General features: G+C 37.6%; 45 protein-coding genes and 1 pseudogene (2 of these 46 cut by a window edge). 29 read left to right on the top strand and 17 right to left on the bottom strand.

Annotated elements, in window-relative coordinates:
* From P278_RS13560 to P278_RS13530, 7 genes are all read left to right on the top strand, one after another.
* A protein-coding gene (locus P278_RS13560) for a LytTR family DNA-binding domain-containing protein (protein ID WP_038267817.1) crosses the window boundary here: on the top strand, positions 1-301 show its final stretch. 563 nt of this gene lie to the left of the window's left edge; the window shows 301 of its 864 coding nt (coding positions 564-864); its start codon lies off the left edge, out of view; the stop codon is at positions 299-301.
* A 126-nt stretch (positions 302-427) separates the two neighbouring features.
* On the top strand, positions 428-1,624 hold the full coding sequence (locus tag P278_RS13555; protein ID WP_038267813.1) for a cytochrome-c peroxidase: 1,197 nt from the start codon (positions 428-430) through the stop codon (positions 1,622-1,624).
* Between the two features lie 11 nt (positions 1,625-1,635).
* Positions 1,636-3,144 carry a parallel beta-helix domain-containing protein gene (locus P278_RS13550; protein WP_038267810.1) on the top strand — a complete coding sequence of 503 codons (1,509 nt, stop codon included), beginning with the start codon at positions 1,636-1,638 and terminating at the stop codon, positions 3,142-3,144.
* 52 nt (positions 3,145-3,196) lie between these two features.
* A complete protein-coding gene (locus P278_RS13545; protein WP_082436167.1) occupies positions 3,197-6,277 on the top strand; it encodes a SusC/RagA family TonB-linked outer membrane protein in 3,081 nt (1,026 codons plus the stop codon).
* Positions 6,278-6,288: 11 nt separating this feature from the next.
* Entirely contained in the window at positions 6,289-7,764 is a 1,476-nt protein-coding gene (locus P278_RS13540) for a SusD/RagB family nutrient-binding outer membrane lipoprotein (protein ID WP_038267805.1), read from the top strand.
* 46 nt (positions 7,765-7,810) lie between these two features.
* Entirely contained in the window at positions 7,811-8,701 is an 891-nt protein-coding gene (locus tag P278_RS13535; RefSeq protein WP_038267803.1) for a PKD domain-containing protein, read from the top strand.
* A 50-nt stretch (positions 8,702-8,751) separates the two neighbouring features.
* Positions 8,752-10,122, top strand: a complete 1,371-nt coding sequence (locus tag P278_RS13530; protein ID WP_038268027.1) for an aldehyde dehydrogenase — start codon at positions 8,752-8,754, stop codon at positions 10,120-10,122.
* A 138-nt stretch (positions 10,123-10,260) separates the two neighbouring features.
* On the opposite strand, the gene amaB is transcribed toward P278_RS13530, so the two are convergent.
* The 6 genes from amaB to P278_RS13500 form a co-directional block, all read right to left on the bottom strand.
* Complete coding sequence (gene amaB, locus P278_RS13525; RefSeq protein WP_038267801.1) at positions 10,261-11,793, bottom strand: L-piperidine-6-carboxylate dehydrogenase; 1,533 nt, start codon at positions 11,791-11,793, stop codon at positions 10,261-10,263.
* A 3-nt stretch (positions 11,794-11,796) separates the two neighbouring features.
* Positions 11,797-12,693 (bottom strand): DUF1338 domain-containing protein, encoded by an 897-nt coding sequence (locus tag P278_RS13520; RefSeq protein ID WP_038267798.1) that lies wholly within the window; start codon positions 12,691-12,693, stop codon positions 11,797-11,799.
* A 102-nt stretch (positions 12,694-12,795) separates the two neighbouring features.
* Positions 12,796-14,343: a RagB/SusD family nutrient uptake outer membrane protein gene (locus tag P278_RS13515; protein WP_038267794.1), complete on the bottom strand. Its 1,548-nt coding sequence runs from the start codon at positions 14,341-14,343 to the stop codon at positions 12,796-12,798.
* Positions 14,344-14,355: 12 nt separating this feature from the next.
* A complete protein-coding gene (locus tag P278_RS13510; RefSeq protein WP_038267790.1) occupies positions 14,356-17,757 on the bottom strand; it encodes a SusC/RagA family TonB-linked outer membrane protein in 3,402 nt (1,133 codons plus the stop codon).
* 101 nt (positions 17,758-17,858) lie between these two features.
* Complete coding sequence (locus P278_RS13505; protein WP_038267787.1) at positions 17,859-18,986, bottom strand: FecR family protein; 1,128 nt, start codon at positions 18,984-18,986, stop codon at positions 17,859-17,861.
* Between the two features lie 108 nt (positions 18,987-19,094).
* Positions 19,095-19,661 carry an RNA polymerase sigma-70 factor gene (locus P278_RS13500; protein ID WP_038267784.1) on the bottom strand — a complete coding sequence of 189 codons (567 nt, stop codon included), beginning with the start codon at positions 19,659-19,661 and terminating at the stop codon, positions 19,095-19,097.
* A gap of 239 nt (positions 19,662-19,900) precedes the next feature.
* Between P278_RS13500 and P278_RS13495 the strand changes: the two genes are divergently transcribed.
* From P278_RS13495 to P278_RS13485, 3 genes are all read left to right on the top strand, one after another.
* On the top strand, positions 19,901-21,931 hold the full coding sequence (locus P278_RS13495; protein ID WP_235444292.1) for an MGH1-like glycoside hydrolase domain-containing protein: 2,031 nt from the start codon (positions 19,901-19,903) through the stop codon (positions 21,929-21,931).
* A gap of 20 nt (positions 21,932-21,951) precedes the next feature.
* Positions 21,952-24,990, top strand: a complete 3,039-nt coding sequence (locus P278_RS13490; RefSeq protein ID WP_235444291.1) for an aminotransferase class III-fold pyridoxal phosphate-dependent enzyme — start codon at positions 21,952-21,954, stop codon at positions 24,988-24,990.
* A 162-nt stretch (positions 24,991-25,152) separates the two neighbouring features.
* A complete protein-coding gene (locus P278_RS13485; RefSeq protein WP_082436164.1) occupies positions 25,153-28,284 on the top strand; it encodes a glycoside hydrolase family 2 TIM barrel-domain containing protein in 3,132 nt (1,043 codons plus the stop codon).
* A 39-nt stretch (positions 28,285-28,323) separates the two neighbouring features.
* Here the strand turns inward: P278_RS13485 and P278_RS16520 are convergent, their stop codons facing one another.
* The 4 genes from P278_RS16520 to P278_RS13470 all read right to left on the bottom strand — a co-directional run bounded on the left by P278_RS16520 (position 28,324) and on the right by P278_RS13470 (position 32,900).
* The gene (locus tag P278_RS16520) at positions 28,324-28,575 is read right to left on the bottom strand and encodes a hypothetical protein (RefSeq protein WP_074977910.1); all 252 of its coding nucleotides are present in this window, start codon (positions 28,573-28,575) and stop codon (positions 28,324-28,326) included.
* A gap of 119 nt (positions 28,576-28,694) precedes the next feature.
* Positions 28,695-30,380: an AraC family transcriptional regulator gene (locus P278_RS13480; protein WP_038267782.1), complete on the bottom strand. Its 1,686-nt coding sequence runs from the start codon at positions 30,378-30,380 to the stop codon at positions 28,695-28,697.
* A 52-nt stretch (positions 30,381-30,432) separates the two neighbouring features.
* Positions 30,433-31,890: an SLC13 family permease gene (locus P278_RS13475; RefSeq protein ID WP_038267781.1), complete on the bottom strand. Its 1,458-nt coding sequence runs from the start codon at positions 31,888-31,890 to the stop codon at positions 30,433-30,435.
* Positions 31,890-32,900 (bottom strand): Gfo/Idh/MocA family protein, encoded by a 1,011-nt coding sequence (locus P278_RS13470; RefSeq protein WP_038267779.1) that lies wholly within the window; start codon positions 32,898-32,900, stop codon positions 31,890-31,892. The genes P278_RS13475 and P278_RS13470 overlap by 1 nt, the downstream gene beginning before the upstream one ends.
* A gap of 125 nt (positions 32,901-33,025) precedes the next feature.
* Between P278_RS13470 and P278_RS13465 the strand changes: the two genes are divergently transcribed.
* Together P278_RS13465 and P278_RS13460 are read left to right on the top strand one after the other, a co-directional pair.
* Positions 33,026-34,843, top strand: a complete 1,818-nt coding sequence (locus P278_RS13465; RefSeq protein ID WP_161808362.1) for an endonuclease/exonuclease/phosphatase family protein — start codon at positions 33,026-33,028, stop codon at positions 34,841-34,843.
* Positions 34,844-35,045: 202 nt separating this feature from the next.
* Positions 35,046-35,573 (top strand): YceI family protein, encoded by a 528-nt coding sequence (locus tag P278_RS13460; RefSeq protein WP_038267773.1) that lies wholly within the window; start codon positions 35,046-35,048, stop codon positions 35,571-35,573.
* A gap of 89 nt (positions 35,574-35,662) precedes the next feature.
* Here the strand turns inward: P278_RS13460 and P278_RS13455 are convergent, their stop codons facing one another.
* Positions 35,663-36,787 carry a histidine decarboxylase gene (locus P278_RS13455; protein WP_038267770.1) on the bottom strand — a complete coding sequence of 375 codons (1,125 nt, stop codon included), beginning with the start codon at positions 36,785-36,787 and terminating at the stop codon, positions 35,663-35,665.
* A 150-nt stretch (positions 36,788-36,937) separates the two neighbouring features.
* Between P278_RS13455 and P278_RS13450 the strand changes: the two genes are divergently transcribed.
* Positions 36,938-37,405 carry an Lrp/AsnC family transcriptional regulator gene (locus P278_RS13450; RefSeq protein ID WP_038267767.1) on the top strand — a complete coding sequence of 156 codons (468 nt, stop codon included), beginning with the start codon at positions 36,938-36,940 and terminating at the stop codon, positions 37,403-37,405.
* A 21-nt stretch (positions 37,406-37,426) separates the two neighbouring features.
* Here P278_RS13450 and P278_RS13445 read toward each other — a convergent pair whose 3' ends face one another.
* Positions 37,427-37,933 (bottom strand): DinB family protein, encoded by a 507-nt coding sequence (locus P278_RS13445; RefSeq protein ID WP_038267764.1) that lies wholly within the window; start codon positions 37,931-37,933, stop codon positions 37,427-37,429.
* 119 nt (positions 37,934-38,052) lie between these two features.
* Between P278_RS13445 and P278_RS13440 the strand changes: the two genes are divergently transcribed.
* A complete protein-coding gene (locus P278_RS13440) occupies positions 38,053-39,021 on the top strand; it encodes a GlxA family transcriptional regulator (protein WP_038267761.1) in 969 nt (322 codons plus the stop codon).
* An 82-nt stretch (positions 39,022-39,103) separates the two neighbouring features.
* On the top strand, positions 39,104-40,429 hold the full coding sequence (locus P278_RS13435; RefSeq protein ID WP_051413564.1) for a S28 family serine protease: 1,326 nt from the start codon (positions 39,104-39,106) through the stop codon (positions 40,427-40,429).
* Between the two features lie 4 nt (positions 40,430-40,433).
* Here the strand turns inward: P278_RS13435 and P278_RS13430 are convergent, their stop codons facing one another.
* Positions 40,434-41,021, bottom strand: coding sequence for a riboflavin synthase (locus P278_RS13430; protein WP_038267757.1), 588 nt, complete (start codon positions 41,019-41,021; stop codon positions 40,434-40,436).
* A 119-nt stretch (positions 41,022-41,140) separates the two neighbouring features.
* Here P278_RS13430 and pdxA point away from each other — a divergent pair, with 119 nt between their 5' ends.
* The 13 genes from pdxA (at position 41,141) to P278_RS13365 (ending at position 52,786) form a co-directional block, all read left to right on the top strand.
* Positions 41,141-42,187 (top strand): 4-hydroxythreonine-4-phosphate dehydrogenase PdxA, encoded by a 1,047-nt coding sequence (pdxA, locus tag P278_RS13425; RefSeq protein WP_038267755.1) that lies wholly within the window; start codon positions 41,141-41,143, stop codon positions 42,185-42,187.
* Between the two features lie 89 nt (positions 42,188-42,276).
* Positions 42,277-42,813, top strand: a complete 537-nt coding sequence (locus P278_RS13420; RefSeq protein WP_038268013.1) for a YceD family protein — start codon at positions 42,277-42,279, stop codon at positions 42,811-42,813.
* A 9-nt stretch (positions 42,814-42,822) separates the two neighbouring features.
* The gene (rpmF, locus tag P278_RS13415) at positions 42,823-43,020 is read left to right on the top strand and encodes a 50S ribosomal protein L32 (RefSeq protein ID WP_038267752.1); all 198 of its coding nucleotides are present in this window, start codon (positions 42,823-42,825) and stop codon (positions 43,018-43,020) included.
* A 172-nt stretch (positions 43,021-43,192) separates the two neighbouring features.
* Positions 43,193-44,182: a beta-ketoacyl-ACP synthase III gene (locus tag P278_RS13410; RefSeq protein ID WP_038267747.1), complete on the top strand. Its 990-nt coding sequence runs from the start codon at positions 43,193-43,195 to the stop codon at positions 44,180-44,182.
* A 36-nt stretch (positions 44,183-44,218) separates the two neighbouring features.
* Positions 44,219-44,719 carry an acetyl-CoA carboxylase biotin carboxyl carrier protein gene (accB, locus tag P278_RS13405; protein ID WP_038267744.1) on the top strand — a complete coding sequence of 167 codons (501 nt, stop codon included), beginning with the start codon at positions 44,219-44,221 and terminating at the stop codon, positions 44,717-44,719.
* A 76-nt stretch (positions 44,720-44,795) separates the two neighbouring features.
* Complete coding sequence (gene accC, locus P278_RS13400; RefSeq protein WP_038267742.1) at positions 44,796-46,145, top strand: acetyl-CoA carboxylase biotin carboxylase subunit; 1,350 nt, start codon at positions 44,796-44,798, stop codon at positions 46,143-46,145.
* Positions 46,146-46,285: 140 nt separating this feature from the next.
* Positions 46,286-46,675 (top strand): GreA/GreB family elongation factor, encoded by a 390-nt coding sequence (locus P278_RS13395; protein ID WP_235444290.1) that lies wholly within the window; start codon positions 46,286-46,288, stop codon positions 46,673-46,675.
* A gap of 96 nt (positions 46,676-46,771) precedes the next feature.
* On the top strand, positions 46,772-47,896 hold the full coding sequence (locus P278_RS13390) for an NAD(P)/FAD-dependent oxidoreductase (protein WP_038267737.1): 1,125 nt from the start codon (positions 46,772-46,774) through the stop codon (positions 47,894-47,896).
* Positions 47,889-48,596 (top strand): monofunctional biosynthetic peptidoglycan transglycosylase, encoded by a 708-nt coding sequence (gene mtgA, locus P278_RS13385; protein ID WP_038267730.1) that lies wholly within the window; start codon positions 47,889-47,891, stop codon positions 48,594-48,596. The genes P278_RS13390 and mtgA overlap by 8 nt, the downstream gene beginning before the upstream one ends.
* A gap of 67 nt (positions 48,597-48,663) precedes the next feature.
* Complete coding sequence (locus tag P278_RS13380; RefSeq protein ID WP_038267726.1) at positions 48,664-50,406, top strand: tetratricopeptide repeat-containing sensor histidine kinase; 1,743 nt, start codon at positions 48,664-48,666, stop codon at positions 50,404-50,406.
* A complete protein-coding gene (locus P278_RS13375; RefSeq protein ID WP_038267724.1) occupies positions 50,403-51,176 on the top strand; it encodes a LytR/AlgR family response regulator transcription factor in 774 nt (257 codons plus the stop codon). The genes P278_RS13380 and P278_RS13375 overlap by 4 nt, the downstream gene beginning before the upstream one ends.
* A 126-nt stretch (positions 51,177-51,302) precedes the next feature.
* Positions 51,303-52,133, top strand: coding sequence for a hypothetical protein (locus P278_RS13370; RefSeq protein ID WP_038267721.1), 831 nt, complete (start codon positions 51,303-51,305; stop codon positions 52,131-52,133).
* A gap of 125 nt (positions 52,134-52,258) precedes the next feature.
* A complete protein-coding gene (locus P278_RS13365) occupies positions 52,259-52,786 on the top strand; it encodes a DUF5004 domain-containing protein (RefSeq protein ID WP_082436163.1) in 528 nt (175 codons plus the stop codon).
* A gap of 65 nt (positions 52,787-52,851) precedes the next feature.
* On the opposite strand, the gene P278_RS13360 is transcribed toward P278_RS13365, so the two are convergent.
* Positions 52,852-53,817: an ABC transporter ATP-binding protein gene (locus P278_RS13360; RefSeq protein WP_038267717.1), complete on the bottom strand. Its 966-nt coding sequence runs from the start codon at positions 53,815-53,817 to the stop codon at positions 52,852-52,854.
* A gap of 28 nt (positions 53,818-53,845) precedes the next feature.
* Positions 53,846-54,382, bottom strand: coding sequence for a DUF1697 domain-containing protein (locus tag P278_RS13355; RefSeq protein WP_038267714.1), 537 nt, complete (start codon positions 54,380-54,382; stop codon positions 53,846-53,848).
* A gap of 82 nt (positions 54,383-54,464) precedes the next feature.
* On the opposite strand from P278_RS13355, the gene P278_RS13350 reads away from it, so the two are divergent.
* The gene (locus P278_RS13350) at positions 54,465-55,418 is read left to right on the top strand and encodes a M20/M25/M40 family metallo-hydrolase (RefSeq protein ID WP_038267712.1); all 954 of its coding nucleotides are present in this window, start codon (positions 54,465-54,467) and stop codon (positions 55,416-55,418) included.
* Between the two features lie 255 nt (positions 55,419-55,673).
* Here P278_RS13350 and P278_RS16770 read toward each other — a convergent pair.
* Both P278_RS16770 and P278_RS13335 read right to left on the bottom strand, forming a co-directional pair.
* Positions 55,674-56,846: pseudogene (locus tag P278_RS16770) on the bottom strand (serine hydrolase domain-containing protein).
* A 382-nt stretch (positions 56,847-57,228) separates the two neighbouring features.
* A protein-coding gene (locus P278_RS13335) for a hypothetical protein (RefSeq protein ID WP_038267710.1) crosses the window boundary here: on the bottom strand, positions 57,229-57,671 show its end. Its footprint extends 460 nt past the window's final position; 443 of the gene's 903 nt are visible here — the last part of the coding sequence; the start codon falls outside the window, past its right edge; the stop codon is at positions 57,229-57,231.

Here is a 57,671-nt window from a genome sequence, read left to right as displayed (position 1 = left end):
GAAGTCTGCAGGGAATTATCTCGAACTTTTCTATATGAAAGGAGAAACACTGGTGAAAGAACTTATAAGAGGAAGCATAAAAGAATTCGAAGTTAATATCCAGGATTATAAACCCTTGTTACGGATACATAGATCTTATATTGTTAACTTCAATTACCTCCATTCATTCAAAAGAACCAAAAAAGGTTATATCTTAATTATGCAACACGTTCCGGATGTTGAATTATCCGTATCCTCTTCTTATAAGGATATATTCGAAGAACGATTAAAAAAAGTATCCTCCCCTTTGGTCACAACATAGGGTTTTTTCGTCACAAAACACTTGTTTACAAGGCTCCTGTAAAGATTCACTTCTTAAATTTCCAATAACTGTTTAGCTGTAAAACTTCTTTAAACAGATAGAATTAGTTTTTAGTTATAGCAAAAAATGGATATTAAAAAGATCGTTTTAAGAGGTGTCATTTTTATGACTTTTGTGTGCACTTTATGGGGGCTGGTAAGTTTGGGTATTAAAGATTCAGCCTATTATAAAGTGCCACAGCTAAACTGTGATTGCCCTCCGGGTTTTAAACTTAATGAAAACAATGAATGTATAGCCCAGAATTTATACATGGCCTATACCACAGAAAATGATCATGGAGTTGGCGGATTAAAAACAGCACTCCCTAAAGTAAGAGACGGTTTTTCTCCCCAACAAATTGATTTGGGACGATACTTGTTTTTTGATCCCGCACTGTCTAAGGATGGTACCATTTCATGTGCCACTTGTCATGATCCTGAGAAGGGGTTTAGCGATGGACTTGCCGCCAGTGTAGGAATGAATGGATATCAGCTAACTCGTTCTGCACCCTCTCTTTGGAACGTAGCCTATTTGAAACTGTTTTTTTGGGACGGACGTGCCAAATCACTTGAAGAACAAATGAAAGGGCCGCTCTTTTCAAAAGAAGAAATGAATAATACCCCGGACAACCTCTTGAACACCTTAAACAATATTGACAATTACAAGGTCCTTTTTGAAGAAGCTTTTCCAAATCGGAATAATAATACGATAACATTAGAGGAAATTTATACTGCAATCACCGCCTTTGAAAGCTCTCTGATTTCACTCAATAGCAGATACGACCAATATGCACATGGTTATCATAAGGCTTTGAATGAAAAAGAAATAGAAGGCCTAAATGTATTTAGATCCTTTGTAGCCAGATGTGCAGAATGCCATACCCCTCCGCTCTTTACCAACCAACAAATTGCCGTTTTAGGAGTGCCGGAACCAGATGGGAAACCCTTAGACCCTGGAGCCGAAATACCCTATAACGATAAAACCATGCGCGGAGGGTTTAAAGTGCCCAGCCTGAGAAATATTGAGAAAACAGCCCCTTATATGCATGCCGGAAATTTCAATACTTTAAGGGAAACAGTACAGTTTTATACCGATGGACGAGGACATGCAGTACCGGAAAATGAAGAACTTCGAATTCATTGGCACATATGGGAACCAGAATTATCAGATGATGAGCTGGACAGGCTGGTAGATTTTCTGAAAACCCTTACCGATGAAACCTTTATGCCGGAAGTGCCAACAGAACTTCCTTCCGGATTATCCAATACAAACCATAACTCTTAAGACCACAAAAAATGAAGAAAAGATCAGTTTTATTAAAAACTATTGGAGCATTTGCGTTTTTGCTCATAGGATTGTTTTTGGGAAGAATGATTTTTAAACCAAAAAAAGTTGAGACCGTACCCATTCCTTCCACAATGCAGTATTGGAATACAGGAGCTTCAACAGATACTTCCGCAGTAGGACAAGCTGCCAATTTTACAGGGAATATTATCAAAGTAGAAGATGGAGGCTCAATACGAGAAGCTGTTCTTAAAGCACAACCCGGCGACCTTATCAGAGTTTATCCGGGTACTTATTCAGAAACTGTGTATATCGACAAGGATAATATAGGTATTCAGGGAGTTATAGTCGATGGAAAGTGGCCTGTTATGGATGGTAAAAAGGAATTGAATGATGCCATCTTGTATTCAGGCAATGGAATAACCATCGAGAACCTGAAGATCATTAAATACAAAGGAAATGGTATCATGGGGCAGGCTGGAAATAATTTCGTGATACGAAACAACTGGATTATTGATACTGGCGTTTATGGTATTTTTCCGCAGTACGGTAAAAATGGAATAGTAGAATACAATATCCTCACCGAAATTGAAGATGCGGCCATTTATGTGGGAATGTGTGATAATGTAGATGTAAAGTATAACGAAGTGTTTGGCAATGTGGCAGGTATCGAAATAGAAAATTCTAGGCACTGCCTCGTAGAGAGTAATTATGCGCACAACAATACCGGAGGTATCCTGGCTTTCCTGACTCCCGGATTGCCAATAAAAACAATTTTCGATGTAATAATTCGTAACAATTTTGTTATTGGGAATAATCATGAGAATTTTGGAGCCCCGGGTTCTATAGTTTCTGGGATTCCGAAGGGTACCGGAGTGCTTATAATGGCAGCTGATGATGTAATTGTCGAAAACAATATTATTGCAAATAATGATAACGCCGGAATTACCATAGTCGACCTGGCTACCGGTGCACCTACTGCTAACGATCCAAATTCAGAGCCTAATCCTGATCGCGTGGTCATTCTCGATAATTTTATGATTGAAAATGGTAATAATCCGGTTGGTGAAATTAAAGCTTTAATGATGTCTCAGCTTAAAACCAAAGGACCGGATATTCTCGCTATGGGAGGAGGTACCGGAAGTTCTATCAGAGATAAAAACAGATACCGCACTTTTGGTCTGGGCAATTATGGGACAGCAGAAATTACGGATACCAAAGATATAACCACCTTTACTTTTAAAGAACCGGTAGCACCAAGGTCAGTTTCTAAAGAGGAATTAGGAGAACTCACCTATTATGGCGTTTGTGCAGGCTGCCACGCTTTCGATACACGCCTCATCGGGGTGCCGACTAATATCATACAGGCCGTTTATGAAGGAAACCCTCAGGGAATTGTAGACTACATTAATAAACCCTGGAATTTACGAGACGATTATCCGGACATGCCTTCGCAGGCATACCTGCCGGAGGATGCTAAAATGGCCGTGGCAGAATACATCTTGTCTCTCAAAAAGTAAGATCCATTCCACATAGACAAATATCACTACTAACTAACCAAACTATAACTGTATGAACAAACTTTTATTACAAGGTGCCATCCTTTTGTTTTCGGTCATGACTTTTGCCCAGCATACCGTCTCTGGATTGGTGCTTGAAAAAGATACCAATACACCTCTGGTAGGGGTTGCCGTTCAGGTAAAGGGAACGAATAATGGAACCGCAACTGCTTTCGATGGACAATTCAAACTCGAAGGAATTCAGAAGAATGACGTTTTAGTGTTTTCTTATTTAGGCTATGAAACCAAAGAAGTGGCTGTTGAAGGAAAAGAAAATTTAAATGTAAGCCTGACACTGCAAGCTGAAGAGATGGATGAGGTGGTGGTTACGGCTTTAAACATACAAAGAGATAAAGAATCACTTGGTTATTCGGTTTCTCAAATTAAATCGTCAGAAGTTAATGTTGCACGTGAAAACAATGTAATGAACTCCTTGTCAGGAAAAGTTTCAGGCCTGCAAATTACCCAATCAAATACCGGAGTTAATGGCTCGAGTCGAGTTTTACTTCGGGGAGTTACAACGATTTCAGGATCTAACAGACCGCTTGTGGTAGTCGATGGTATTCCAATAAATAATGGTTCCGGAGGAGCCTCTTCATGGGGCGGAGTTGATCGAGGCGATGATTTATCTGATATTAATCCTGATGACGTGGCATCGATCAGCGTTCTGAAGGGAGCAGGTGCAGCAGCGGCTTATGGTTCGTTAGGTATGAATGGGGTGATTCTTATCACTACAAAATCAGGAACAAAGCGTAAAGGGATTGGAATTTCCCTTAATTCTTCCTTTGCCTTTACTGAGGCCTATTTAACCCCCGATCTTCAAAATGAATACGGTACCGGAGCCTTTGGTAGTTTTGCACCCATAGCTGCCGATGGAAGACCGGTACTTGATTATCCATATTCGTGGAGTTGGGGACCGAGAATGGAAGGACAGGAATATACCAATTGGTTAGGTAGGCCTGATACATTCTTACCACAAGGAAATCCTTATGAAGCCTTTTATTCAGACGGTTATTCAGTGTCGAACACCATTTCTTTTGAAGGAAAATCTGAAAAAGGCTCCTTCCGATTATCCATAACCGATGAAGACGGACAAGGAATAATCAGTAATAATACGCTTTCAAAGCAAACCTTTAATATCAGGGGAGCCACCAAATTATCTGAAAGATTAAATATTGAAGGGAAGATGACCTATTTAACATCAGAGACCTTAAATAGTCCGCAATTGGCAGAAGGTGCTGGGAATACCGCCTTACAATTATCCCTTATGCCAAGAGATATACGTTTAAGCGATGTTGCAGACAATACAGTAGACGCAAATGGAAATGAAATAAAGTGGAACCTCGATAATACTTTTAATAACCCTTATTGGGCTTTAGAGAATACAGGGAATATAGATAAGCGCGATAGGTTTCAAGGATTTTTATCTGCGAAATGGGATGTAAATGATGATTTTAATATTACCGCTAAAACCGGAATGGATTATATTGTATTTGATTTTACCAGTTTTGGAGCCAGAGGATCTCAAGCGGTTCAAAATGGCCTTGGAAATTATGCCCACAACACAGGTAAAGAGCGAATTTGGAATTCAGATATACTCGCCACCTATAATACCAACATAGGAGAATTTAAAATTACGGCCAATCTCGGAGCGAGTTATAGAGATGAAAACAATAGCTATGTTAATATTTGGGGAAATGACAGTAAGGTGTCAAATTTCTACCAGATCAATAACTATAAAAATACTTTTAATGATGAATCGGTATACCGGAAAGGAGTAACTTCTTATTACGGATTGGCACAGCTGAGCTATGGAGGGTTTTTATACTTCGATGCAACCCTGCGAAACGACAATTCATCAACACTTCCAAAGGATAACGATTCGTATTGGTATCATTCCGAAAACATGAGTTTACTTTTTACCAAACTTCTGGGAATGGACTCGAAAGTTTTTAACTACGGAAAAATCAGAGGTTCCTATGCACGAGTTGGTAACGATACCAGTCCATACCGAACCCAAGCCGTTTACGACATAGACCAAACCGTTACCTTGCCTTATACTGTAGCCTCCATACCTGGAAGCCTGCCTTCTTTTGACCTTAAACCGGAAACCTCAAATTCCTGGGAGGTAGGAACAGAACTTGGATTTTTTAAGAACCGAATCTTTATCGACTTTACGTACTACCAGACTAAAACCAAAGACCAGATTATGGCAGTACCGGTTTCAGGGGCAACAGCCTATAATTCAAAAGTGGTAAATGCAGGGAGTATCTCTAATAAAGGAATCGAATTGCAGTTTAATACAATCCCCGTAGAAACCAAGGATTTTAAATGGGATCTGGGTTTCAACTTCACGAAAAGCGACTCAAAGGTTGAATCACTGAACGAGGGGCTGGAAAGTATTACCCTAAACACGCTCTGGTCCGTGTCTGTTGAAGCACGACCTGGTGAGGAGTTTGGGACTATTTACGGCTATGATTTTAAAAGAGATAACTTCGGAAGAAAGCTCATCACAGATCAGGGACTCGCCCAAAGAGGAGATCGTATCAATATGGGAAGTATAAATCCTGATTGGTATGGTGGTTTTAATACCAAGTTCACTTATAAAAATATTTCTTTAGGTGCGTTGGTAAGTATACAACAAGGAGGTGAATTTTACTCTTATGGAAGGGCCTACAGAACATTTTTTGGTACCGATGTAAGGAGTTTACCCGGGAGAGAAACCGGCTTTATTGAAGAAGGGATTAATGAGAATACGGGCTTTCAAAATGAAACGCCTGCCGATGCGATGCTGAGACAATACAATAATATTTTTGTGAGTGAAATCGCTACAGAGCAAATTCTTGATGCCAGTAATGTGAAACTTAGGGAACTAACACTTAGTTATAATTTTTCTGAAAAGATGCTTCAAGGCACCTTCATTCAAAGGGCCAGTTTATCCGCAGTCGGAAGAAATTTACTCTTTTTCTATAACGCCGCCGATGATATAGATCCGGAAGCGACATACAGTAGCGGTCCGGCTTCAACTGCATTTGAACACTCTTCATTGCCATCGACAAGAACATACGGACTCAACTTAAAAATTGACTTTTAAAGCTGAAGATTATGACAACTAACCACAGATTTATTTTTAGAATTTTAGTAGCTCTTATAATCGCATTTACCGGGGTTTCTTGTGATGATCACCTCGATGATCTGAGAGAAAATCCCAATGCGGTAACATCTATAGATGATGCGGCTTTATTTACGAAAGCAGTTCGTAGTTTGTTTCAGGGCACAACAGACCAGTCTGCTTATCGCTTTTCAGGTCATTATGGGCATTACTTAGTAGCGGGTAGTACAGCCCGTATTCCGGATCAGTATGGCGATGGATTCGACGGTCAGTATAATGATATGTTTACAGGGATGTATGGAGGAGTGATTCGCCATATAGAGGAAGTGCTTCAAATTACCTCGAATACTGAAACGAAGAATGAACTTCGCTATGCTATGGCTGATGTTATTGCCGTACTAGGCTATGCAAAAATTACAGATGCCTTTGGTGAGATACCTTATACAGAAGGAGGTAAAGGAAAATCCGCAGACATATTACAACCGAAATACGATACACAAGAGTTTATTTATAAAGACCTTATTGATCGCTTGTCGAAAAGTATTCAAGTGATTAAAACCGCAGATCCTGCTATGGGATACCCCGATAGTGACCCTATATTTAATAACAATCTAAATCTCTGGATGCGTTTTGCCAATAGCGTACGTCTTCGCTTGGCTATGCGCTTGCGCTTTGCTGATACCGAATTTTCCAGTCAAGTGGTAAGTCAGTGTGCCAATGAGCCTTTAATGGAATCTAATGATCATAATGCCTTTATGATTGAAACCGAAGGAAATGGTAATAACTGGTTTACCTATCGCACCGGATTCCCATCCATAAAAATGTCTGCCAAACTCATTGAGCAATTGCAACAAACCAACGATCCCAGGTTATCAGTTTTTGTAGAGCCTGATGGAAATGGAGCCTATACAGGGATGACTAACGGGTTAAACGATGCTGCTTTTGGAAGCTCGAATTTTGCTGCAAAATCAGATATGGGAATCGCACTGTCGTCTAAAGACAGCGAATTATACCTGATTACGGCAGCAGAGGTTTGGTTACTTAGAGCCGAAGCAGCACTCGCATACGATAATGATGTCGCCCGGGCCGATGAATTTTATCGAAGCGGGTTGGAAACTGCATTAAGACAATGGGAGCTTGACGAAGCATCAATAAATGATTTCATGGCAACACCCCATGGGTCACTCATGGGTGTTAATGATGAAGAACAGATAGGAGTACAAACCTGGCTGGCATTGATACCTAATTATTTTGAAGGGTGGTCTCATATAAGAAGAACGGGCTATCCGGAAATTCCGCAAAGAACGGCTCCAGATTTAGCAAAAGGTGTAACTAACGGAATTTTACCAAAACGCTTTTTATATTCTTCCTTTGAATTAAGTGCTAATTACAATAATGTGATGGAAGCTATATCAAGGCAAGGAGATAATAAGATCGATACAGCAGTGTGGTGGGATATAAAAGATTAATTCTTGAATGCTTCGTGAGATTTTTAACGTCAAAAAAGACTTCAATATGAAAACATTTAAAATATACGGGATACTAATACTGGGAGTATTGTTATCCAATTGTAGTAGTGATGATATCGAAAGTCCTTTAGCCGATTTTCAATTTCTAATCGAGGGAACGCAAGTTACTTTTAACGGAACGGTGGCTAATGCAAATACAATTTCCTGGGATTTTGGAGATGGAGAAACCAGTTCGGAAGAAGACCCTGTACACGCCTATTACGAAGCGGGAACCTATACAGTAGTAATGACAGTTGCTGGTGATCACGGTACCTTCTCAGAATCCAAAACAGTAACGATTTTGCCATCCCTGGAGATATTACTCACAGGTGGACAGGCGCGCCCGGAAGGAAAATCATGGAGACTCAAAAAAGCCTATACCTCCGGGAAAGAAGGAGCCGGATTGGTAGCGAATGATTTAGGTCTTTTACTTCCCTCACAAGACAATCTCTTAGACCTTATAGGTTTGGGAGCTTCCTATGAAGATACCTTTACTTTTGTACACGACGGTGGTTATAAGGTAGATAATAAAGACGGACAAAGTTTGATGGGATTGGTGCTCGCCAGTATCGAATATCAAGAAAGTATAACGGCGATTTCATATGATATAAATAACGTACCTCTGGCTCATGTGCTATATACTCCAAAACAGGATGCAACCTGGCAGTTGGTAGATGGAAATTTTACAGTTGATGCCGCCACTGGCCCCGTTCAGTTTACCAATAAGAAACAATTGGTACTGGATGAGTATCTTGGTTTTAAAGACAAAAAAGTGTTGGTTATTCTCAAAGAACTTACCGAAAACACCATGAATGTGGCTATCGGAATTCATACAGAACCTACCGTTTACGATAAGCCGACGTTATTATTTCATTTGTCTTTTGAGGCAGTGAATTAAAATGTTTTAAATTAGGGGGTACGATGGAAACCATTTTTAAAAAACGTGAAATGGACGAGGATTTATTAAAACAACAAGATGCCTTTTTTAATGCTCAGAAAACTAAAGATGTTTCTTATAGAAAAGAAATGCTTGTGGCGCTTCGAAATGAAATAGAGATAAATGAAGAAGCTATTTGTGATGCTATTTATGACGATTTCAAGAAACCGCAGTTTGAAAGCATGGCTACAGAAACCCAGTTGGTTTTAGCAGAACTTAATTTGATGATTAAGAGGATACGTCAGTGGGCTAGTCCCACCAGGGTATCGACAAACCTGCTCAATTTTCCGTCTTCAGACCGCATTTATAAAGAACCTTTTGGTAAAGTATTGATCATAGCTCCATGGAATTATCCATTTCAACTAGCTATTGCTCCACTTATTGGGGCTGTTGCGGCAGGAAATACAGCTGTTATAAAGCCTTCCGAACTAACACCTAATACTTCGGCTATTATTGCTAAAATAATCAAGGCAGTGTTTCCCGTAGAATATGTGTCGGTCGTAGAAGGGGGTGTTGAGGTGTCTCAAAAACTATTATCCTTTAAATGGGATTATATATTTTTCACCGGGAGTACGGCGGTGGGTAAGATCGTATATAAAAGTGCCGCTGAACACCTAACCCCTGTAACCCTTGAGTTGGGAGGGAAAAACCCATGTATAGTAGATGAAACGGCCAAAATAAACCTGGCAGCCAAGCGTATTGTTTGGGGAAAGTTTATTAATGCAGGGCAAACCTGTATAGCGCCCGACTACATTTTAGTACACCATAAGGTCAAAGACCAGTTACTAGAAGCGCTAAAAAGAAATATTGAAAAGAGCTATGGTAAAAATGTTGAAGCATCTCCGGATTTTGCCAGGATTGTAAACCATAAGCACTATAAACGTTTGATATCTTTATTAGAAGATGAAAATGTTGTATTTGGTGGGTTAACCAATGAATCTGATAATTATTTGGCTCCTACTTTGGTAAATGAACCAGATTTGGAAGCAGCCATTATGAAGGAGGAGATTTTTGGTCCCATTCTGCCAATCCTTTCCTATAAAAATGAAGATGATTTAACGAAAATAATGGGGAAATACAGTAAACCGTTGGCTACTTATATATTCTCAACCAAAAGGAAATTTCAGAAAAAGATAGTGCATTTGAATAGCTTTGGTGGAGGAGCTATAAACGATACCATCATACATATTGCAAATAAAGACTTGCCTTTTGGAGGGGTAGGAGATAGTGGAATAGGAGCCTATCATGGTAAATTGTCTTTTGACCTTTTTTCGCATCATAAATCGGTATTGAAAAAAGCGAACTGGATAGATGTTCCCTTGAGATATCCACCGTATAAGCTTCCTCTAAAGCTGGCTAAAAAAATCAAGTGGATGTTTTAGGGAAATTAAAAGAAGTAATATTAACTATAATAAGTGTTATAAGTTGTCAGTAAGAGCGCCCACCTGAACGGTAAGGGCGCTCGCCCTGACAGAATCAACCAAATATTTCTTTATAGTTTTTCGAAAATATCAGCGTAACTATAAATTAAATTTTATACCCTGTGCTAAAGGTAGTTCCGTACCATAGTTAACAGTACAGGTTTGCCTTCTCATATAGCCTTTCCACGCATCAGAGCCACTTTCTCTGCCTCCTCCGGTTTCTTTTTCCCCACCAAAGGCTCCGCCAATTTCCGCCCCTGAAGTCCCAATATTAACATTGGCAATACCACAATCTGAACCTGTTGCAGATAAGAAGGTTTCCGCCTCTCTCATATTTAAAGTAAAAATGGCAGAAGACAATCCTTGCGGAACATCATTTTGTAAGGAAATGGCGTCCTCCAGCGTTTGATACTTCATCAAATAGAGAATGGGGGCGAAAGTCTCATGCTTTACAATTTCCATAGCACTGTGAGCTTCAATAATGGTAGGCTCCACATAACAGCCAGATTGGTACATGGCTCCTTCTAAGACTTGACCTCCGACACAGATGTACCCACCCTGTTCCTGCGCAGTTTTTATAGTGTTTTGATAATTTGTAACGGCGTCAGTATCGATAAGCGGACCAACATGATTGTTTTCGTCAAGTGGATTTCCAATACGGATTTGTCGATATGCATCAACTAGTTTTTCTTTCAAAGTTTCGTACTGACTTTCATGAACAAGAAGACGTCTTGTACTGGTACATCGCTGACCCGCAGTTCCAACGGCTCCGAATACAATGGCTGGAATGGCTTGCGTAAGATCAGCATGCTCCGTAACAATCATTGCATTATTTCCTCCCAATTCTAAAATTGTTTTTCCTAATCGCTTGGCTACGGTTTCCGCAACACTCTTTCCCATTCTTGTGGAGCCAGTGGCAGATACCAAACTGATATTGGTGTCTGAAGCCATTAAATTCCCTATCGAGCTATCACCTATAATAATATTACTCACCCCTTCAGGTAAGTCATTCCGTTCTAATACTCTTTTAAAAATCTCCTGGCATGCTATCGCAGAAAAAGGTGTTTTTTCAGAGGGCTTCCAAACACAAACATTCCCACATACCCAGGCTAAGGCAGTATTCCAGCTCCAAACCGCCACCGGGAAATTAAAAGCAGAAATTATTCCCACAATACCTAGAGGATGCCATTGTTCAAACATTCTGTGGTTTGGACGTTCGGAATGAATCTGCAGACCATAGAGCTGTCGCGAAAGACCCACGGCAAAGTCACAGATGTCAATCATTTCCTGAACTTCTCCGTAACCCTCTTGTAAGCTTTTACCCATTTCGTAGCTTACAAGTTTTCCGAGATTTTCCTTCTCCTTTCTTAATTCCTCTCCATATTGTCTCACAATTTCACCTCTTTGAGGGGCTGTTAAAGTTCTCCAGATCGGAAAGGCCTCTTTTGCTTTAACAATTACAGCATTGTAATCAGACGCTTCAGCTAACCTGACCTCACCAATGGTTTTCCCGTCGGCAGGAGAAGAAATTACAATTTTTTCTCCCTGGCCAACCTGCTCATTTAAACCGGTGCTTATACTGTAAAAAGGTTCTTGTATGTTTAAGTTATTTAAAAGGGTATGAATAGTCATTATTTAAATTTTAGTTTGCTCGTTATACGTGCTTTCAAATATTTTATCAGCATTTGCTGATTCAAAGCCATCTCTTCGATGTTCTCTTTTTAATTGATTTTTATTTAAGTGTTCATATTCCGGTAAAGGAAGTCGCTCAGCAAATTCAACATAGCTGCCGGAAATTTTCATTTTCTGATCATTGGCGAAAGTAGCTTCAATGACTTCAGCGACCGAACTACTTTGTTTTAGTAGGCCATCCTTGCTTATTTTAATCTTCCCACCTGCTGTGTTTAAGCTAATGCCAATATGTTCTAAAAAGGCATTGAACTTCGCTATAGTGTTGTATTGCTCAGGAAATTCATGCACACTCAATGTGTAATGGTTGAGATAATACCTGTTATAGATTACCCATGCGGCATATTCACTCTCTCTCGCTAATTGTTTGTAATCCTCAATGGTTGGTAGTTTCCACAAAGGCTTATAAAAAAAGTCACCAACCGCTTTCGGATCGTTTAAATCGATATCGTCTACCGGATCTTTTACAATAGCATCTGTGTAAGAATGAATAATGTCCTGAGAAGCATTTGAAAGCTCATTAACCCTTAATTCACTTATAAAAATTCGTGGATAATGGGGCATAGGAGGTGCATACCAATAAGCGTTAAGCTTCTTCTCTTCGAATGAATAGTAATCTTGTTTCACATATCCATAATGAAGAAAGATTTTCTCAAATGATGAGATACCCAGGTTCGGAACTCCAAGGGTTCGAAATGCAATATGATCATTAACAATGTCATCTTCAGAGGTAATGATGCCTTCTTCAATCATTGCACGGTTTATTTTAGCCACATCCGGAACTCTCTTTAAATACGGATCGAAAAGGGCTTTGAAAACTTGATCTAGTTGGTTTTGTAACATTTTTATAGTCTTTATGTTGTTTTTATAACAACGCGAATTTAAACAAAACACCCGAAACTAACCGGGTGTTTGTCAACTTAGCTAACTATTAAAATTCTGCTTCTAATTAATTTCAGGATTGGCCTGAACCTCTGTTAAAGGAACAGGGAAATAAGAGTGCTTATTAGCACTAAAACCAGTTCTTCCTGCAGCTTGCATGGCTTCATCAAGCATTCCCCAACGTCTGAGGTCAAAGAAACGTGTAGATTCAAGAGTAAGTTCCATGGTGCGCTCATGCTTAATTTGCTCGCGTACCTCTTCTTGGGTACTGGCAGTAGTCGATGGCATATTACCATGTACATCCCTTATGGTATTGATGATGTTAATAGCTTCAGTGGTATTTCCTGTTTCGTTTAATGCTTCAGCGTACATTAATAATACATCAGCATAACGCATTAATACCACATTCACACCAACATAACTGTTGTTCCACACGTAGTTTGGCAACCATTTTCTGAAGTAAGCACTGTTATCCTTAGCATCGGCAGAACCATAGGTTCCTTCTACCAGAACATCCCAGGTGTACCCCTGCATTTCATTGGTGTTTGTATCATTGAAATACGGATCTTTAAAATAAACCGTACCGTATAGACGATTGTCATACAATCCGTTATTTGCTATTTGACCTTCTGTTTTCATGTCATCGACGAGATCGATAGTGGCTTCAATACCGCCCCATCCGCCAACACACCAGTCACCGATAAAAGCATGTAAGCGTGTAGCGTTCCAGGAAGTAGCATCACCACTTTTGAACTGTAATTCAAAAATGGATTCTACATTGTTCTCATTTTCCCCGTTGAATAGACTTAAGAAATCCGGTTCTAACTGATAGTTTCCGGCATCAACAATTTGTTTAAAAGCATTTGCAGCATTAGAAAAATCATCACCTGCCGCAGAAGTTGGATCTCCTGCTTTATGTAGATAGGCTTTACCCAGATAAGCTAAAGCAGCCCCTTTAGTGGCACGGCCTAAATCTTCTGATGCAACCGTTTCAGGAAGCATGCCGGCAGCATTGCTGAAGTCATTTAAAATTGATTCCCAGGCCTCAGGTCGCGTTGATAATGGTTTGTCGATATTTTCAGTAGTAACAATTTCGTTTCTCAATATAATTTGTTCATAAAGAGATAAAAGTTTAAAGTGATAATAACCTCTTAAAAATGTCGCTTCTCCAATAATGCGCTTTTTATCAGAATCAGAGATTTGTTCCGAAGTCATTTCTCCGACCTTAGTGATTACCTGATTGGCAAAACCTAAACCTTTATAGTTAGTTCGCCATAATACATTAATAAAAGTATGAGCATTGTCGTAAGTGAAATTAAACATCGACATCCAATGCGAATAATTTGATGCATCAGGTCCTGGAAGGGCATAATCTGATCGGAAATACTCAACGACAGGTCGTCCTTCCTGCCATCCATCCCAAAAATTACTTCTGGATTCTAGCTCAGAATAGGCGGCTACCAATCCGGATTCCGCATCGTTTACATCTCTCCAAAAAGAATTGGAGGTTAATTGATCGGGAGAAGTCTCTTCTAAAAACTCTTGGTCATCACAGGCTACCATACTTAGTAGCACAAATGCTAATAAATAGAATTTATATATTGATTTCATTTGATTCAAATTTTAAAATTGTAATTGTACACCTAAAATGAATGACTTACTTCTTGGGTATAAACTTCTGTCAATACCTCTGGATAAGATGTCACCTCCAACTTCCGGGTCTAAACCATCATAATCACTAAGTGTAAATAGGTTTTGACCGGTAACATAAAGTCTGAACTTATCTATCATAAGGGTGTCTAAGATCTCTGATGGAATTGAGTATCCCAACTGAATTGTTTTAATTCTCAAATAGTCACCATCATGTAAAAATCTTGTAGAGGCTCGGTTGTTTCCATTTGGATCTCCTAAAACAGCTCTAGGGATGCTGGTGTTGGTGTTAGAAGGAGTCCACGCATGAAGTGTTTCGCTTCTAAAGTTACGTCCACTATCCATACCTAACATTTCAAAACTGTTACCGTTGTATATTTTATTCCCTCCGACACCTTGGAAGAACACATTAAAATCAAAGTTTTTAAAGTTGGCTGTCAGGTTTAAACTATACTCGAACTTAGGAATGGCGGTTCCTTGATAAACCGCATCACCATCATCAATAACACCATCACCGTTCGCATCTTTAAAGCGAATATCGCCAGGTTGTGCATCTGGTTGAATTGGAGAACCATTTAAGTTATGAGCATCTATTTCTGCCTGATTTTGGAAGATTCCGTCTGCAACCGGTAAAAAGAAGGCGCCTGGTTCATAACCTACCTTTGTCTGATTCACAAAGTGGTCAGAGCCAAATTTTAAACCTACACCATATAATACCTGATCTTCACTGCTCAATTGAGTTACCTCACTGTTGATGGTTGTAAAAGTGGCAAAAGCACTATATTTAAACTCATGATCTTTGTTGGAATATCCCAATTCAAACTCCAGACCGCTGTTTTCGAATTCCCCAACATTAACAACAGGATCATTGATTCCTGAAGAAGGTGAAACAACCTTGGTTATCAACAGATCTTCGGTAGTACTTTTATAATAGTTGATTGCACCTTGCAACTTTCTTCCTAAACTCGCAAAGTCAACACCGATGTTTGAAGAAGTGTTTGTTTCCCACTGCAAGTCATCGTTCTGAAGTTCTCTGGCAATACTTCCTAAATATGAAGTTTGTGGATCACCGAAAACATATCCACCATCATTCTGACTTTTACCCTGACTGATAAGTGCTACATAGTCATAATATCCCAGAGCAGAGTCATTACCCGCTTGTCCCCAGCTGTAACGAAGCTTTAAAAAATCGAATATATTTTGATTTTCCATAAAGCTTTCTTCTGTTAATTTCCATCCCAAGGCAAATGAAGGAAAGTTACCATATTGATTGTTCTTTCCAAACTTTGAACTTCCATCCCTACGGATACTCGCCTGGAGCAGATAACGATCTTTAAAAGAGTAATTAACACGTCCGAACTGAGATACTAAGCTGTATTCGGCATTCGTTCCGGAAGCAGTATAAGTTCCATCAGAAAAAGCATCCAGGGTGTTAAAGCTTGGATCGAGAATAATTGCCGGAACCTTTACTTCGTTACCGTCTTCATCTTCTTCTATTTTATATCCCTCTGCTTGCGCATAAGTAGTTCTGAAAGGTTCTCTGATTCTTTGATAACCTGCTAAAAGTCCAATTGCATGCTCTCCAACCTGAAAATCATAATTCAAAGTGTATTCTTGATTAATCCTTCTTGATTCTGTATTGAGTTCGGAGATAAAAGCATATTCCCTGCCTTCTTCCTGAACATCTCGGGCTCTGAATGGTTGATTAAAATTATAACCATATGAATTTAGATTGGAAACAGATAAATTAGCTTTGGCATTTAACCCTTTTAAGATTTCGTAATTTAAAGACAACGTACCTAAAAAATATTTAGACTTTGTATAGCTGTTTAGATAATGATCCTCGGCGATCGGATTTCTGTGATCTGGGATATCCCCGTCTCTATAGCCATATCCTGATTGTTTGCTATCGTCAAATATTGGAATTAGTGGAGATATCTGATAAGTCTCCCGTAATGAGAACTTATAGTTTTCCCTATATGTTTCACTGTAGTTTAAATTAGTGTTGACTTTAAATTTGCCTTTAGTAATCCCCATATTGGCTACAAGTCCCTTCTTAGTAAACTCCGAACCTATTAAAACCCCTATTTCATCAGCATAGTTACCTCCAATACTATAATTTATGTTCTCCGAAGCACCACTAACCCGGGCATTCACCATTTGTAATTCACCGGTTCTGTGAGTAGCTTCAATCCAGTCGGTGTTAACCGATGGAGGATTGCTTACATACTGAGGAAGTGTCAATCCTGCATTCTCATACATTTGGCGATGCACATTTACATAGCCATCCGCATCTAACAAGTTCATTTCTTCTGCAGGTGTGTTAATACTCAAAGATGAATTGATTTCAATCCTCGGTTTTCCAGATTTCCCTTTTTTTGTGGTAATAATGATTACACCATTTGCAGCTTTGGTACCATAAATAGCTCCGGAAGCAGCATCTTTTAAAACTTCCATCGAAGCAATATTATTAGGATCGATATAATAAGGATCTGCTTGTACACCGTCTACAATATAAAGAGGTTGGTTGTTACCAAAACTTCCGATTCCCCTGATCGTTACATCTGCAGTAGAACCCGGACTTCCTGAAGAGGTAACGGTTACACCGGAAACTCTTCCTTGTAATGCGTCGGTCGGACTCGTGGTAACAACCTGGGTCAGGTCTTCGCTTTTTACCGTACTAATGGCTCCGGTGACATCACTTTTTTTCTGTGTCCCATAACCAACAACCACAATCTCATCCAGACTTTGAGCATCTTCTTCCAGTGACACATCAACGGTAGTTGATGAATTAACCGCAACTTCTTTCGTCCTGAATCCTAAAAATCGATATACCAATATGGTATTATTATCAGGAACTTCGATGGTGTATTTGCCGTCGAAATCAGTTTGTGTGCCGACGGATTCATTTCCCTTAATAGAAATGGTGGCTCCGGGTAAGGGAGCGCCCGTATTGTCAGATACCGTGCCGGTAATTATAAGTTGAGGAATGACTGTTGGAACTTCTGGTTTTTTATCCAGTAAAATAGTTCCGTCGGAAGTGAAGGAATATTTGAAATTACCGTAGGATAAACTTTTTTTAAGAAGTGTTTCCGCTTTAATCGTTCCCCTCTTAACCTCCACCTTGGGAGCATCTTTAAATAGATCAGATCTGTAAATAAAAGTATGATCAGTCTGATCTTTGATAAGATCAAAAACTTCTTCAACCGTCAGTTTTGAATCGTTTTTGATAGTGATCTTTGAATTCTGAGAAAAACCTGCTTTTGATCCAAAAGCAAAAGTTGTTAAACAACATAAGAAAATAAATGTTCTCATCATGTTCATTAAAATGTTTTCCCCATAGCGCATAAGGAATTCATTAAATTTAGATTTCATAAATTTACGCGTTAGTTAGTTAAATATTTATTTAATTAATTAATCTGGCGGGGATGGAGATTTAAATTGTCCAGGTCTAAACTCCATTCCCTTTTCTTTGGTTACTTCATAATGATTTTGTTTTCTATTTTTTCAAATTTTGCTTCATTCGTATTTTCTATGGTTAAAAGAATATTTTCCAAATCTTGATGTTTGTTAAAAACTCCGTTAAATCGAATTTCACCAGCTTCTGCATTTTCAATTTCAATGTCGACATCATACCATCGGGATAATTGAAGCATGATTTCATGAAGTGTTTTATTTTTAAAGCTAAATAACCCTTCTTTCCACAAAATTGCATCGTTTACATCCACGGCCGTAATTTTAATAGTGTTGGTAACTGTATTAAAATTAGATTGATTTCCGGGGGTTAATTTTCTTGTCGATCCATTATTCTCAATACTAACCGACCCCTCAACCAGGGTAGTGGCAATATAGGAGTCACTTTTATAGGCTTTGACATTAAATTCCGTTCCCAGCACTTTTACGTTTTGCTCTTGAGATTTAACCATAAAATCTGCACCCTGATGTTGAGTGCTCGGAGATACATCAAAATAGGCTTCCCCATAAATTAATTCAACCATTCTGGTATTACCTTTGGTAAATGTTACTGGGTACTTAATCTTAGATTCTGAGTTCAACCAAACTTGAGTGCCGTCTGAAAGTGTTATAAAGAACTGCCCGCCTCTGGGAATTGTTAATGTATTGTATTTTATTTCAGATGTTTTGTTGTCTGAAGTATCATATGTTAACTCTTTGCCATTACTGGTAAGGTGCTTATTGGTATATGATTTACCCGCCTCTAAAGGTATTTCACTTCCGTCCTCAAGGGTTAAAACAGCCTTGTCAGTTCCGATTTCAATTTTCTTTTCAGTGGCCACTACCGGAACTGATAGTTCTGAATCATCTTGTTTGCTTATGAAAGGAAGTGAAATTAAAACGGTAATAGCTGCAGCTATAGCAGCAACCCTAAGTGGCGTAAACAATGCTTTTTTTCGACGAAGTTTTGGTGCAAGGTTCTTATAGGCTACGTCTACATCGATCCCATCTAGTGATTTCCCATAGTTTTTAATCACATTTTTATAATACTGCCTGTGTATTTCAGATTCTGCGTACCACTCATCAAAGAGAATTTGCTCCTTTTCGGTGAGTTCGTTATTTATTTTTTTTAGAATGAGCTTAAACTCCATCAATGCCTTTTTTAAAAACTATTTACTCATATGACAATAGAATGGCAATAAAGGGTGACAAAAAATAAAGAAAATTTAAAAATAATGTGAAAACATTGATTCTTGCGCTTATTGAAAGTGCTGTAAGAAAAGAAATAAAAGCGGACTCAAAGATGCCGATATCTTGATCTTCGCTCGCTTTAGTTGCGTTTTTACCGTATTAACAGATACGCCCATTTCCTCTGCAATTTCACTGTATTTGTAATTGCTGATAAAACGTAAACGAACAATTTCCTGCATTTTTACCGGTAGTTCGGTTATGATCTTTTGAAGTTGATTCTGAATGATTTGTTTATCCGATTGCGAAAAGGATTCCAAATCGTGATTACTGATTAAAACCGTATTGAGATCAAGCAGGTGTAATGAATCTTGAATTTTTATTGACTTTAGATAGTTAAGACATTTGTTGCGAACCATTACGTATAAATAAGACTTTAAAGAATCTCTTATTTGCAATGATTCGGCTTGCTCCCATAAATAGATGAACACCTCCTGAACAATATCTTCGCTGGCGTTTTTGTCAAAAAGATATCCATTGGCATAAACAACTAACTCAGCATAAAGATCACTGAAGAGTTTTTTAAAAACCTTCTGATTCTTATTCTTTATCTCGGCTAAAATGAATCGTTGGTTCAAGGAAATAGCTAATATGGTTGATTACTATTAATTTCTCAAAACTTAGGCTGGGTTATTCGCAAATATATTTTTTTTTATGTAATTATCTACTCAAAGTTGAAAATTCGTTTTTTTTTGTACTTTAGCTGCGTCCAACACGACAACAAGTTTCTTTGTTGTTACTTCACAATGATTTTTCTTTAAAAAAAGAAGAGTGATCTTCTTTAAAATTCTATTTACAACAATAGAAATATAGTTTTATGATGAAGAAAAATAAAGTAATTGCGCTTACGTGCTGTTTACTGACTTTTATTGCATGTAAACAAAAGGATGAGATGAATGTAAAGCCTGAGTTTACCTATCTTTATGAAGCCAGTAATACGTTAAACTACAAGGGAGTGCCGGAACATAAAGTCGATAGAAACATGTTAATGTTTTCAGATCAGGGAGCATGGTTTTCATATGGACTTCGGAACAACTCGGATGATTATGGAGGGTTTACAGGACCGTTTTTGCTGACCCAGGAAAATGGGGTGTGGATTGGCCCATCCCTATCCAGAATTGATTTGTTAAATGAAAAAAACATATCACTTGTAGATTGGAATCAAGATCTGATAGACCAAAGTAGTTACCACAGCCATTTAGAACAAACGTACGAAAATGAAAACTTAAGAGTGCAGCAAGAACTGGTGTTTGTTTCTGCTCATACAGCCCTTCAAAGAACACGGGTTACAAATCTCTCTAACCAGGAGATTGATCTTGGTTTCAGGTTGAATTCAAATTTATTTGAAGATTTGGGGATTCATTTGGAGAGAGAGGCGGAATATGTGAAGATTACCTCCGACAGAACAGATGCTATAGGATATGTTGGCATTGTATCAGACAATAGTAAAATAAGGGTTGAAGATTCCCTTTCTTTTGAAGTTTATCAAAAACCTATGTTATTAAAATCCAGAGAAACCAAAGAGGTGTTAGTGTCACAGACGTTTATATTCCCTGGTTACAGCTGGAGTAAAGAACAATCTACAATAAAAGAAGTTAATTTTGATGAGCTTCTTCTGAAAAGAATGTTAGAGAAAGAAAATCAATTGGAAAAATTGATTAGCAGACAACAAAAAGCCTTCAAAAATCAACAGTATGAGATCCTCCTTGCTAAGACGTTGCTGACCTTGCAAAATAATTGGCGTGTTCCTGCCGGAGAATTGAAACATGCAGGTTTATTTCCCAGCTACCATTATAAATGGTTTCATGGATTTTGGTCGTGGGACTCATGGAAACATGCTGTCGGAATAGCCATGTACGATCCTCAATTGGCAAAAGATCAGGTGAGAGCGATGTTTGATTTCCAATCGGATGATGGGTTTATTGTAGACTGTGTTTACAGAGATACCACGATCGAAGCTCACAATTACCGAGACACCAAACCTCCTTTGGCCGCTTGGTCTGTAGCTAGCATAGTTCGACGCACCAACGATACAAGTTTTGCAAAAGAGATGTACCCTAAGTTAAAAAAGTATCATTATTGGTGGTATCAAAAAAGAGATCACGATCAGGATGGGCTTTGTGAATATGGGTCAACCGATGGAACATTAATAGCAGCAAAATGGGAAAGCGGGATGGACAATGCCATCCGGTTTGACGATTCAAAAATTCTGAAAAATGATGATGGAGCGTACTCCCTCGATCAGGAAAGTGTTGACTTAAATGCTTACCTCTACGCAGATAAAAAATTTCTGGCCTATCTTGCTAATGTTACCAATAATGAAGCTGATTTAAAAACCTTTTTGTCAGAAGCTAAAGCACTCAAAGTTAAAATTCAATATCAGTTTTACAGCCGTGAAGATGGCTGGTTTTATGATACATCATTAGATGGTGAAAGTTTTATCAAGGGAGAAGGAAGTGAAGGTTGGATTCCGCTATGGGCAGGTGTTGCTAAACAAGAACAAGCCGATAAAGTGAGAGATCGGATGATGGATCGATCGAAGTTTTACACCAAAGTCCCTTTTCAAACAATGTCTAAAGATCATTCAAAGTTTGATCCGATGAACGGTTATTGGAGAGGGCCCAATTGGATAGATCAGGCATACTTCGGAATTGAAGGGTTAAGAATGTATGGGTATGAGGAAGAAGCCAATAAAGCCACAGAGCAAGTTCTAAAAGGAGCCGAAGGACTGCTGGGAAAAGGAGCTTCGATCAGAGAGAATTATCATCCAATTACCGGGAAAGGGCTGAATGCGCAGAATTTCAGCTGGAGTGCAGCCCATATTATAATGATGTTAACCGAAGAGTAGTGATTATAAATAATAGATTCATGATCAATATGGATTATAACAAAATAGAAATAACCGCCACGGAAGCTGAAACTATTTTAAAGGAACGTTTTCAAATTAATGGTAAGGCAAAACGGTTACCGGGAGAAATTGACTTCAATTTTAAAATCGATGATCAAAATGGAAAATCCTTCATTTTAAAGGTATCAAGACCTGAAGAAAATATAGACTATTTAAATTTTCAACAACAATTATTAGAACACCTTGCACATGCTAAAAAATCTTTGATTGCTCCAAAAGTAATTAAAGATATAGAAGGTGAAGGGATCTCCGAAATAACAGATCATCATGGAAATAAAAGAAAAGTTAGATTGTTAACCTGGATTTCAGGAAGAGTTTGGAGCTCTGTAAATCCAAAATCAAATGAACTTTTATATAGCCTCGGTGAAGAATGTGGAAAATTGACTCAGGAACTTTGTGATTTTGATCATTCATATGCGAATCGAAAATTTGAATGGGATGTAGCACAATCATTATGGACAGAAAACTACCTTCTCTATTTTGGGGAAAAAGAGAGGGAAGTTCTGGAGTACTATCAAAAAAGGTTTAAAGACCTCCAGGGTGTCTACTCCCAATTGAGAAAAACTATAGTTCATAACGATGCCAATGATAATAATGTGATCGTTTCAGAAGATTTACAAAACCCAAAGGTGATTTCATGTATCGATTATGGAGATGCTGTTTATACGCAGTCAATTAACGATCTTGCCATTGCATCGGCTTATGCCATAATGAATTGTAATAATCCTCTGCAAGCGGTTTTACCAATTATTTCCGGATATCACAAATCATTTAAGTTAAAACCAGAGGAGTTAAAAGTACTATATGTGGCTATCGGGATGCGACTTGTAATATCGGTTACCAAATCAGCCATCAATAAAATTAAAGAACCTGAAAATGAATATTTGTTGATCAGTGAAAAACCAGCTTGGGATTTACTTTATAAATGGTATGATGTAAGTGAAGATTTTGCACATTACAGTTTTAGAGAGGCATGTGGTTATGCACCCCATCCAATGGCGTCCAAATTTATGGATTGGACAGAGAATCAACAGTTAACAATTGAAGCTTTGTTTCCTACAGAGGTATCTAGGATCATTTACCCTATAGACCTTAGTGTTTCCAGTACCTTTCTCGGTCACGAAAAAGATTATGAGGATCAGGATTACTTTGAATTTAAGCTGAATCAAATTCAAAAACGAAATCCGGGAACATTAATTGCCGGTGGGTACCTGGAACCCCGACCATTTTATACAAGTAATATGTATGAAAGAGAAGGAAACCTTGGAATAGAGCATAGAACCATCCACCTGGGAATTGATTTTTGGTTACCTGCCAATACTCCGGTACATGCATTTATGGAGGGAGAGGTGTATTCAGTAACTGAAGATAAAGGAGAAAAAGGTTATGGCGGATTGGTTATTCTAAAACATCGTGCCGATGATTTCGAATTCTTTACGATTTATGGTCATTTATCGATAGAAAGTATCCGGCATCTTAAAGAAGGGAGCATAGTAAATTGTGGTGATCTTATTGGAAAATTAGGAGCATATAATGAGAACGGAGGATGGGTTCCCCATCTGCATTTTCAGGTAACGTTATCAATGCTGGACTATAAAAATGACTTTCCAGGGGTAACATTTCATAGTGAACTTCCTGTCTGGAGAAGCCTATGCCCTGATCCAAATGCCTTATTCAAAAGTAACGGATTAAATCCTCAAATGGAAATTCCGGATCATCAGATTATCGCCTACCGAAAGCAACATCTCGGTAAAAGTTTGAGTTTACAGTATAACATACCAATAAAAATGGTACGCGGTAAGGGTCAGTATTTAATAGATCAATTTGGTAAAAAATACCTCGACACGGTAAATAATGTAGCTCATGTAGGTCACGAGCATGCTCAAGTGGTTCAGGCAGGGCAAGATCAAATGGGACTCATCAATACCAACTCCAGATACCTTCATGAAAATATAAATGAGCTTGCCAGGGAAATTATCGAAACCCTACCTCCCGAATTAAGTGTATTGCATTTTGTCAATTCAGGGAGTGAAGCAAATGAATTGGCACTTAGAATGATGAAAGCAGCAACTGGAGCTAAAGATGTTATTGCTTCAGAAGTAGGATATCACGGAAACTCCAACGCATGTATAGATATCAGCTCCTATAAGTTTGATGGTAAAGGAGGACAGGGAGCGCCTGAACACACTCATATTTTTCCATTACCGGATAAGTTCAGAGGAAAGTTTACCGGGATAAACACCGGACCATTATATGCTCTGGAAGTAAAGAAACTTATTGATAAAGTACATAAAAAGGGCAGAAATGTCGGAGCTTTAATTGTAGAACCTATTATCAGTTGCGGTGGACAAATTGAACTCCCTGAAGGATTTTTAAATCAGGCCTATGCTTATGTTAGAGAAGCAGGAGGGGTTTGTATTTCAGATGAAGTTCAGGTAGGCTGTGGTCGTATGGGAAAATCCTTTTGGGGGTTTCAGCTATATAATGTTATTCCGGACATTGTAACTATTGGAAAACCTTTGGGTAATGGACACCCCTTGGCAGCGGTAGCCTGTACTCAGGAAATCGCTGAAAAGTTCGCAAATGGTATGGAATACTTTAATACGTTTGGTGGTAACCCCGTGTCTTGTGCTATAGGAGCCGCAGTTTTAAAGGTGGTGAAAGAGGAAAAATTACAACAGAATGCACTTCAGGTTGGAGAATATCTTAAACAAGAACTTCGTCAACTTGCTCATGAGTTTCCAATTATTGGAGATGTTCGCGGTCAGGGTTTATTTCTGGGAATAGAATTCGTAGATAAAAAGCTAAAACCATTAAAAGCTCAAGCCGATTATGTTATAAACCGTATGAAAGACTATGGAATTCTAATGAGTACCGACGGCCCGGATAATAATGTTCTTAAAATAAAGCCTCCAATGGTTTTTACGGAAACCAACGCTTCTGAGTTGATTTTTCACCTCAGGAAAGTCCTTAAAGAAGATTTTATGAATGCTTATTAATGATCAGGAGTTGTGTAAAGAGATGATGGTTCGACTTTGTAGTCAGGAGATCTAAAAATATTTGGCTTTATCAGTTCCGTGACAAAGGCGATCCATCTCATATTCGATGGTTAAAAGATATGTATACAAATCCTAAAAAGTGTTTAATTTCAAAAGATTACAATGAACAAAATATATATTGTTGCACTATTAGCTTTTGCCATGACTGCTTGTCATAAGGAAAAGTTAGAAGAAGTGCCTGAACAAACCAACCATTACAATCACAAGGTGTTTGAAGAGAATAAGTTACCCCCAAGAGCAACTTTTTTTGGTTTTGAAAATGCCGAGATACATCAAATAGAACATTCTAAGCGGTATTTAAATTTAAATGGAGAGTGGAAATTTCACTATGTAAAGAACCCTCTGCATCGTCCCCTTACTTTTCAAAACGTTCAATACGATGATAGCGATTGGGGAAAGGTTAAGGTGCCCGCAAATTGGGAAACAGAAGGATATGGAAATCCAATTTATCTTGACGAACGCTATCCTTTCACTACCAATTGGCCGGACGCTCCAACCGATTATAATCCTGTTGGAACCTATAGAAATATGGTTGTTTTAGATCAGAAGATGCTGGATGAGGAAGTTATTTTACATTTTGCTGCGGCAAAATCAGCAATGTACGTGTATGTGAATGGAAAATATGTTGGATATTCTCAAGGAAGTAAGACACCTGCAGAATTTAATATTTCATCATTTGTTCAAAAAGGAGAAAACCTAATTGCGCTTCAAATGTTTCGCTGGAGTGATGCGAGTTATCTCGAAAGTCAAGATATGCTTAGAATGAGCGGTATAGAACGAGATGTTTACATATACACCCGACCGAAGGTTTTTATAGCGGACTATGAGTCATACACCAATCTGGATAACACCTATGCCAATGGAGTTTTTAAGGGAACAATTAGTATTAATAATACCCTTGAGCAAGAAGTTAAAAGAAAAGTGAGTGTCCTGATAATGGAGAAGGATTCAATCATATTTTCTGCTTCTGAATTTCTAACAATAGCTCCTAAAGATACTTTAGAATTCCAGGTAGAACAACTGATTCCTGAGATTAAGACATGGTCAGCTGAAACTCCAAATCTGTATGAATTTAAGATCGCATTGGAAGATGAAGCGAATTCGGAAAATAATCAATATGTTAATAGGTATACCGGGTTTAAGCGGGTAGAAATCCAAGATAGTCAGCTTTTAATTAATGGTAAGCCAATTTATTTTAAAGGGGTAGACCGACATGAAACAGATCCCATTACGGGGCATGTAGTTTCGAAGGAAAGTATGGAGCAGGATATTAAACTAATGAAACAGCATAACATTAATGCGGTGCGAAGTTCCCATTATCCCAACGATCCTTATTGGTTATCGCTATGCGACAAGTATGGGCTTTATGTTATTGATGAGGCAAACATTGAAAGTCATCCTTTGGCTATAGATGAGAAAATCCAGATTGGTAACGAAATGAGTTGGCTTCCGGCACATATGATGCGTACCCAACGTATGTATTTTAGAGATAGAAACCATGTAAGTATTTATTCATGGTCTTTGGGGAATGAAGCTGGCGAAGGAGAGGTGTTTAGAACCACGTATAAGTGGCTGAAAGAAAATGATGATAACAGGATCGTGCAATATGAGCCGGCAGGAAAGGAAGATTATACAGACATCTATTGCCCGATGTATCCAAGATTTAATTATTTAATAGAACATGGTAAATCTACTTCAGATAAACCTTCGGTGATGATAGAGTACGCCCACGCCATGGGTAATTCTGTGGGTAACTTGCAGGAATATTGGGAAATCATTGAAAAATATCCAAACCTTCAGGGAGGATATATTTGGGATTGGGTAGATCAAAGCCTGGAATATACCAATGATGAAGGGGAAAAGTATTTTGCTTACGGTCATGATTTTCACCCCGACTTACCAACCGATGGTAATTTTTTAAATAATGGATTGGTCGATCCTTTCCGGAATCCACACCCTCATTTAACCGAGGTTAAAAAGGTATATGAACCGGTACACTTTAATTATAATGGAAACGGAGTAATTGAAATTAAGAATAAAAACTTCTTCACCGATTTATCAGATAAATTAATAGTCTGGTCCATTCTGTTAGATGGTCAACCGATACATAAAGACTCAGTAGGAGTTGTTCGGATTTTACCACAACAAAAAGAGAAGCTGATACTTAATAACTTTCCAACAGTCTTGGAGCGTGGAAAAGAGTATATTCTGGAAGTTAACTTGCTTCAAAAAGAAGAGACAGAATTGGTTCCTGGAGGATTTGAAGTAGCATGGGATCAGTTCTTGCTTCAAAAGGGAGGTGTTCAAACAGTTGAAAAGAATCCGGAAGAGACGATTTCAATTATTGAAATCAATGGTGAGTTTGTGATGGAAAATGTGACTACCTCGTTTAAAATTGATGCAAATACCGGCGAAATTAAAAATTGGTCATATAATAAGTCATTGATTACTGCAGATCCAATTCACCTGAATTTTTGGCGTCCACCTACAGATAACGATCTTGGTAATGGTTTACAGACCAGAGCAAAAGCCTGGCAAAATGCAAGCTATAGTTATACAGCTAAGCTACTAGAGAAACCAAGAGTTGCAGAGGAAGGTGTGAAGTTTAAGGTAGAGTATATTTTGCCAAACGATGAAGCAGGAGTAACAGTATCATATCATTTAAAAAACTCAGGTGCTCTTAAGGTTAATTATAGCTTTACTCCAAATAAAAAAGACCTCCCGGAGTTGCCTAGAATAGGGATGTATCTACTGCTTCCCGATACATTTAATGAGGTCCATTGGTATGGTAATGGGCCAGTAGAAAGTTACGAAGATCGAAAAACAGGAGTGAAAACAGGCCTGTATAAATCCGACATAAAAGAAGGGTTTCATAGATATATGCGACCGCAGGAAACAGGGAATAAAACAGATGTTCGCTGGATGGAACTTATAGCCTCAGAAGTTAAACTAAAAGTAACTTCTCGAGAATGGTTAAATGCCAGTATATGGCCCTTCCAAATGAAAGAACTTGATTTTATTGAAGGTAAGGATGGAGCTGCTTCAGCATCCGGGCTGGTTCCTGTAACCAGCAAACATGGAGCAGATATTAAAATTGGTAAAAAGTATCAATGGAATATAGATTACAGACAGATGGGTGTCGGAGGTGATAATTCATGGGGGGCCAAAGTACATGATGAATACCTTATTGAACCAAACATGTATAAGTATTCTTTTACCATAATCCCTAATTAGAATAAAAATATTTAAAAGCGGAAATAAAGTCGGGATATATTATCTCGACTTTATTGTATTTGTGTTTTCCTGATGATAAGAGACTTCTCGGGTATGCTGTTTTAGGTAGATAAGAGAGTTATAACTAAGGTCGTTTGACAGTACAATACTTGAAACAGGTTTGTCGAAAGAGTTAGACTGGTTTACCTTTAAATCTTGATACACATGAATTGGGTCGTTCTGAAATAGGGTAGAAATCTTCAGCAGAATGGCCAAAGAAATTAATCCGGATAAGAAAAGTACAGGCTTCATAAAACATTAATTATATGGGGTGAAATCCTTTTTATTAATGCAATAATAGTTAGTACATGAGTCGGAAATGTTCCACCCAATAGAATGGCACCACTTTATCAGGAGGAATTGAAAAAGTATTAATTTGTTATAGTAGTGTTATCCTGCCTGTAGGCTGAAGGAGTCAATCCGGTGTGGTTTTTAAAAACCCGATTAAAAGAAGTTTTGCTTTTGAATCCGGCTTCGTAACCAATAGCCAATATCTTGTATTCATTGTAATTCGGATTCTTCATTAACTTTTGAGCCTCATTAACCCTGTAAAGATTTATAAATTGATAAAAATTTTGATCAAAACACAAATTTAAAACCTCAGAAAGATGGTGTGTGCTCATAGAAAGTTTAGCAGCCATTTCTGCCTGATTTATATCAAAATCAAGAAATGGCTTTTCTTTTTCCATAAAATCCAAAATTAGGTTCATATAACCATCCCGATCCTCCTTCGTTAAAGATGAGTTTTTGTATTGTGCACGCGTTTTTTGACGTTGATGCTTTTCAACTGCCAATTCTTTCATTTTAGTTTTTAGCATCTTGTTTTCATTCGAAAGTAATTTGTTACTCTCTTTATAGTGCTCTTTATCTTTTTCCAGATCCTTCTTTTTTTTTATATAAATAAAAAGCATACCACCTAACAAAAGAAAAATTACACCACTACCAATAAGTACCTGGGTTTTTTTGCCATCTATAATTTCTAAGGTTTCGAGCTGAGATTCGACCATTTGCTTTTCATGCTCCGCATCGTGTTTAACATCCAGTTTGGCAGCACTCGACTTTTCCTCTAATAAGGTTTCATTCATTTCTGAATATAGCTCTTGTGCCTCGAATGATTGTTTGTAATCTCCCAATAACTCATAGGCTCGGGCAAGATGCAGGTAACAGGCTTTTTCAAGCTCCAGATCCTTTTGTGAATTTGCTATCTCTTTTGCCCTATTTAAATAAGGAATAGCCTTAGATCCCTGTTCTTTTTTAACATAGGCCATCCCCAGATTTAGGAGGCTGGTAGGCCTTTCAGGTAACGAATGCTTTTCAAGATATTCCAAGGCCTCCATTTCGGTCTCAATTACCTGGTCATATTTGCTTTGTTTGTAATAGGTGTTTGCAATATTATCCAGGGCGGTAAGAATAACACCATAATGTGATATTTTTTCCCCTAACAATTTCATCTTGAATAAATATTCAAGCGACTTTTCCTGATCCCCCAGATTCGAATGACAGATACTAAGTACATTATATGCTCCAACAATATTCAGGTCAGAGGTGTTATTAGTTTCTGATAACTCAAGCACTTCCTCTGCAGCTTTTATAGCCTTATCGTGAGCATCGATTTTATTGTAAACGTTGGCCATATTAACCAGGATGGAAACCCTGGTGTTTTTATTTTCAGGTAGCGTTTTGCAGATACTTAGCGCCTCGTGATATAATGAAAGAGACTGCTTATAAGTGTCTGTTATATTGTAATAGATGCCCAAATTAATAAGTGCCTTTATTTGCAGTTTAGGAAGATTGAAATCCTTGGCTACCATTAAGGCGGAATCATTATATTTTTTAAAATTTTCATAATCTCCTTTATTATAGGATTCGCCGGAAGCATTGAGATATGCCTCGCAATTTCTGGTAGGGAAATTCAGATCTTTGGCCCCCTTTTGACTGTCTAAGATTTTTTCCTGAGCTTGAAGAGAATCTAAAAAATTGAAACCTGAAAAAATCAAGATATAAGCTATAATGCGTAAATAGCGATTTTTATTAATAGAACCTTTATAGAAAAGCATAGTAGGGTATGTTTGGGTTGATTAGTGGGTGATACAAAGTTAAGTATTAAACTTATTTTATAAAGTTAAATTCTTTAGGATCGAAATTCCATAGTGCAGGCAGTAAAAAATATACCATTAATGTTAATAAGATTATAGAGAGCAGGTTCATCCAAATGCCTGTCCTGGTCATATCAGATATTTTTAAATAACCGGAACCAAAAACAACTGCATTAGGGGGTGTTGCTACAGGGAGCATGAAGGCGCATGAAGCCGCAACCGTAGTTGAAACCATAAGCATATAAGGGTTAATGTCTAGACTGTACGCGACTGGAGAGAGAATGGGCAACAGCATAGCCGTTGTTGCTAAATTTGAAGTGATTTCGGTTAAAAAGTTAACGCAGGTGATTATAATGAGAACCAGTACAATAAGTGAAAGCCCTTGTAGTAAGGTCATCTGATTACCGATCCAGATGGCAAGGCCTGTAACCTGAAAGCCTGAGGCCAAGGCCATTCCACCGCCAAATAATAATATAATTCCCCAGGGTAGTTTTACTGCCTCTTTCCAGCTAATGATGGCTTCATTTTTCTTTTGGGATGGAATGATAAACAAGATGAATCCTGCAGCCATGGCAATGATCGTATCATCAATATTAGGAATCAGTGGTTCTAACAGATATGAACGTGAGATCCAACAGACGGCAGTGAGAGAAAAGATAGCAAGAACGGTTTTTTCTTCCCTTTTCATAGGGCCTAATGCTTTAAGTAATGTATCAATCTCTTCTTTGCCTCCCGGAAATTCTTTTTGATTAAATTTAAAAGCTACTCTGGTAAGGTAAATCCAGGCAATAATTAAAAGTATAATAGCAATCGGGAAGCCAAACCTGGCCCAATTCCAAAAACTAATCTCAATATTGTAGGATTCCTGTACAAAACCAGCCAGGACCAGGTTGGGAGGGGTTCCAATTAAAGTGGCAATCCCTCCAATTGAGGCGCTATAAGCAATACTGAGCATTAAGGCTTTCCCGAAAATGAGATTCTCATCGGTTTCAGTAAGCGGATTGTCTTTCAATTGAGAAACAATAGACATGGCAATCGGTAGCATCATTACCGAAGTAGCTGTGTTCGAAATCCACATCGATAAAAAAGCCGTGGCCACCATAAACCCAAGAATAATTTTGGAAACATTGGTGCCAATTAACTTAATGATATGTAAAGCAATTCGTTTATGTAGCTTCCATTTCTCTATGGCGATGGCTAATATAAAACCACCCATGTATAAGAAAATGTATTTGTGACCAAAAGCAGCAGTGGTTGATTGAATATCCATAGCACCACTAAGGGGAAATAACAGAATGGGAAGTAAGGCAGTAACAGCAATTGGGATTACCTCGGTTATCCACCAGGTAGCCATCCAAAAGGTGATACCTAATAATTGATAGGCCCCTGAAGACATATCCGCCGGAGCCTCAAAAAACTGAAAGCAAATAAAGATAAGCGGACCTAATATCAGCGCTATTTTTCTTTTCATTAACTTTCTAAAATTTCAAGTTGTTTTATGATTTCATCCTTAGAAACCGGATATGGTTTCTCAAACTTTATAGTATGGTAAACATCATCAAATACCTTGAGATAATTGCCACGCTCGGCTTTAATCATTTGTTTTGTTTTAGTGCCATCCTCATTAATTAACGTCAATTGTCCTGCGGTAAAATCTTCTTCATATCCATATTCGGGGGCGGTAAGCTCTATCCCTTCCAAAAGTTGTTCTTCCTGTACATTGACACGGGGTTTTACAAAAGATCCTTTGGTGCCGTGAATAATAAACCCGGGCTGGGGATCGGCAACAAGCATACTTGTGCTAACAAAGACCTGCTTGCCATCTGCGTAAGACAAATGAAAATGGGCATAATCATCTACCATAGTATTTGGTCTGAAATATCCGAGTGTTTTGGTATAACGATGAGGAGTACCGAATAGGGCCAATGCAGCATCTATAATATGTGGACCTAGGTCGTATTGGATGCCGCCCCCTAATCCTGGCTTTTCTTTTGCTTTTGGACTTATGGTATTACGATAACGGTCAAAATGTAAATGTACTTCGACTACTTGTCCCAATACTCCAGATTCCAAAATATTTTTTACAGATAAAAAATCCCCGTCATAACGTCTGTTCTGATACGGGAGCACATATAATTTTCTCTTTTGAGCTTCATTAAATAGTTGCTGTGCTTCAATGGAGGTGCATGTGAAAGCCTTCTCAACTAAGACATGTTTGTTATGTTTAAGGGCTTGAAGAGCAAAATCAAAATGTGTGGAATTAGGCGTGTTTACAATAATCAGCTCAATTTTTTCATCCCTAATCATGTCCTCAACCTTGTCGTAGCTTTTAACTCCAGGATAATCTAAATGAGCTTTTTTAACCGATCGCTCAACCACAGCTGTTAATTCAAAATTGAGGTGGGTGTCAATAAAAGGAGCATGAAAAATTTTTCCGGAGGTACCATAAGATAGAAGACCTGTTTTAATGGTTTGAGACATAGTTAGTATACAATAGATGAATTAAGCGTTTCGAAAATACAAAATTAATTGGGCAGAATGAAAGCTGATGATGCTATTTGAATAAAATGTGTATATTTAAAAAAAGAAATAAAAAGAAAGAAAAAATGTTTCGTATAAATTCGTTTAAATCCTTTCGTAGAAAGAAATTAATTGGAATAGGAGCTCTGATAACGATGTTGCATGTTCAGTTTCTAGGAGCACAGAGTAATGTTATCGTTGATTTTGAAACTCTTAAAAGTAATAAGCATCAAAGTCTTAACGGAGTAAGTGGTAAAGGTTTGCTTGTAAAAGCAGACGACGTGCCATTTCAACTTCCTCAAAGTGATCAGTTTGATTTTGATTTCAAGAATGATTTTTCCGTTATGTTTTGGGTGAAAACAGAAGTGTCTTCTTCAGAGCGAGCCGTATTGCTCAGTCAAAAGCCATTTGTTACGTCAGATTTAGAGTCGCAAAAAATTCCGGGGTGGGTCTTTTATATGTCTGATGGAACCTGGGCTTGGAATGTAGGATCAGGTTCAAGAAGAATTACCTATGAAAGGGATAATGGAAGTATAATGCCTCTTAATGATGGTGCATGGCATTTGTTAGGAATGACCTATGATGCATCAAAAGGGGAGATAAGATTATATTATGATGGAATTAATCGCGCTATCTATAATTTAAGCGACCAAAAAGGATTAAAGTTTGAAAATGATTACATGCTAAGTATAGGTCAATCGATTGATAGAGCTGAATCAAAAAAAGACAGGCTGGACCATATTGATCAGGGAGCTGAAAAATTACAAAAACTAGTTGATGTATTTCTTGAAGTCAGTGTGAAAAATGGAGGTAGTAGCTTAAGTTCTGATGATTTGATTGACCTGGTGGTAGATCCTGAAATGTTATTACAGCAAAAAGGTGTTAACGGGGCTGGCGAAGAAGACCTTGAAAGAATCGAAGGTAAAAGAAAGGAATTGAAAAAGAATCCATATACGGTATACCAGGTTAAGGATTTCATGCAAGTAGCTCCCCTGAAAACATTGTATTATTTAAAAGGGAAAAGCATCAAAATAGATAAAAAGGAAGCTTTGCGTTTTGTGAATAAAGAATTATTCTCGTCACCAAATTTTGCTATTGATCAAATTAGCTTGTCCCAAATGGTTTTTACCCCGAAGGAGGTCGTTGAAGAGTACACTAAATTTAAAGGACTTAAGAAACTGAATAAATCGAATAAAATAGAGACAATTACAGCGGCGGTCTGGAATATACATCATGGGGGGATTCATAACACCCTCGAAGAGGATGGTTGGGATTCGAGAAAAAGAATTGTGGAAATGTTAAAAGCGAAGAATGCCGACGTTATTATGATGCAGGAAACCTATTCTTCAGGAGATTTTATAGCAGCGGAATTAGGATATTATTTTGCGACCACCGTAGATTGGGATTATTTAAATCAGGGTACGAATATTTCCGTCCTAAGCAGATATCCAATCGATGAGATAAGTGTTCCTGAGAAAGCATCTTTTATGAACCTTTGTGCAAAAATAGCCTTAACAGATTCACAGGATATTTATGTAATGTCCAATTGGTATGGTATGAGTTCTTTTCCAATAGTATTCGATTTTCATAAAAATCGTTTTGAAACGGCTGATGAAATACCAGTGTTGTTCGGTGGTGATTTTAATGCCATACCAAATACCGATGGAGGAGAAAGTATAGCTGCTGAAACTCTTTTGAAATATGGATTTACTGATGCTTACAGGAGTTTATATCCAAATGTTCAGACGCATCCGGGGTATACCTTTCAGGATGGGAGGAGAATAGACCAGTTGTATTATCTGGGGAAAAAGTTGAAAAATACAAATACGCAGATCATTTCAAGTTGGCCCGAAGGCTTTCCGTCAGATCACTATATGATACTGTCTGATTTTACCATAAAATAATCGATTAAGAAAAGCCCCGAATTCGGGGCTTTTTTTATATAGTCGGGTAAATAACCTTTTAAAATATCAAGGCTGAATTCCATAAACATACGCGCTTGTAACACTGCTTCAACCATTTCTTATCATAGATCAATGTGTAGCAGAATGTGATGGGGTATATTTGCTATGTATTGAAATTCAAACAATTATAAAAACAAATAATATGACTAGCACAAACAAAAACACTTGGGTTATTGACCCAACACATTCTGAAGTATTATTTAAGGTAAAACATATGATGATTTCTACAGTTACAGGACAATTCGATGAATTCGAAGGTAGTGTAAAAGCATCCAATGGCTCATTTGAAGATGGAGAATTTGCGTTTACCGCTAAAGTTGCATCCATAAATACTAGAAATGGAGATCGCGATACTCATTTAAAATCTGAAGATTTTTTTGATGCTGAAAATCATCCAACCATAAATTTTGTCTCCAAATCATTTGATGGAGAAACACTTACCGGAGATCTTACAATTAGAGGAACGACAAAAGAAGTGAATTTAGATGTCGATTTTAACGGTGTAGCAGTAGACCCTTACGGTCAAACTAAAGCAGGTTTTGAAATTGAAGGACAAATTAACCGTAAAGATTTTAACCTAAGCTGGAGTGCTGTAACGGAAGCCGGAAATATCGTAGTAAGCGATAAGGTAAAGCTTATAGTAGCTGTGCAGTTTACTAAGCAAGCCTGATAATAAATATAAAAAAGCCCCGAATTCGGGGCTTTTTTACTGACTAACTAACCTAAAATTTAAATGAGAAAAAGTATTGCATAGTTTACCTATGCTACAAGAAGTGGATTGTTTACTTCCTGTTCTTTTTTAATATCGATTAATAAACGGTCTATTTTTTCTTTACTAATACCTGGGGTGCATATAACATGAGAAATTGTTTCCTCGGAAGCTAACTGATGTTTAACGCGTAAGGCCTCAGATAACTTAGGCATGACAACCGTTAATGCATTAGGGTTTCTCCATGCTTTTATACCTATTTTTTGAAGCTCTTTTTCTGTGTAAGCAGCAAGATCAAGAGCCATTTCAACTCGTTTTCTTAGCCCCTCTAACCCGTGTTTTTGAATAAAAGACCATATGAACAAAGGTGTTAATCCATTTCTTGATCCGGTAATAGTGGTGTCCATAGTACCTACATATGAAATAGAATTAGCAATTCTATCCCTGTGCTTTCGTTTTACCAGTACAATACCACATGGAATCGGCCCCCCGATAAATTTATGTCCTGATACAGATATACTGTCAACCCCCTCAGCAAAATCAAACTTAGGCTTTGGTTGTAAAAAAGGAGCAACCGTTCCTAAAAAGGCCGCATCACAGTGGATATAGTAATCTTTTATAGCATATTTTTTAATAATACGCTTAATTTCATCTACCTTATCGATAGCCTCGGTCATTGTAGTGCCTATATTCAAAAAGAAAATAGCAGGTTTGTCACGACGTAACATGATGGTTTGTTCAAGATCCTCATAATCCATCTCGCCATTATCCTGACTCCTGATAACAATATTTGGTATGTTTAGTAAATGAAGATTCTTTTTAACACTGTAATGTGTGCTCTCACTATAATAGACCATTGCATTTGGAAAGCTCTCTCTGGCAACATATAAACCATACAAATTTCCTTCTGTACCACCATTAGTAACATAACCCCATGCTTCCTTGGTGCTTGTAGATAACATGTTGGCGAAGAAATTAACACACTCCATTTCAATGTCTTTGGTGTCAATGGCTAAAGTGGATAAATTTTCCGGGTCACCTACATTGTTAACACAAATATCTAAGAAAGGAGCAAATTCACTATAAGAAAAATCCCGTGCTAACGGATACCCAAGTACGTTATCGGAACGTTCCTGGAGTCTCTGGTAAATCTTTTGAATATTTTCGCTTTTCATATGTTGTTGTTTTCTGATACAAAAGTACTTATATAAAAATTTATTTTAAAATATATGCTTTAATAAGGAAAATAAACCTATATTTGATGTGTATACAGAATATTATTCTGTTGCATGTGATCCTAAAAGCCATCCTTAGAAAAAAACACTATGATTTCATTAGACGCTATAGATATACAGCTCCTTGAAGCCTTACAAAAAGACGCTAAACAGTCCGTGAAACAACTGGCCGAACAAGTAAACTTATCGGTAACTCCCGTTCATGAGCGAATTAAAAAAATGGAAAATAGTGGCCTTATAAAAGAATATGTAGCTGTCATTGACCCCGATCTTTTAGGGAAAAATTTGGTCGCTTATTGCCAGGTGACACTGGTGCGACATAAAGAAGAACAGTTCCAGGAATTTGAAGCCTATATGAATACCCTCGATGAAGTGATGGAGGTTTCCTATGTAGCAGGAAATTACGATTTTTTAATCAAGGTGCTTTTAAGGGATATGGATGAGTTTCAATACTTCATCCTTCATAAATTATCTAAACTGGAGGTTATATCAAATATACAGAGCTCATTCGTAATTAAAAGTTTTAAAAATAATTCAGCCATTAAAATTCGAAAATAAGTAGGGAATTATTAGTAATAATTAGTTCCTGTTCTTTAAATGTTGCATGATATTTTCTAATTGATGTGAGTGCCGTTGGGTATGAATACTTATGAAATAGAGCCACTCATACCTTGTTAGATATCCAAAGGTTGGTAATTCCATTTCCAGGCATAACAGTTTTAAATCCTTGGATTTTATCGAGTTCAAATGTTTTTCTTTGATGTCTTCCAGTTGCTTGGTAATAATGTCAATCTTGTACTCCTTTAATGATGGTACTATAAAATCAGGCGCTTCCATTTTTAGCGTATAGTCCAAGAATAGATTCTTTAGATCCAATACCTTTTCGTCCTCTTTGCGATTGGTTGCTGCAACATTCTTATCTGGAAGTTGATCAGTGCTTTTTATGATATGCTGCGCTACCTGGCCGGCTGTCCAACTTCCTTTAAAAGGAATTTTATTCAGGGAGGCATTATCAAAGCTTTGTACCGTTTCAATAAAATTGTCAAACTGTGTCTGTAAATTGCTTTTTAGGTTTAAAATAGTCATGATTCTTCTTTTAAGTAAAAGTGTAAAGAAATGAGTAGAAATAAGGAGGGGTTAAATGCCTGTTTTAGGGTTGTTCTCGCCAGTAATTAATACTATATTTATAGTCTTAATACTATGAAATGAAAAGAGTTAGCATCTTTACCCCGGAAACTGCCGTTCCTTCAGCGGTATCAGGACCTCGATATGTTTTTACCACGGCCAATCAATTTTTGAGGGCCTCTGGCAAGCCACCGCTTTTTGATGTGAAATTGGTCGGTTGTAAGAAAGAAGTAAAATTACAGGAAGGAGTCTTTACCGTATCTGTAGATCAAACGATAGACCAGGTTACTTCAACAGATCTTGTAATAATCCCAGCTCTTTTTGGCGATATGAAGAAGGCGGTTGCACTCAATAAAGATGCTATTCCATGGATTGTTGAGCAGCACACCAATGGGGCTGAGATTGCTTCTCTCTGTGTTGGCGCATTTCTATTAGCTGCCTCAGGACTCCTGGATGGTAAAAAATGTTCTACCCATTGGGCGTATTATAACGAGTTTCAAGATGCCTTTCCTCAGGTGGAGGTGGCCGAAGGACGTGTGATAACAGAAGATGCAGGGATTTACTCAAGTGGTGGCGCAAATTCTTTGTGGAATTTATTGTTGTACCTCTTGGAAAAATATACGGATAGAGATACAGCAATATTAGCTTCTAAGTATTTTGCAATTGATATCGATAGAAGTAGTCAGTCGGCATTTACAATTTTTAAAGGACAAAAAGAGCATAATGACAACGATGTCTTGAGAATTCAAGAGTATTTGGAAAAAAATTACAAGGATAAAATTACTATAGATGAATTGGCCGACCTGGGGGCGATGAGCAGACGAAGTTTTGAACGGCGGTTTAAGAAGGCTACAAAAAACACAGCGATAGAATACCTTCAAAGGGTTAAAATAGAAGCCGCTAAACGTGATTTTGAAAGCACTAGAAAGAATGTAAACGATGTAATGTACGATGTAGGGTATACAGATAACAAGGCCTTCAGAACGGTGTTTAAAAGGTTTACCGGGTTAACTCCAATTGCCTACAGAAATAAATATAGTAAAATGTAAAAAGCTAACTCATGTTTAAAAAAATAAACAAAAATCAGTATTTTAAATCTCAGATTTAAAAGCCCTTTATCAAAAAAACCATATGCAGAATAAACTCTTAAATATTGATGTCCAAAAAGTTGTACTTGTTATTATAGGGTTTTTATTTGTTACTTCAGTAAGGTCTCAGGCCGGGGTGACCACATTTGAAAATGCCTTGAATAAACTTCCGGGTATTCATTTTGAAAAAGTTACAGAAAAGGATCCTTCTGTTCAGGTTTATGAGCTTAAAATAAGGCAACCCCTGGATCATAATGATACCCTTAGAGGTTTTTTTGAGCAAAAGGTAATAGTACGTCATCGTGGTTTCGATAATCCTACCCTAATGAGTACACAGGGATATGGCCTTTACAGGGAGTCTAATGAGTTGGAAAAAATTTACGATGCGAATCATATAAATGTAGAGCATCGTTTTTATGGAGCCTCTGTGCCTTCCGATAAGCCTTGGCAGTATCTAACAGTTGAACAAGCCGTAGCAGATTTACATGCCATCAGGCAGTTGTTTAAGAAAGTTTACAATAATACATGGATTAGCACAGGAATTAGTAAAGGGGGACAATTAACACTTTTCTACAGGTATTTTTATCCTGAAGATGTCGATGTCTCGATACCTTATGTTACCCCTATCAATAATGGTCTGAAGGATGAACGAATATATAAATTCCTAGACACCGTCGGAACCAAAGGGTGCAGGGATAAAATAAAAGATTTTCAACTTTTTTTGTTGAAAAATAAGGCACCTATCCTTGAACGGTTAAGGTGGTATTCGATGGGAGCTCAGTTAACATACGATTATTTGGGATCGCTGGATTTGGCATACGAATATGCAGTGTTAGAATATTCCTTTTCCTTTTGGCAATCGGGGTTTACTTGCAATACTATTCCGGTTTATGATAATCTGGAGAGGGTAACCGAGCATTTTTTGGCAGTTTCAAACATCGGGTTCTATAGCGATAAAACAATGGAAAAATTTGCCCCACATTATTATCAGTCAGCTACACAGTTGGGGTATTATGGTTACGATGTTAAGCCTTTTAAAGAGTATCTGGACTATTTTGAAGATGACCCCTCTGCAGTTTTTGTGCCTAAAAAGTTAAAAAATATAGTCTTCTCAAACGAACTTAATAAGAAACTGCTAAAGTGGTTGTCTAAAGAAGGGAGTAATATTATTTATATCTATGGAGGTTCTGATACCTGGAGTGCTAATATGGTAATTCCTTCCGGAAAGGTAAATGCAAAATCGTTTGTTATTCCTAACGAAGATCATTATGGGGCAAGGGTTAAAAATATGAGTCCTGAAATGAAGTTGAAGTTTGTAGCCTTAATGGAAGAATGGACAGGCCTTAAAGCAGACCTGTCAAAACTTTAATCGATTAACTTATTTCATGTAAACGCTTAACGTATTTCCCTATCACATCAAATTCCAGGTTCACCGTACTGCCTTTTTGATAGTTTTTAAAGTTGGTGTGTTCGTAGGTATAAGGAATGATTGCAACGCTAAAACTGTTTTTTCCCGAATCAACAACTGTTAAACTGGTGCCGTCAATAGTGATAGAGCCTTTTTCGATCGTCACATTATTGGTTTTAGGGTCATATTCAAAAGTAAAACGCCAACTACCATTTTCATTAACTATATCTACACAAGTGCCCGTTTGGTCAACATGTCCCTGGACAATATGGCCGTCGAGTCGATCCCCAAGTTTCATTGCGCGTTCCAAATTAACCGAATGCCCGACCCCCAGGGTGCCTAAGTTGCTTTTGTCAAGTGTTTCTTTTATCGCTGTTACCGTATACTCATCATGGTCTATGGCAACTACCGTCAGGCAAACACCGTTGTGTGAAACGCTTTGATCTATCTTCAATTCAGGAGTCATTTTACTGCTCACAGTAATGTGTAAGTTGTCGTTTTCTTTACGTAAGTTTTTAATTACTCCCAATTCTTCTACAATTCCAGTAAACATATTAGAACGAATTAATTAATTTTGTTTTCTATAGCTCGTGCTTTTTCTAAGGCAAAGGTACTATAATGTGTCGCTAAAAAGAAAAGAAAGCGCAGCGTGCTGTATAAAATGAATTTATGATGAAGAAAGAATCTTTAATAAAAGTAGGGATCTCTGTCGGAGATCTTAACGGAATAGGAGTTGAAATAATACTAAAAACCTTTGAAGATGCAAGAATGCTTGAGTTTTGCACCCCAATTATTTTTGGGTCGACTAAAAGCTTGTCATTCCAGCGTAAATACTTTAAGATCCAGGCTAATTATAATGGGGTTGATAATGTAGATCAGGCGGTAGAAGGAAAGCTCAATGTAGTGAATGTCTGGAAAGATTCTCCAAATGTTGAATATGGTAAGGAGACCAAAGAAGGAGGGAAATACGCTTTTCTTTCTTTGAAAGCTGCAACCGCTGCACTTAAAGCCGATAAAATAGATGTATTGGTTACGGCTCCTATCAATAAACATAATATCCAGTCAAAGGATTTTAAATTTCCAGGGCATACCGATTATCTTGCTAAAGAACTGGAAGGTGACTCTTTGATGTTTATGGTTTCGGATGAATTAAAAGTGGGTCTGCTAACAGATCATGTGCCGGTAACAGAGGTGAGTAAGCATATAACCCCTGAACTGATTAAAAAGAAAGTATTTAAAATTAATGAATCTTTGATACAGGATTTTAAAATCAGAAAACCTAAAATTGCTGTTTTGGGAATCAATCCACATGCTGGAGATCATGGGGTTATCGGGAAGGAAGATGATGCGGTGTTAAGGCCAACTATAAAAGAAATCCACGAAAGCGGAATATTGGTATACGGACCCTATGCTGCAGATAGCTTTTTCGCTACTGGGGCTCATAAAAAGTTTGATGCCGTACTTGCTTCGTATCACGATCAAGGCTTAATTCCATTTAAAACCCTGGCTTTCGGTCATGGAGTTAATTACACTGCAGGACTTAGTAAAGTGAGAACATCTCCCGATCATGGAACAGGTTACGATATTGCCGGAAAAGGTGAGGCAGACCCAGCCTCGTTCAAAGAAGCATTGTTTACTGCGATACATATTTTTAAGAATCGGTTGGAATATAAAGAGATAACTTCAAACCCTCTAAAAAAGCTATCTTCTAAATTATAAACAAAAAAATGTTGATAACATTATTGTCGTAAATAAAAATTTATATCTTTGCACTCCCGAAAATTGTCGGAGGTAAACTGATGTCTAAAATGAAGAAGTTCAAGGAGTTTGATATTCCATTTGTTGGATTAAAGGAGGCTAAGCATCAGTTCGATTATAAAATTGAAAATGCGTTCTTTGAAGCTTTTAATTATGATGAGTTCAATAATGCCGATATAAAGGTAGATATTGTACTTGACAAAAAAAGCAATATGCTGGAGCTGGACTTTAAAGCAAAAGGTACAGTGAATGTAAATTGTGATTTGTCAAATGAGCCATTTGATCTTCCCGTAAAAGGGAAATTACATTTGGTTGTGAAGCATGGAGAAGAATACAATGATGAAGATGAAGAGTTGTTGATTATTCCTCATGGGGAACATCAAATAAATGTGGCTCAATATATATATGAGATGATTGTGTTAGCTGTCCCTGCTAAAAGGGTGCATCCGGGTATTGAGGATGGAACATTATCATCGGATATAATTGAAAAGCTGGAAGAATTAAAGCCTAAAGAAGAAAAAAGTAACAATAATAACGAAACGGATCCTCGTTGGGATACTTTAAAAAAGCTATTAACGGATAAATAAGATTGAAAAATGGCACATCCTAAAAGAAGACAGTCAAGCACTAGAAGAGATAAGAGAAGAACGCACTATAAAGCGACAGCTCCTCAGATTGCTGTAGATAAAACAACTGGTGAATCTCACCTATACCACAGAGCTCACTGGCATGAAGGTAAGCTTTACTACAGAGGAAAAGTGTTAATCGACAATACAACTGAAGAAGTTGCATAAGGCAATTTCATAGAGAACTACGAACTCTCACTCTAAAGGTGAGAGTTTTTTTTGTTGAAAAACTTTTCTAAAAGTTAAAATCAACCTATTTTGCAATAAAAATTGAGCAAAAATTAGTATTTTAAACCAATTTTTGCACATTTTTGCACGTTTAGTAATATAAAACTGTGTTATGAGTAAAATAACAGCAGCCATTACAGCTGTAGGAGCATATTTGCCGGAGCACGTGTTAACTAACAAGATGTTAGAAGAGATGGTTGACACAAATGACGAATGGATAACCACCAGAACCGGTATTAAAGAAAGGCGCATACTTAAGGAAGAAGGTAAAGGAACCTCTTTTCTAGCCATTAAAGCCGCTGAGGACCTTATTCAGAAAAAAGGCTTAAACCCCGAAGAAATTGATTTAGTTTTAGTAGCTACAGCTACACCAGATCTTCCAGTAGCTTCAACTGCTGCATATGTAGCCTCTAATATAGGTGCTACTAATGCTTTTGCATACGATTTGCAAGCCGCTTGTTCAAGTTTCCTTTATGGAATGTCTACGGCAGCTAGCTATATTGAAGCAGGAAGATATAAAAAAGTGCTATTAATAGGAGCCGATAAAATGTCTTCTATTATTGACTATACAGACCGCGCAACATGTATCATCTTTGGTGATGGTGCGGGAGCTGTTTTATTCGAACCAAACGAAGAAGGTCTCGGATTACAGGATGAATATTTAAGAAGTGACGGCCAGGGTCGCGACTTCTTGAGAATTGAGGCAGGAGGATCAATCCTACCCGCATCGGAAGAAACCGTTAAGAATAAGCAACACTACGTTTTTCAGGACGGAAAGACAGTGTTTAAATTTGCTGTTTCTAATATGGCTGATGTGTCTGCTAAAATAATGGAACGAAACAACCTTACGAAAGAGGATGTTCAATGGTTGGTGCCACATCAGGCGAATATGCGTATTATTAATGCTACAGCCAACCGAATGGGAGTCGATGAGTCAAAGGTGATGATAAATATCGATAAGTATGGAAATACTACTTCCGCAACCCTTCCGTTATTACTCAATGATTATGAGAATCAATTGAAAAAAGGAGATAACCTGGTTTTTGCTGCCTTTGGTGGTGGATTTACCTGGGGATCGATTTATTTAAAATGGGCATATTAATTCTAATAACAACTAGAAACTAACAAAACCTACGTCATGGAGTTAAAAGATATTCAAAACTTAATTAAATTCGTAGCCAAGTCCGGTGCAAGTGAAGTAAAACTTGAGATGGACGATGTTAAGATTACTATTAAAACAGGATCTGAAGAAAAAGGAGAGACTACCATCGTTCAGCAAGTTCCAATGGGAGCTCATCATGTGCCACAACCACATGCGCCTGTAGCTCAGCCGGCTGCACCAGCACCAGCTGTACCAGCACCAGCTGCAGCAGATAAAAAGGAAGAAGAGAATAGTAAGTATATTACCGTGAAATCACCGATTATCGGAACTTTCTACAGAAAACCTTCTCCAGATAAACCAGCTTTCGTAGAGGTTGGAGATTCAATTGGTAAAGGAGATGTGCTTTGTGTGATTGAAGCAATGAAACTTTTCAACGAAATCGAATCTGAAGTGTCTGGAAAGATTGTAAAAGTATTGGTTGACGATTCTTCACCTGTTGAATTTGATCAACCATTGTTTTTAGTAGACCCTTCATAATAGTTAAATCACAATTCCCAAACTCCAGATCCCAAATTTTTGGAATTTGATTTTTGAGATTTAAAATTTGAACACTATGTTTAAAAAGATACTAATAGCAAACCGAGGTGAAATTGCACTACGCGTTATAAGAACCTGTAGAGAAATGGGGATTAAAACCGTAGCTGTTTATTCTACCGCTGATGCCGAGAGCTTGCATGTTCGATTTGCCGATGAGGCTGTTTGTATAGGGCCGGCACCAAGTAAAGATTCTTATTTAAAGATACCTAATATAATAGCAGCCGCAGAGATCACAAATGCTGATGCTATCCACCCCGGATACGGATTCCTTTCTGAAAATTCTAGATTTTCTAAAATTTGTGAGGAGCACGATATTAAATTTATCGGAGCCTCAGCAGAACAAATAGACCGTATGGGGGATAAGGCCACGGCCAAAGAAACCATGATAGAAGCCGGAGTTCCGGTTGTGCCTGGATCTGAAGGATTATTAGGTTCCTTAGAAGACACCAAAAAATTAGCCAAAGAAGTGGGGTACCCTGTGATGCTGAAAGCTACCGCTGGTGGTGGAGGTAAAGGGATGCGCGCTGTTTGGAAAGAAGAAGATATCGAAAAAGCATTCGAAAGTGCCAAGCAGGAAGCAGCTGCAGCCTTCGGTAATGATGGAATGTATATGGAGAAGCTTATTGAAGAACCTCGCCATATTGAAATTCAGATTATCGGAGACCAGTATGGTAAAGCATGTCACCTTTCTGAAAGAGATTGCTCAATCCAAAGACGTCACCAAAAATTAACGGAGGAAACACCTTCTCCTTTCATGACAGATGAATTACGTGATGCCATGGGAGAGGCTGCAGTAAAAGCCGCGGAATACATCAAGTATGAGGGCGCTGGAACTGTAGAGTTTTTGGTAGATAAACACCGCAATTTTTATTTCATGGAAATGAACACCCGTATTCAGGTAGAACACCCGATTACGGAACAGGTAATTGATTATGATTTAATCAGGGAGCAAATTTTAGTGGCTGCAGGTGTGCCTATTTCGGGTAAAAACTATACGCCTAAATTACACTCTATCGAATGTCGTATCAATGCGGAAGACCCATACAATGATTTCCGTCCTTCTCCGGGTAGAATAACCACATTACATGCTCCGGGAGGTCATGGAGTAAGATTAGATACCCATGTTTATGGAGGTTATGCAATTCCGCCAAATTACGATTCAATGATTGCCAAGTTAATAACAACTGCGCAAACCAGAGAAGAAGCGATCAATAAAATGAAGCGCGCCCTTGATGAATTTGTAATAGAAGGAATCAAAACCACAATACCGTTCCACAGACAATTAATGGATGATCCTGATTTTATTGCAGGTAATTATACCACTGCGTTTATGGAAAGTTTTAAAATAAAACCTATTGAAGATTAATTCAGAAGGGACTGATGATATTAAACAAGGAGCTTTTTAAGCTCCTTGTTTGTTTTTAAGCGGTTTCCAAATATCTTTATTCCATGGTTAAAGAAGAATTATACAAACAATGTTCCTCATACATCAATAATAAGCTTAGGATGCTCAAAATTCAAATGGATGAGCTGGAAGAAGGGTTGTTGTCTGAAACTAAAAGCAGTGCTGGAGATAAGCATGAAACTGGGCGTGCAATGATGCATCTGGAGCGTGAAAAATTAGGAAAACAGTATGCTGAACTGGAAAAACTAAAAACCATTCTTGCCAAAATAGACCCCCTTCATAAAACGACCAGTGCCTGCCTGGGTAGTATTGTTTATACAGATAAAGCCAATTACTTTTTAAGTATCAGCGCCGGAACTTTTATGGTTGATTCAATTTCCTTTTTTGCCATTTCACTTCAAACACCTGTCGGACAATTATTGCTCAATAAGGTTGTCGGTGATCAACTTTCCTTTAATGGAAATCATTTTACCATTCAAAAAATTGAATGATACTTCTGTGTGATTTTACTAACGGTTAGGTGTATGATAAAAATCTAATCCCTAAATTTAAAAAAGAGTCAGGTATCATCTTTCACGTAAAATAGTATGAATTTTAGCTATTGGGAAATAAAACAGTGGATTTCAAACACCGATTACACCATTGTCGGAAGTGGTTTGGTTGGTTTAAACTGTGCTTTGAAACTCAGGGAGAACCATCCCAAGGCTTCCATCCTGGTTTTGGAAAAAGGAGTGCTCCCGCAAGGCGCAAGTACTAAGAATGCTGGTTTTGCGTGTTTTGGGAGTCTTTCGGAGCTTTTGGATGACCTGAACCTGCATACCGAAGATGAAATGATCGAATTGGTTCAACTCCGGTATAAAGGACTTAAACTGTTGAAAAACAACCTCGGCGCAAAAAATATTAAATATAAAAATAGAGGAGGTTATGAGCTGTTTTTAAAAACTAAAGGAGAGTTCTTTGAGTCATGCCTGGAAAATAGAGAGCGTATTAATGAATTGTTAAAACCCTATTTTAAAAAGAATGTGTTTAAAGTTAAAAAGAATGATTTTGGCTTTAACCATATTCAAGATCATTTGATTTTTAATCAATTTGAAGGTCAGATTGATACCGGAAAAATGATGGATCAATTACTGAAAAAGTGTATTAAAAAGAACATTCACATTCTCAATGCAACCTCTGTTTCAGGTTTTGAAGATCTCCGGAATGGAGTACACGTAACCACCGATCACTTTCAGTTTAAAACCAAAAATCTCTTAATAGCCAATAATGGTTTTGCTCAAAATTTACTCAATATTGATGTAGAGCCCGCCAGAGCTCAGGTGCTTATCACCAAACCAGTTAAAAAACTACCGTTTAAAGGTACCTTTCATCTTGATAAAGGGTTTTATTATTTTAGAAATATTAATGGCAGGATCCTACTGGGTGGGGGGAGGAATCTGGATATTGAAGGCGAAAACACCACCGACTTGGCCCAGACACCACTTATTCAAAATAAATTGGAAGAACTCCTTAAAACTACTATCTTGCCAAATACACCACATGAAATAGAGCACCGTTGGAGTGGTATCATGGGGGTCGGATCGGTAAAAAAACCGATCGTACAACAACTTTCAGAGAATGTTTATTGCGGGGTTAGGTTAGGAGGAATGGGAGTTGCCATAGGGTCTCAAATAGGTGCAGACTTAGCAAATTTAACCGCTGGTAATGATTAAAAAGATCTTTAGGCTATTATTCAAAACACTTTTTTGGTTTCTCGTTGTGTCCATATTCTTTGTGCTGGCCTATAAATGGTTGCCGGTACCCGTAACCCCTTTGATGGTTATCAGGAATATTGAGCAGAAACAGGATGGGCAGAAGGTGGTGTGGAAACACGAATGGGTCCCCATAGAGTCAATTTCCGAAGATCTCCAACTTGCTGTTATTTGTAGTGAAGACCAGAAGTTCTTGTCCCATCATGGTTTTGATCTGGAAGCCATAGAAGATGCTATTGAAACCAATAAAGAAGGAAAAAGGTTAAAAGGTGGAAGTACCATTAGTCAGCAAACAGCTAAAAATGTTTTTTTATGGCCAAAACGGAGTTGGGTCCGGAAAGGCTTTGAGGTATACTTTACTTTTTTGATCGAGCTGTTCTGGTCTAAAGAACGCATCCTGGAGGTGTATTTAAATAGTATTGAAATGGGTAATGGTGTTTATGGTGCCGAAGCCGCTAGTTGGTATTGGTTCAATAAATCGGCTGGAACACTCACTAAATACGAAGCCGCTGCCTTGGCAGCCATCCTTCCAAATCCAAAGAAATACAAGGCAAGTCCGGCAACAACCTACATTCAATCGCGAAAGGAGTGGATCCTTCGTCAAATGCGAAATTACGGACCTTTCGATTTAAAAAAGAAAATTCCTATTAGAGAAAAGTAGTAGCATTAACATTGTTTTCAAAGCTAAAATAGGTTAATTTTGACGGCCTGATTAAGAGGTTTTTCCTATGTCGATTGCCAAAAAATGTACCTTTCTCCTACTGCTTGTTCATGGGTTGTCAACCTTAGCTTCTCAAAAGCCAATGGAAGCAGACCTGAAAAGTATTCAAAATCAGGGTGACAGTTTAATGAGAGCGGAGCAGTTTGATAAAGCCATTGCATGTTTTAATACGGTTCATAAATACGCACTAAAAAACAATGATTCTCTTAGTATAGCCTTGGCTTTTAACGGAATTGGAAGTGTTCATTTGTATCAAAAAGAGCTAGATTCGGCAGTGCACTTCTATTTTAAAGGGCTACCCTATGTTTCAGATCAACCCATTAAGATAGAGCGGGTTAAGATATTGAATAATCTGGCTATTGTACATACACATCTTAGACAATATCAAAAAGCCAAAAGTTTTTTTCAAGAGGCCCTTCCGCATTCAGAAGGGAACTTAAGACTGAGTATCCTGAGTAATAGTTATGGGGTGTACCTTCAACTTAAAGAATTCCATAATGCTGAACGAACCTTGAAAGAGGCCATTTACCTGGCCGATAAATTGCAGAATCCCTATGTGAAATCAGTACTTTATACCAATCAAGCAGATTTTTATATTCGCCGGAAGCAGTGGGAAGAAGCTCTGAATGCGGGATTCAAAGGACTGAAGCTTAAGGAACAGATTCAAAACAAAGACAATGTTGTGGTGCTTAATAATATTGGATATGCTTATCATCAGTTAGGTGAATTAACCAAAGCACTACAGTATTACCAAAAAGGCTTGCATCGAGCTTCTTTGCAGGAAAAGGTGCAATTATATAAAAACCTTAAAACACTTATGGTGGATAGGGGTAATGATCATGAAGCCTTGTTGTATTTTGAAAAATACGACAGTATTAAAGAAGTTCTTCAGGCTGAAGAGTTCAGCAATAAAATTGCTGAGTTGGAGCAGCAATATGAATCAGCTCAAAAGCAGCAAGCCATTGAGGCACTGGAAGAAGAAAATAACTTGCAGAAACAACTCATCAAACAACAAAACTATATCGGAGTCTTTGTATTGCTGCTCTCATTTTTAGTGGCTGCGATTGTGTATGTATGGTTCAAACAAAAAAATACCAGGCAAGAGCTCCAAAGGGCTTCCTTGCAACAGAAGTTATTATTAAGTCAATTAAGTCCCCATTTTATATTCAATGCGCTGCAAAGCATTCAGAGCTACCTTTTTTTAAGTAAAACCGAAAGCGCTATGGAATACCTGCATGGTTTTGGTTCATTGATAAGAGGAGTTTTGGAAAGTTCCGACAAGGAATGTATTACCTTGGCACAGGAAATAGACATCCTCGAAAACTACCTGTTGTTGCAACAAGCGGGATCGCAGAACCATTTAAAATATGATATCGTTACTGAGTCCATATCTTCCGAGAAAATTCAGCAGATCCGATTGCCCGGGATGCTCATTCAGCCTTTTGTTGAAAACGCGGTTATTCACGGAGTGAAAGATATAGAAAATGCAAGGGTGTTGGTGAAATTTGCATACGCTAACGATTATCTCAATATAACCGTTATAGACAATGGTACTGGAATATCAGAAAGTAATACATCCGCTAAAAACGGCTTATATACTTCTATGGGAATGAATATAATTCAAAAGCGCATACAAACTTTCAATCAAACCCATAAAAAGAAATTGTTTCTGAAAATTGAAAATTATTCCAGGGATAAGCAATATCCGGGAGTTCGCGTGTCAATCGAAATACCAGTCTTGAATTCATGAAAACGCATAATACATCTATTTCCTGCTTATTACTTGAAGACGATGCTGTTTTACAAGCGGGAATGAAGCAAATCTTACGTGAGCAATACCCTGAAATAACACTCCACCTGGCGTGTAATCTAAAGGAAGCAGCATTGTGTTTCTATAAATATCAACCGGAATTACTTTTATTTGATATCAACTTACCTGATGGTAATTCCTTTGAACTTTTAGAAGACTTTCATAAGAATCGCAAAAAAGGATTTAAAGTGATCTTTATAACGGCACATACTCATTATGCAATTAGTGCATTTAAATATAATGCCCTCGATTTTATTTTAAAACCATTTATGCCCAAACAACTCTGTGAAACAGTGAGCAGGGTAGTAGAGCAAATCGAAGAACAGCAGTATTTTAAAAAATTGGAATCCTTTTTTAAGCAAACGGCTATTGGAGTAAATGGACAAGAAAAGAAAATTGTTTTAAAAACCCAGGAAGCAATACATGTACTAAGGCATAAAGAGATCCTATACCTTAAGTCTGATAATAATTATACCGAATTTCATCTGGTTGAAGAGAAAAGTATCGTGGTAGCACAACCATTAAAAAAGTTTGAAGAAAATAATGCTTTAACCGGCTTTTTAAGAGTACACCAGTCGTATTTGGTTAATCTTCAGTATGTAAAGACCTTTAGAAAAAATCAAGACTGTTTATTGTTGGATAACGATAAAAAAATCCCTGTATCAAGTCGAAAACGATCACAATTACTAGCGTATTTTAACGAGCTTTGACTCCGCTTTCACGGTAACCATGGGCACATGCTCGAAAAGCAATAGCAGATTCTAAAAGGATCGGAATTAGCAAGCCTGAGGCATACTTTATGCTTTAATTTTGCCGTAATATAAATTCAAACAACAATGAAAAAAACTACTTTTTTAAGCCTTGGTATGCTGATGGTTATTAGTGCGTTATCAATTCAACAAACCCATGCTCAACTTTGGAAAAAAATCAAGAATAAAGTAGAAAAGAAGGTAGAAGATACGGCCGATGATATTCTAAATGGTAAAAACAACGCTCCGGGGACCTCAGCGAACAAAACTAATGATGACAGTACGGTGCCATATGTAGAAGAGGTGTTTTCCTATATTCCTGGAAAAGACTTGGCGTTTGAGGATAATTTTGAAAATGAACGAGAAGGGATAATGCCCTCTAAATGGAAAACAAACGGAAGCGGTTCGGTAACTACCATTTCTGGTATTGAGGGAAAATGGCTCAAATTGAGAGAACGATCAACGATTAAGTTGGATACTTTATTAATAATGCCTGAGAATTTCACTGTAGAATTTGATATAGTTACCCGAAGTGAAAAAGCCAGGGATATAAGTCCAATGCACTTTGGTTTTGCCCGGGATAACAGTGCGTCAAAATATATAAGTGATGCTTATAACCGTGGTTCCATTACGGATATAGAATTACATTTATCATCACAAAAAGTTTCAGCATCAAGCAGCGATACTGAAAGTAACAGTTATTTAGATTTCCCTTTTAGTAGGTTTTCCAATGAAACCATACATGTATCCATAGCAGTAGAAGGCCAGCAGATGAGGGTATACCTGGATAAATCTAAAATATTAGATGCAAAAATGTTCGCTGTCAAAACACCAAAACATCTTTACATTAGTGCTCCTTGGGAATACGATAACGGCGCAAAAATATTTATTGGAAACGTGAAAATTTATAAAAATTAAAGAGCGTTCAAAATCAGGGTAATAGGGTTCAATAGGTGATTTTTTATTGATTTTTTTATTTACAATACGCAACCTTTTACCGATTCACTGGTCTTGTAGATGAATAACAAATATTAAAAGTTGCAATGATGAATTTAAAAAGAGTATCTTTACCCGTACTACTTATGCTTGGTGGTGTTATGTTAAGCTGTGATTCTAATGACGACATTAGTTGTGCAGAAGATTTTACAGGTGATTTAACAACGTCGGAAGAAGTTCTTGTCGGTGAATGGAATCTTTCAGCTGTGGTTGCTGAAGATGAAATTGACCTTTCTGATGATGAAGTAGAAAACCCAACTACCGATTTATTGTCTCAGTATACAGCTTGTCAAAAAGATGTGGCTTACATTTTTGATGCCGAAAGAAATTTTACAATCGAGCAATCATATAATGTGGCTGACTGTGCAGAAAAAGGTCAGTTGGCAGGGACCTGGATGTTAAATGGTGAAGCCTTGAATTTAGTGTATGCTTGTTCAAGATTGTCAACAGGAATCGATATCCATGCAGAAGGAACTACGTTTTCTTTTACCGGTATTGAAAATATCCAGGATATTAACGGTCAGATTATTGAAACAACGGTAACTTACACATATACAAAACAACTTGAAAATTAGTTGAGGTTATAATTAGCAAAAACATGTGTAAAGTTAGAGGCTGCCGATTCTTCGGCAGCTTTTTTTTACGAGCGTTTTTCGATAAGGTCTTCCGAAATTGATAAACATACCTTTTCACCATTCTCAATTTTATGTTGGTGCTCAAAGTACAACGTCACCTCATCCAATGTGGCTTTCATCATGTAAGAGGAGCCCTTAAAGAAACTGCTCTCTATAGTTGCTTTTAGGCGCGACTTTTTATCAATTCCTATCTCATGGGGATAAACTAAAATCGTTTCTCCATTGCTATTGGAGTCAAATAACGATAGCGGAAGTTCATTAACTTCTCCAAATAAGGATGCTACATAATAGTTCTTCGGGTTTTCATAGAGTGTTTCGGGACTTCCCTGATCAACAATTTTTCCTTCCTTTAAAATTAACGTTTTATCAGCAAAACTTAAGGAATCAGCATTGTCATGGGTTGCAACAATACAGGTAATGTTATTTTGTTTAAAGTAATTGAATAAATTCCTGCGAAGGTTGTTCTTTCTGAAATTATCAATATTGCTAAAAGGCTCGTCCAGCAAAATAATCTCTGGTTCTTTTGCTATTGCCTGAGCCAAAGCTACGCGCTGCATTTGTCCGCCGCTGAGTAAGCGTGCCTTCGTTTTGGCAAAAGCAGTCATTTCAACCAACTGCAATAACTCGCGGGTCCGCTTTTTTTTCTTTCCCGGATAGAAATTTGATAAAAATTTCCCGATGTTTTCTTCTACGGTTATAGAAGGCATCAGATCAAAATCCTGTGCAACATATTTCATAAAAGATTCACCGGGTACCAGGTTGTAATCAGGACCTAAAAGCCTTTGATCATTCCAATATATTTCTCCATTTTCTGGAGCCAGCAATCCGTAAATTATTTTTAGTAAAGTGCTTTTGCCACAGCCACTTTCACCCACAATAGCAATGTTTTCACCTTGATCCGCGAATAGTTTAATACGCTTAAGGACTTTTTTGTTTTCGTAAGCAAAAGAGATATTCTTGACTGCCAGCATTGAAATTTTTTTGCAAAGGTATCGAATATTATTCGGAAGCCATCTCCATCAGTTTACCCATCGTTTTCCAGTTACGGGTAGTAGCATTCACTTTTAATTTTTGCTCGATGAACGGATTGGTTATTTTAGCCTTACCGTAACCGTTGTGATAACAGAAATAAAGAACTTCGTCCTGTACTATAAAAACATCATCTTTGCTTTCAACAGCTTCAAGGGCTTGTATTTTTGAATCCTCGGGTGACTCGAAAAGCAGGGTGCAATAGAGCTTATTTATTTCTTCGTTTTTATTGATAAACGGATTTTTAGTATATATTTTAGCGAACCGCTCAAAATCAGTCAGGTAGATTTTAACCTCAAATCCAAAATGATCCTCTATCTTATTTTCAATTTTTCCTTTTAAAGTGTCAGCAGTTTCTCTTGATTTAAAAACAACATTACCACTTTGAATATAGGTGCGTATTTCTTTAAGATCTAATGAAGATAATAGCAATTTCAGATCTGCCATTTTAATTTTTCGGTGACCTCCCACGTTAATTCCGCGCAAGAGTAAAATATATGTTTTCATGGGTTGAAATTAAGAAAATTATAAGGACCAATTGCCTTGAGATTGTTATTTTTGAAACCTTGAGTTAAAAAAATACCCATATATGAAAAAGATACTTTTTACCGCAACCATCTTATTGGTTTCAAATGTAATGATTGCACAAAGTGAGGTTACCCAGGAGGAATTACGTGAGCATATAGAATTTTTGAGTTCCGATAAGAATGCTGGGAGATTTCCCGGAACCAAAGCCAATAAAAGAGTCGTAAAGTATATTATAAAATCATTTAAGAAAGCTGGGATTGAGGCCTATGGAAAATCATATAAACAAGAATTTCAGGCGAAGATCAGAGTAAAAAAAGGCGAAGCACCTAAACCAGAGGCTACAACCTGGAATGTAATCGGATATATTGAAGGAAATGATCCGGTCCTGAAGGATGAGTTTATAGTATTAGGGGCCCATTACGATCATTTGGGAATGGGCGGTCCCTCATCGAAGTCTGATCATGAAGGAATTCACAATGGAGCCGATGATAACGCCAGCGGAACCGCTGCCTTGTTAGAAATAGGAGAGAGAATCGCCGCCAATAAACATTTGCTAAAACGCAGTGTATTGTTACTTGCTTTTGGAGCCGAAGAACAAGGATTATTAGGGAGTAAGTATTTTACTGAGAACCCTGTAGTGCCGTTGTCACAAGTCAAGCTGATGGTGAATATGGATATGGTCGGACGACTTAATAACGAAAACCATGTATACATGGGTGGAGCTGGAACCTTTCCAGGTGGAGTAGAACTCATGAAAAACCTTGGAGAGCCACTAGGGCTTACCGTGTTTGCCCATCCTGGTTCAATAGGAGGTTCAGACCATGTTTCCTTCTATAAAAAAGATATTTCTGTGATGGGAATTCATACAGGGGGGCATCCGCAATATCATACCACCGAGGATACCGTAGATTTAATTAACTTTCCTGGACAAGAGAAAGTGTGTAACTATATCTACAGTGCATTAATGAAAGTGGCAACAACAGATTATAAAATGGAGTTTATCCGTCAGGATTAATCAAAAAAGCCCTTTTTTAAGGGCTTTTTTTTGAGGTGTCCATAAAGATTTTTGGCTTGTATGAGCTGGTATTTATTTCACCTTTTTCCCAACTGTTTCATAGATTCTATTTTTGAATAGGATAGTAGGAGTGTTGTTTTTAGTCTTTTTAAAGATTATTCGGGCAAACATATTTTCGAATTGATAGGTGTTTTTGTCAAGCTTGAATAACTTTAGTTTACCCCTGTTGCCCAGTTGACTATAAAGAGCCTCGCTTTAAAATGATATAGTTCTAGTTGAACCATCATCAAACCTGTAAGTTCCGGTATATTTTTCTGCGAAATCCGGACTAATTTTAGCCGCTTTTGAAGCTGTATCCGGATAGGGTTTATTAAGTGCGATTGCTGCCATTTTAGTTGATACAAAATCAGTGGCACTATAAATGCAATTAGATAGAACCACAACAAAAACATCTTCTTCGGGCAGATAAATAGTATTACTTAAAAAACCAAAAGATCCGCCGTTGTGTTCTAGTGAAGGAATCCCATTTACTTCGTCAATAGCCCATCCAAAGCCATAGTTAGCATGCTTTCCGCTTGACAGTTTATAATTCGTAAAGGCTCTTTTTTTACTTCCTTCACTTATAAGCGTATTGTTTCGTATGGCTCTGTTCCAAAGAAATAAGTCATACGTTGTAGATAAAATAGCTCCAGCGGTATACGCATGTGTATATAACATTTCATCTGCTTTAACGAATTTGCCTTTAATTTTATCGTGTCCGATAGCTCTGTTCGGTATGATTTTATGTCTGGACATAAATGATGAATTTTTCATATCTACCTTCTTGAAGATTTTATCTTCAATGAATTCGCTTTATGATTTATTTGATAATTTTTCTATTAAAATTCCTAAAAGGTAATATCCTGTATTACTGTAATGGTACTTTTCACCGGGGGCAAAAAGCATCGGCATTTTTTTAAAGAGGTTCATGAACTCCTCTTGAGTCATTTCATTATATCTGTTATTATGCCATTCGTCAGAGGCGGTAAAACTGGCTAAGCCTGAAGTGTGTGATAATATTTAATCTATTGTTATGGGATGGCCATGAGTTGGATAATCCTTAAAGTAGGTAGTTATATCGTCATCAAGTTCTAATTTACCTTGTTCAGCAAGCATCATTATGGCAACGGCAGTAAATTGTTTGGTAACCGACCCTATTTCAAACACACTATTAATAGTGGCATCAACGTTTAATTCTAAACTAGCTTTGCCGAATGATTTTTGATAGATGATTTTTCCATCAATGGCAACAAGAGCTGAAGCAGCCGTTCCGGTATCCGGATATTCTTGATGTAATAGTTTGTCAAATTGTTTTTCTAATGATTGTGAATATGTATTCGGTATGGTAAATAGTAATATTAATAATGTTGAGATTAGTTTTTCTTTCATGTTTTGATGATTCTTAAGTCTTTTGTTGGATCGTGATGAATGTGATAGCGATTGTTAAAAAAGGCTGCAAAAATAATTGTGCCTTCTCAAACCTACATTTTGATATATAGTGGTTGTTGAAATCAATAATATAATACAGTTGTATTATTATGAATAGTTTTTTCTTTATCAGTCTATACAGAAGGTCAAATGATACGGGAGAAAAGAAATAAGACTAATCCAGATATTTGAGGGTAATTTTTTTACTCACCCAGTGAACCTGGACAACTAGCGGGAGATCCGCCGCTTACCCTTGTGAAATATTTCCAAGGGGAATTCACGTGACTTGCGTCGAAATGTTTTTTAGTTTTTCCCGTATTAATGACTTGATAGCTTACTTCGGCTAATTAACCGATGTTGTATTTTCAGTGTCTTTTACTGTTTTTAGTCCATCATTAATTTTAGCTTTAAGTGTTTTGATATGACAATTACTACAATCCAATTCTTTTAAAGAACCTTCTAAAAGGTAGTCAATATATTTCTGAAAGGCATCTTTAGGAATGTTCTGGTTTAAGCAAACAAAGTAAAACTTGAAGGAATTGTCGTAGAAGCTTTTATAGTATGGCCTTAGTATTGCAGCACTGAACCCGCTGTTTTCTTTTAAATTTTTAAGATGTTTTTCTTTGTATTTAAAACTACGTGTTTTAAAACTATCCACCTTCACGGAGGATATCTTAAAAGCACTTTTTATTATTGGACGGTCATTGTATTCCGGAGTAGGCTTAAAGTATGTGATTAATTTAAAAACCAAAGAGTCGTTTAAGCCTCTGTAATGTTTTATTGTTA

It is taken from the genome of Zhouia amylolytica AD3, assembly GCF_000511935.2.
GTDB lineage: Bacteria > Bacteroidota > Bacteroidia > Flavobacteriales > Flavobacteriaceae > Zhouia > Zhouia amylolytica.
Note: the sequence above shows the minus strand (reverse complement) of the source record. Positions and strands in the feature narration are given on the sequence as shown.

Coding starts and splice junctions, on each gene's coding strand:
- P278_RS13470 (WP_038267779.1), bottom strand. CDS start 32,900: ATGTCTCAAACCATTAAAACAGGTCTTCTATCTTATGGTACCTCCGGA.
- P278_RS13430 (WP_038267757.1), bottom strand. CDS start 41,021: ATGTTTACTGGAATTGTAGAAGAATTGGGAGTAATTAAAAACTTACGT.
- P278_RS13495 (WP_235444292.1), top strand. CDS start 19,901: ATGATGAAGAAAAATAAAGTAATTGCGCTTACGTGCTGTTTACTGACT.
- P278_RS13365 (WP_082436163.1), top strand. CDS start 52,259: ATGATGAATTTAAAAAGAGTATCTTTACCCGTACTACTTATGCTTGGT.
- P278_RS13520 (WP_038267798.1), bottom strand. CDS start 12,693: ATGTTACAAAACCAACTAGATCAAGTTTTCAAAGCCCTTTTCGATCCG.
- P278_RS13550 (WP_038267810.1), top strand. CDS start 1,636: ATGAAGAAAAGATCAGTTTTATTAAAAACTATTGGAGCATTTGCGTTT.
- P278_RS16520 (WP_074977910.1), bottom strand. CDS start 28,575: ATGAAGCCTGTACTTTTCTTATCCGGATTAATTTCTTTGGCCATTCTG.
- P278_RS13515 (WP_038267794.1), bottom strand. CDS start 14,343: ATGAAATCAATATATAAATTCTATTTATTAGCATTTGTGCTACTAAGT.
- P278_RS13510 (WP_038267790.1), bottom strand. CDS start 17,757: ATGAAATCTAAATTTAATGAATTCCTTATGCGCTATGGGGAAAACATT.
- P278_RS13530 (WP_038268027.1), top strand. CDS start 8,752: ATGGACGAGGATTTATTAAAACAACAAGATGCCTTTTTTAATGCTCAG.
- P278_RS13465 (WP_161808362.1), top strand. CDS start 33,026: ATGTTTCGTATAAATTCGTTTAAATCCTTTCGTAGAAAGAAATTAATT.
- P278_RS13535 (WP_038267803.1), top strand. CDS start 7,811: ATGAAAACATTTAAAATATACGGGATACTAATACTGGGAGTATTGTTA.
- P278_RS13390 (WP_038267737.1), top strand. CDS start 46,772: ATGAATTTTAGCTATTGGGAAATAAAACAGTGGATTTCAAACACCGAT.
- accB (WP_038267744.1), top strand. CDS start 44,219: ATGGAGTTAAAAGATATTCAAAACTTAATTAAATTCGTAGCCAAGTCC.
- P278_RS13480 (WP_038267782.1), bottom strand. CDS start 30,380: ATGCTTTTCTATAAAGGTTCTATTAATAAAAATCGCTATTTACGCATT.
- P278_RS13460 (WP_038267773.1), top strand. CDS start 35,046: ATGACTAGCACAAACAAAAACACTTGGGTTATTGACCCAACACATTCT.
- P278_RS13350 (WP_038267712.1), top strand. CDS start 54,465: ATGAAAAAGATACTTTTTACCGCAACCATCTTATTGGTTTCAAATGTA.
- accC (WP_038267742.1), top strand. CDS start 44,796: ATGTTTAAAAAGATACTAATAGCAAACCGAGGTGAAATTGCACTACGC.
- P278_RS13450 (WP_038267767.1), top strand. CDS start 36,938: ATGATTTCATTAGACGCTATAGATATACAGCTCCTTGAAGCCTTACAA.
- amaB (WP_038267801.1), bottom strand. CDS start 11,793: ATGACTATTCATACCCTTTTAAATAACTTAAACATACAAGAACCTTTT.
- rpmF (WP_038267752.1), top strand. CDS start 42,823: ATGGCACATCCTAAAAGAAGACAGTCAAGCACTAGAAGAGATAAGAGA.
- P278_RS13380 (WP_038267726.1), top strand. CDS start 48,664: ATGTCGATTGCCAAAAAATGTACCTTTCTCCTACTGCTTGTTCATGGG.
- P278_RS13475 (WP_038267781.1), bottom strand. CDS start 31,890: ATGAAAAGAAAAATAGCGCTGATATTAGGTCCGCTTATCTTTATTTGC.
- P278_RS13445 (WP_038267764.1), bottom strand. CDS start 37,933: ATGACTATTTTAAACCTAAAAAGCAATTTACAGACACAGTTTGACAAT.
- P278_RS13545 (WP_082436167.1), top strand. CDS start 3,197: ATGAACAAACTTTTATTACAAGGTGCCATCCTTTTGTTTTCGGTCATG.
- P278_RS13455 (WP_038267770.1), bottom strand. CDS start 36,787: ATGAAAAGCGAAAATATTCAAAAGATTTACCAGAGACTCCAGGAACGT.
- P278_RS13485 (WP_082436164.1), top strand. CDS start 25,153: ATGAACAAAATATATATTGTTGCACTATTAGCTTTTGCCATGACTGCT.
- P278_RS13435 (WP_051413564.1), top strand. CDS start 39,104: ATGCAGAATAAACTCTTAAATATTGATGTCCAAAAAGTTGTACTTGTT.
- P278_RS13440 (WP_038267761.1), top strand. CDS start 38,053: ATGAAAAGAGTTAGCATCTTTACCCCGGAAACTGCCGTTCCTTCAGCG.
- mtgA (WP_038267730.1), top strand. CDS start 47,889: ATGATTAAAAAGATCTTTAGGCTATTATTCAAAACACTTTTTTGGTTT.
- pdxA (WP_038267755.1), top strand. CDS start 41,141: ATGAAGAAAGAATCTTTAATAAAAGTAGGGATCTCTGTCGGAGATCTT.
- P278_RS13370 (WP_038267721.1), top strand. CDS start 51,303: ATGAAAAAAACTACTTTTTTAAGCCTTGGTATGCTGATGGTTATTAGT.
- P278_RS13505 (WP_038267787.1), bottom strand. CDS start 18,986: ATGGAGTTTAAGCTCATTCTAAAAAAAATAAATAACGAACTCACCGAA.
- P278_RS13555 (WP_038267813.1), top strand. CDS start 428: ATGGATATTAAAAAGATCGTTTTAAGAGGTGTCATTTTTATGACTTTT.
- P278_RS13410 (WP_038267747.1), top strand. CDS start 43,193: ATGAGTAAAATAACAGCAGCCATTACAGCTGTAGGAGCATATTTGCCG.
- P278_RS13395 (WP_235444290.1), top strand. CDS start 46,286: ATGCTCAAAATTCAAATGGATGAGCTGGAAGAAGGGTTGTTGTCTGAA.
- P278_RS13360 (WP_038267717.1), bottom strand. CDS start 53,817: ATGCTGGCAGTCAAGAATATCTCTTTTGCTTACGAAAACAAAAAAGTC.
- P278_RS13355 (WP_038267714.1), bottom strand. CDS start 54,382: ATGAAAACATATATTTTACTCTTGCGCGGAATTAACGTGGGAGGTCAC.
- P278_RS13540 (WP_038267805.1), top strand. CDS start 6,289: ATGACAACTAACCACAGATTTATTTTTAGAATTTTAGTAGCTCTTATA.
- P278_RS13490 (WP_235444291.1), top strand. CDS start 21,952: ATGATCAATATGGATTATAACAAAATAGAAATAACCGCCACGGAAGCT.
- P278_RS13420 (WP_038268013.1), top strand. CDS start 42,277: ATGAAGAAGTTCAAGGAGTTTGATATTCCATTTGTTGGATTAAAGGAG.
- P278_RS13375 (WP_038267724.1), top strand. CDS start 50,403: ATGAAAACGCATAATACATCTATTTCCTGCTTATTACTTGAAGACGAT.